This is a genomic window from Escherichia sp. MOD1-EC6162, assembly GCF_002965125.1.
Classification (GTDB): domain Bacteria; phylum Pseudomonadota; class Gammaproteobacteria; order Enterobacterales; family Enterobacteriaceae; genus Escherichia; species Escherichia marmotae.
The window spans coordinates 1-56,292 of the sequence record NZ_PTSB01000013.1 but is presented as its reverse complement, the minus strand read 5'-3'; the positions used below and the strand labels follow the sequence as shown (position 1 = coordinate 56,292).

Here is a 56,292-nt window from a genome sequence, read left to right as displayed (position 1 = left end):
CGGTGATCCTGGCGCGGACACAGTCACGTTTAATTGACTCAATTCAAAAGTTGTTCACGTTAATTGCCACGGGTTTACTGCCGTTGGTGTCATTGCTGACGCTGCTGTTTATTATCACCCTGCCGTTTGCGGGCCTGAATGCGATTTCTCGCCATATCTCTGCCGCCGGGTTGCTTTTGACGCTGGCCTTTTTGCAACTGCTTTTAATGGCCGTTGTCCGCGATCCGCAAAAAGCATCAATTCCCTGGGCTGGCCCGTTGCGTTACCTGATTAAAACCGCTCTGCTGGTTACGCCGCTGTATGTGCTGATCGCCGCCTGGGCGTTATGGTTGCGGGTTGCTCAGTACGGCTGGACTGCCGAACGCTTGCATGGTGCGCTGGCTGTGGTGGTGTTACTGGTTTGGTCGCTGGGATATTTTGTCAGTATTGTCTGGCGTAAAGGGCAAAATCCCCTTGTTCTTCAGGGTAAAGTGAATCTTGCGGTTTCGTTGCTGGTGCTGGTGATACTGGTATTGCTTAATTCTCCAGTGCTGGACAGTATGCGCATTAGCGTGAACAGTCATATGGCGCGTTATCAGAGCGGCAAAAACACGCCAGACCAGGTGAGTATCTACATGCTCGAACAGAGCGGTCGCTATGGACGTGCGGCGCTCGAGTCGCTGAAAAGCGATGTCGAGTATATGAAAGACCCGAAACGCAGACGGAGTCTGCTTATGGCGTTTGATGGAGTCCAGCGTCTTCAGCAGCGGATATCGGAAAAAGCATTAGCCGATAATGTATTAATTGCCCCAGGTTCTGGCAAACCGGATGCGACATTCTGGTCGGCAGTGATGAAAAATCTCTATAACGCGATGATATGTATTGAAAAAGACGCCTGTGTACTGGTTGAGCAAGATCTGAATAGTGATGGCAGGGCAGAGGGGATTCTTTTCGCTTTTAATAGTGAAAGATATATTGTTTATGGCTTTGATCCTGACAAGAAAGAATGGCAAGAGCTTACGATGAGTTTACTTCCGCGCGAAATAACGAAAGAAAAATTACTCACTGCTGCGAAGGAGGGAAAACTGGGGACGAAGCCTAAAGCGTGGCGCGATCTTACGGTGGATGGTGAAACGCTGGATTTGAATCTGAATGAGTGACAACGCGCATCTGATTTTTGCCGGATTCGGTGCGAACGCCTTATCTGACCTACAATAACTTGCGATTTATACCGTAGGCCTGATAAGCGCAGCGCATCAGGCTATTAAGACAAAAAATCCGGCAGAGTTGTCTCTGCCGGATTTACTAATTAATGAACCTGCGGGTCTGCCGGAGATGCGTTGTTGCGGATCCCGGCAATATCCATCGCATTGAACACATAGTGGTTACCACAGTAATCACAATGCATGTCAATTTCGCCTTCTTCCGCCAGGATGCTATCTACTTCTTCATCCGGCAGCGTTTTCAGCGCGTCGGCGCAACGTTCACGCGAGCAGGTGCATTTGAACTCAACATCCTGCGGATCGTAAACCGTCACTTCTTCTTCGTGATACAAACGCCACAAAACCTCGTTTGCCGGTAAGGTCAGCAGTTCTTCGGTTTTGATGGTTTCGGTCAGTGTCGCCAGGTGATTGAAGTCATCCTGCTGGGCATTTTGCGCAGGCATCACCTGCAACAGCATGCCGCCAGCGGCAGGCTTACCATCTACTTCGCCGGTGCGAATAAACAGGCGCGTCGGCAACTGTTCAGAACGCATAAAGTAATCTTCCAGGCAAGCTGCCAGGGTATCACCTTCCAGACCAACGACGCCCTGATAGCGTTCGCCTTCGCTCGGCGTAATGGTAATTACCACATAACCGTTACCGACCAGCGTTTTCAGATCGGCATTTTCTGGAATTTCGCCCTGCACGCGTGCGACGCCGCGCATCTGTTGTTTGTTGTTTCCGTTGATGACCGCCAGATTCATCGGGCCGTCGCCTTGTAGTTGCACGGTGATATCACCATCAAACTTCAGTGTAGCGGTCAGCAGGCTGGTTGCGACCAGCAGTTCTGCCAGCACGTTTTTCACCGGCTGCGGATAATCGTGATTCTCAAGGATCTGTTGCAGGGTTTCCGAAACGGTTACCAGTTCGCCGCGCACGGCAAAGTTTTCAAACAGATAGCGATGTAATTGGTCATGTTGCGGCATAATCATCTCTCTTGCAGGTGACAGTTATTCACTGTCGCCGTGTTTAAATCGTAACAGGTCGCGGCGCTCTTTTTTGTCCGGGCGTCGGTCCGGGTGCGGCATGGTTAAGGCATTAAGTTTACGTGCCAGCGCCATTTTTTCGCGTTTCTCTACACTTTCCGCAGTCTCTTCATACAGCAAGACCGCCTCGCTGGCGGGGCGACGCTGCTCAGTAATCGCCTTCACAATTACTGTTCGCTCGTCATTTCCCTGGCGCAGTGTGAGCGTGGCATTCAGTTCGACGACTTTACTCGGCTTGCTGCGCTGCCCGTTGTAATGCACCTTACCGCCTTCAATCATTTCGCGGGCCAGCGCGCGGGTTTTATAAAAACGGGCGGCCCATAGCCATTTATCCAGTCGAACCTCAACAGCAGGTTTTTCTTTCATGGCGTCTCCTTCACATTAGCGAGGGGATCAGGCGGCGGTAGTCATTCAGTGACGGATGGCGCTCATACTGTTTTTCAGCAATCCCTGAGTCGGGATTAGTAACGCCGAGGCAGTAACGAATACCAAATTGCGCGGCAGCGTCGAGAATCGCTTCGCTGTCATCAATAAACAGCGTTCTTTCAGCTTTCAGACCCGTAGCTTCGGCCACCGCATGCCATAACCGCTGATCCTCTTTCGGATAACCAAATGTGTGGGTGGAAAGTAATAAATCAAGGTGTGCGTCCAGACCGGTATGCTCGAGTTTTACCGCCAGATTGTGCGGATGGGCGTTAGTGAGCAAAATTCGCCGCTTGCCGCTGGCTTTCAGAGCTTCAAGAAACGGAATTGTATCTTCACGCAGCACGGCGCGTGGCCCCATTTCGGTGGTCATCGCGCAAATATCCAGGCCCAGTTGCTCACTCCAGTAATCAAGACAGTACCAGTTTAGCGTATGCTGCACGTCGTGATATTGCTGGCGCATATATTCCATCGCTTCTTGTGGCGTGACACCGTTCTGCGCGCCCCAGGTTTCGGGCACCAGCTTTTGCCAGAAATAGTTATCGAAAGCGAGGTCGAGCAGTGTGCCGTCCATATCCAGCAGAACGGTGTCTACGTCCTGCCAGGCAATGTTGATATGCATGGGGGAATCTCCAGAGTGAAGCAATTTGCGCGACAGGGTAGCATAACCTGCCGCGCAAACGTGTTATTCGATGAGGCTTTCTGAAGATGTCAGCAGTTTCGAATTCAGGCAGTTTTCGTAGTATTCCTGAATTTTTAGCATACGGGTACGGTGACGCTGGCATCGCCGCCAGGCCTGCACGCCATTATAGATGGCGCTGCCCAGCATCGTTAGCAACAGCAATGTCGTGCCCAGATAGCGCCACAGTCCGGAGCGATCCGGGATGGGGTGCAGGCCGATATGCTGCGTGCCGTTGGCGTCGGTGAAAATTTTGGTGACGATCCCCTCGGCGTTAAAAGGCGTATGCATCAACATTTGTGCCAGCTTCTGGAAGGCGTTCCACTGCTCTTGTGGTGGATAATCATAAAGCGAAACCGCAGGCCACGGTTGATCGACTAAATCACTGCCTTCGTCGCTGACAATCAGGAATCCTCCCGGTGCCGGGCTATTCAGTGATTGCGCCGCTCGCGCCGTTTCATGAGTGATGAATGGTGCTGTAGAGGTTTCCACCAGGTTATCGAGTGATTCTGCACTCACCGGACGGAGTAACACATTGACACCGTCGAGTTTTCCGGCGTTGGCGCGTTTTACCAGTGCGTCCCAGTCCTTACTGTTGCCGAGATTTACCAGCGCATTTTTCAACCGTACACAATCATCTTTGGCAGCACAGAGATCAGCCGTCTTCAGCACAATGTCGCCAAAGTCATCAAGCAGTACCATGCCGGATTTCTGAATTGCTGAACGCAATGAGGCGCTGACGCGAGATTCATCATCCGGTTTCGGGTGCAACTGGCGGTTTACTGCCTCGGTCAGTGCCGTGGCCTTGTTGACCAGTTCAGACTCTGGTAATGGCAATGAACGGGCGTCATTCCAGATGATCTGCGAGCAGTCAAATGGCAAAAACGGTGAATTAGTTTTCGCGCTCCAGGTGCCGGAAGTGCGGATATTACACATCCCTGTACCGCTAAGACGTAAGGTATCGCCTACACGTACTCCGGCATCTGCCAGTTGTTTAACGCTGGTGGCCTCAATGGTCTGCGCGCCTTTCATCCAGGAGAGGGTGAATTTCAGCGGCATATCCAGCGGGATCCAGAACAGCAGCATAAACAGCACCAGCAGCGATCCGGCAGCGATAACCGTACTGCGTAGCCAGTGTTGCAGCGGGAAGTTTTTCACTTCGTCATGCAGCGAAAGATAGCGTCCCTGGCGTACCACATGCCGATCAAGGTAGATATCGATATCCGTTTGCTGCCCCAGATCCTGGGCAATATAAGGCTGCCAGTGCGCGGGATAGACCAGGTCGATAATACCGAGCGAGATATTGTTGATTTGTTCCTGATCGTTTTCGCCAAATAATCCCCAACGACGCGGCGTACCACGCAGACAGTGGATCTCCCGCAGGGATGATTTTGCCGGCGGTGCAAATAGCCCCCACAGGCCTGCTCCCAGCAGCAGTAATGCGCCACCAGCCAGCCACGGAACAAAGACATCCGGGGTAATCAGGCAGAAAAAGAACATCAGGAAGGAGGCGACAATCAGTAACGCTTCACGCAGCCCACGCGGGCGACTAAGCGCATACTCTTCGTGCGTTTCTTTGCGAATATTGAGTAATTCAATTTGTTCGCTTTCTTCTCCGCGAATCGATGCCTGCGTTGATGGAATAGGTTGTAACGTGTAACCACGAGTCTCCTGCATATACTCTTGCAGCGTATGGCCGTTGAGTGAAATGACTAATGGGAGTGAGTCGGTATAAATCAGTTCAACGGTGTTTTCGTCGTTGATGTACTGCTCCCAGAAAGGCGGCAGGTGGACTTCTACCGAGTCAAGGTAGTAGCGCCATTTATTGGGATCGTCGGTAGAGATGCCATAACGTGTGATAGCGTGCGTCAACATCATGACGTTGTTGCTTTCGGCGTTCAGGGTCAGAGAAACAGGAGCCGTGCTGGCACCCGTTGGGCCGGGAACCTGCAAAACCTGCGTCAGACTGTCGAGATAATTTTCAACGGCGCTACGTTCTTCAGAAGAGAGTTTGCGCGTTTGCGCATCAGCGAAGGCGTTAGCCCAGGACAGTGGACGTCGCCTGGAGCGTACTTTTATCAGCCATCCTGCAAGTAGTGAGCAGGCCAGCAAAGCAGCTAAAAAAATCACAATGGTGCTCATGCTTTCCCCATCTTACTTAATTTGTCAGGTGTGGTTAGTCGCATCCTGGACACAATATAGGATTCTGCGGTTGGCTATCGGCAAGCGTGGAGTTGAACTTGAGCATCATTAAGCGCATCCCAGTAACCGCTGATCATAGCAAACCCTCTGAGGGCGGAATATCAGCAAATTCCTGGACTTATTTCAACCTATTGACTTTTTATTTGATTTGAGAATGATTATTTATTAGGTTACGTAAATGTAAATAACATGCAATTCACATTGCCGAAAGCGTGTCCGATATCGCACAATAACTGCTGATTTCACAGCATAGATTCCACGATGAGCAAATCATTACAAAAACCCACCATTCTGAATGTTGAAACTGTAGCCCGTTCCCGATTGTTTACCGTCGAAAGCGTGGATCTGGAGTTCAGCAACGGCGTGCGGCGTGTTTATGAACGAATGCGTCCAACCAACCGGGAAGCCGTGATGATTGTGCCGATTGTGGACGATCACCTGATTTTGATCCGCGAATACGCAGTGGGAACTGAATCCTACGAGTTAGGATTTTCGAAAGGGTTAATTGACCCCGGTGAAAGTGTCTATGAAGCCGCTAACCGCGAGCTAAAAGAAGAAGTGGGATTTGGTGCGAACGATCTGACTTTCTTGAAGAAGCTCAGCATGGCACCGTCTTACTTTTCCAGCAAAATGAATATCGTGGTGGCGCAGGATCTCTACCCGGAATCGCTGGAAGGCGATGAGCCAGAGCCGCTACCGCAGGTTCGCTGGCCGCTGGCGCATATGATGGATTTGCTCGAAGAGCCTGACTTCAATGAAGCGCGCAATGTCAGTGCGCTGTTCCTCGTGCGCGAGTGGTTGAAGGGGCAGGGGCGGTTGTAAAGCCCCTGGTTATGCAGGCTGGCGTGACTGGGCGAGTTTTTCGTGAATAAACGCCAGTGCTTCCTCTTCTTTATCACTCAGCCATATAAAACTTGACTTGTTCATAACCAATACAAATATATCTTTATAGGGGATAAGGTCATTTATCTCTGACCAGACACAAAAGCTGTGGGTGCCAGATTTTTTCCAGCATTTAACACCAGTCTCATCGATTTTAAAGTTCAATCCTTCCTTCATTGCTGTTTGATTGTAGAGAGCAGATTGCGCTTTCTTCAGTTTATGTCTTGTCCAGTAGGTCTTTACTGAAAAAAACATACCATGTAGCCAAAATACGATAATTAATACTTTGTTTTTGTTGAGTATAAACAGAAGGTCATCGGTGATGTTATTCCAGACTGATAATTCAATTTCTATATTAAATATCCCTAAAATCACGAGAGATGCAGGGAATAGCAAGAAAAACGTGACAGCAATGATGTCATAGAGAGTCGCTTTGTGCAGGCGTGGCACTTTATCTGGATGATATCTTCGTAGAACAAGGCCATTGATGGTTAGAAAATCAGTCTGGTTGAGGCTGAACGGGGCATATTGCCTGGTGAACTGACGACTGATTTCGCTGCAATTCTCTGAAAGAGAAGGGGAGTGAATTTCCATTTTCGTTGATATCTTCCATAGTAAAAAAGCCCGGCAACATTAACGCTGCCGGGCGTCGTTTTTAGAACAATTCCTGCGCCTCACCATTATCAATAATGGTTGTACCTACCTCGCGCACCGCCTGCTGTGTAGGCTGCGTACCTTCGATGAAATACTCTTCGCGGCTGTTACCGCCGCTGGCCAGTTGCCCGGTGCTGCGATCGATATTCACCGTCACAATGCCTGGTGGCGGTGTTAACGGTTGTTCCGGCACGCCTTCCAGCACGGCTTTCATATAAGCATCCCATGCTGGCTGCGCGCTCTTCGCTCCACCTTCATAACCCGAGATCTGATCTTTAATCGCGCCGGAAGCCGTGGTGTGGCCGAGATTGCGGCGGTGATCGTCAAAGCCAATCCATACCGAGGTCACAACGCCTGGACCGTAACCCGAAAACCACGCATCTTTCGAGCTGTTGGTTGTCCCGGTTTTCCCGCCAATATCATGACGTTGTAAATCACGGCCTGCGCGCCAGCCGGTGCCCTGCCAACCTGGTTCACCAAAGATATTGGTGTTCAGGGCGCTCTTAATCAGGAATGCCAGCGGTGTGCTGATGACGTGCGGTGCGTACTCTGGCGCGCCAGTCTTCGCCACTAATGTCTGATTAGCCTGCTCCAGTTGCGGCATTGGAACGGAAACATTCTGCTGCGAGCGAGAGGTAGCAACATCTTCAACGTCGCTATTTTCCAGCACGTTCGATTTTTGCGTATCACCGTAAATCACCGGAATATCACATTCCGGGCAGGCTACTTTCGGTTTAGCTTCGAAAATTACGCCACCCTGGTCGTTTTCAATTTTGCTGATAAACCAGGGGTCAACCAGGAAGCCACCATTAGCCATCACTGCGTACCCACGCGCCACCTGTAGCGGCGTGAAGGAAGCAGAACCCAGCGCCAGCGATTCAGTGTGGACAATGTTTTGTGCCGGGAAGCCGAAGCGCTGCAAATACTCTGCGGCATAGTCCACGCCCATCGCACGCATCGCTCGTACCATTACCACGTTTTTCGACTGACCCAGCCCCTGGCGTAAACGGATTGGACCGGCATACTGCGGTGGTGAGTTTTTCGGCTGCCAGTCAGAACCCGCGCCTGCATCCCAGCGGGAAATCGGCACATCGTTCAACATACTTGCCAGCGTCAGACCTTTATCCATCGCTGCGGTGTAGAGGAAAGGCTTGATATTCGAACCAACCTGACGCAGCGCCTGGGTGGCGCGGTTAAATTTGCTCTGGTTGAAGTCAAAGCCACCAACCAGCGCCATAACCGCGCCGTTTTGTGGATTGATAGATACCAGCGCAGAGTTCACTTCCGGCACCTGTGCCAGCCACCAGGCATCGCCCATCTGGCGAACCCAGATTTGCTGACCTGTTTGCACAACATCGCTCACTTTACGCGGCGTCGGTCCCTGCTGAGTATCTGAACGATAAGGCCGCGCCCAGCGCACTCCTTCCATTCGCAGCGTTACAGATGTTCCGTCCGCCAGCATTGCTGTCGCTTCCTGCGGGTTGGCGCGGGTGACCGCGGCAGGCAGCAGCGGACCATAGGTCGGCAGCGCCTTCAGCGTATCGGTAATCTTTTTGTCATCCCACGCTGACTCACCTGCTTTCCACAGCACATTGGCTGGGCCGCGATAGCCATGACGCATGTCGTAGTCCAGAACGTTATTACGTACAGCTTGCTGTGCGGCCTGCTGCACTTTGCGGGTAATGGTAGTGTAAATGCGATAACCGTCTTCATAAGCGCTTTCGCCGTAACGGTTATACATCTCCTGGCGTACCATTTCGGTGAGATACGGCGCTGAGAAGGCGATCTCCGGTGCGTGATAGTTGGCGTTAACCGGCTCAGTGCGTGTCTGAGCGTACTGCTGTTGAGTGATATATCCTTCGTCCAACATTCGCGACAGCACGACGTTCCGTCGCGCAACGGCACGATCCATAGAGTAGAGCGGGTTGAAGGTGGAGGGGGCTTTCGGTAGCCCGGCAATCACCGCCATTTCGTTCAGCGTCAATTGATCGACCGTTTTACCGAAATAGACTTGTGCCGCAGCACCGACACCATAGGCGCGGTAACCGAGGTAAATCTTGTTCAGATAAAGCTCGAGGATCTCGTCTTTCGTCAGCAACTGTTCAATACGAATCGCAAGGAAGACTTCCTTAATTTTACGCATCAGCGTGCGTTCTGGACTCAGGAAGAAGTTTCTCGCCAGTTGTTGGGTGATGGTGCTCGCCCCTTGTGATGCGTGGCCGGAGAACAGCGCCACGCTTGCCGCACGGAAGATCCCCACCGGGTCAACACCGTGATGCTCGTAGAAGCGGCTGTCTTCCGTCGCAATAAAGGCTTTCACCATTTCCGGCGGGATTTGATCCAACGTAACCGGAATACGACGTTTTTCACCGTATTGAGCAATTAGCTCGCCATCGGCACTGTAAATCTGCATCGGAATTTGCAGGCGTACATCTTTTAATGTCGCCACATCCGGCAGTTGTGGCTCGATGTAGCGGTAGAGGCCATAAATCGAGCCTGCTCCCAGCAGAATGCAACAGACTGCAAGGATCAATAAATACTTTACGAACTTCACTGGAAATTTCCCATTTAGTTTCATTTGGGCAGTTTATAAACAAACGCGCGGTAGTATAAAGGCAAGCCAGACGCATTGATATACCCGTCAGAGTGACGGGGGATAAGGAGATCATCACAATGGCATTTAAGATCTGGCAAATTGGTTTGCATTTACAACAGCAAGAAGCGGTGGCGGTTGCTATCGTGCGTGGCGCTAAAGAATGCTTTTTACAACGCTGGTGGCGCTTGCCGCTGGCAACAGACATTATCAAAGATGGGCGCATTATTGACGCGGAACGGCTGGCCAAAACGTTGTTACCGTGGAGTCGTGAACTGCCGCGCCGTCATCACATTATGTTGGCATTTCCTGCCAGCCGCACGTTACAGAGGGCAATACCGCGTCCGGCGATGTCCCTCGGTGAACGGGAGCAAACGGCCTGGCTGACAGGTACGATGGCCCGCGAGCTGGATATGGAACCGGACTCCCTGCGCTTTGATTACAGCGAAGATTCGCTAAGCCCTGCTTATAACGTGACCGCTGCGCAAAGCAAAGAGCTGGCGACGCTGCTTACCCTGGCAGAAAGATTGCGTGTTCACGTTAGTGCGATTACCCCAGACGCCTGCGCTTTGCAGCGATTCCTGCCTTTTTTACCCTCTCATCAGCGGTGCCTGGCCTGGCGTGATAACGAACAGTGGCTATGGGCGACGCGTTATAGCTGGGGGCGCAAACTGGCGGTAGGGATGACAAGCGCGAATGAGCTGGCGGCGGCGTTAGCTGTTGACCCCGAAAGTGTCGCGATATGTGGTGAAGGTGGGTTTGACCCCTGGGACGCGGTTTCTGTTCGTCAGCCGCCGCTACCGCCGCCTGGTGGAGACTTCGCTATTGCGCTGGGTCTGGCGCTTGGGGAGACGCGCTGATGAATCCGCCAATCAATTTTTTGCCCTGGCGACAGCAACGCCGGACAACCTTTTTTCGCTTCTGGTTGCTGATGTTCGTTGCTCCTTTGCTGTTGGCTGTTGTGATAACGCAAATGCTGCGTCTGACAAGCAACGCCGAAGCTCGCGTAGATGCTGTTTTACTTCAGGCAGAACAGCAACTTGCCCGTGGCTTACAGGTTACTAAGCCGCGTTTGCTGGAGCGCCAACAATTTCGCGAACAGCGTTTGCAACGTCAGCGCCAGCGACAATTTACCCGCGACTGGCAATCTGCACTGGAGTCACTGGCGACGCTTTTACCGGAGCACGCCTGGCTGACCACGATAAGCTGGCAGCAGGGAACGCTGGAGGTAAAGGGACTTACGGCGAACATTACCGCGTTAAATGCGCTGGAAACGTCACTTCGTCAGGATGCTACTTTTCAGCTCAACCAGCGTGGGGCCACGCAGCAGGATGCACAAGGACGCTGGCAATTTGAGTATCGGTTAACAAGGAAAGTTAGCGATGAACACGTTCTTTGACTGGTGGTATGCCACATCACCCCGTATCCGCCTGTTTGGGTGGACGCTCTGGTTGCTGGTGTTATTCACGCTCCTCTTTCTTTCATTGGCACGCCAGGAAGAGAGCGATGCATTAACCCGACTGCGAGCAACGAATCACCAGCAATCCGTCGCACTGTATCGCCTGGCAGATACCACTCTCATCAGCGAAGAAAAGACATTGCCATTTTCGCCGCTGGATTTTCAGTTGCCCGGCGCGCAACTGGTTTACTGGCACCCGTCCGCCCAGGGAGGCGAGTTGGCGTTGAAAACGCTTTGGGAAGCGGTGCCGTCTGCATTTACACGCCTGGCAGAACGCAATGTCAGCGTGAGCCGTTTTTCGTTAAGCGTGGAAGGTGATGAACTTTTGTTCACGCTACAACTGGAGACGCCACATGAGGGGTAAACGCTGGTTGTTGGCGGGTGTTGCATTATGCCTTTTAACGGGGATGCGTGACCCTTTTAAACCGTCGGAGGATATATGCCGGATTAGCGAACTCAGCCAGTGGCGTTATCAGGGAATAATAGGGCGAGGCGACCGCGTTATTGGCGTAATAAAAGATGGCCAAAAGAAATGGCGACGGGTACAGCAAAACGATGTGCTGGAGAATGGCTGGACGATTTTTCAACTGACGCCAGAAACATTAACGCTGAGAACCGGAAAAAACTGCGAACCGCCACAGTGGTTGTGGCAACGGCAAGGAGATAAAAATGAAGCAATGGATAGCCGCGCTACTGCTGATAATCATGATACCCATCGTACAGGCGGCAAAGCCGCAAAAAGTCACGCTGATGGTGGATGATGTTCCGGTAGCTCAGGTTTTACAGGCACTGGCTGAACAGGAAAAGTTAAACCTGGTGGTCTCGCCTGACGTCAACGGTACGGTGTCATTACATCTCACTGACGTTCCCTGGAAGCAGGCACTACAAACCGTAGTGAAAAGCGCCGGGCTGATAACGCGCCAGGAAGGCAACATTCTCTCGGTGCATTCTGTTGCCTGGCAGAATGACAATATCGCCCGTCAGGAGGCTGAACAGGCGCGGGCGCAGGCGAATCTTCCGCTGGAAAATCGCAATATTACTCTGCAATACGCAGATGCCGGAGAGCTGGCGAAAGCAGGGGAGAAGTTGCTTAGCGCCAAAGGCAGTATGACCGTCGATAAACGCACCAATCGCCTTTTGCTACGTGATAACAAAGCTGCGTTAACTGCGCTGGAACAGTGGGTTGCGCAAATGGATTTGCCGGTCGGGCAAGTTGAACTGTCGGCGCACATTGTCACTATTAATGAAAAAAGTTTGCGGGAATTGGGGGTGAAATGGACGCTGGCAGATGCGCAACAAGCTGGCGGCGTTGGGCAAGTGACCGCACTTGGAAGCGATCTTTCCGTGGCGACGGCGACGACGCATATCGGGTTTAACATTGGGCGCATCAACGGGCGTTTACTGGATTTGGAGCTTTCCGCACTCGAACAAAAACAGCAACTGGATATTATCGCCAGCCCGCGTCTGCTGGCCTCGCATCTCCAGCCTGCCAGCATTAAACAAGGAAGCGAGATCCCGTATCAGGTTTCCAGCGGTGAAAGCGGCGCGACGTCGGTGGAATTTAAAGAGGCCGTACTGGGAATGGAGGTCACGCCTACAGTGTTACAAAAAGGCCGCATCCGGTTGAAATTACACATCAGCCAGAACGTGCCGGGGCAAGTACTACAACAGGCCGATGGCGAAGTGCTGGCGATTGATAAACAGGAGATCGAAACGCAGGTTGAAGTCAAAAGCGGAGAAACGCTGGCACTGGGCGGCATCTTTACCCGTAAAAATAAATCGGGACAGGATAGCGTACCGCTGCTGGGCGATATCCCCTGGTTCGGGCAATTATTTCGTCATGACGGAAAAGAAGATGAACGACGTGAGTTAGTGGTGTTTATCACGCCACGGTTGGTTTCCAGTGAGTAAATCACCGCAAAAACGGCGATGTTTTTATGCTGAACATGTTTCATCTATTTGACGTGCGCAGGTATTTAGCATACAAGGAGTACCGATTTGAGAGTCGGTGTTCCTTGCTGCCTGCGTTATATGATGGTGATTTATCTTTCACGCGGCATTTTGCTGTCTTTTTTACGCTAATCTTACCCGGTGATTTATCGCCAGAGCGGTGATAGCAAGGCAGTGCACCTGCAACGACCAGATATGCAGAGGGAGGGGCGATTTATTCAGTTGCCAAACCCGCTGGAGTATTGAGATAATTTTCAGTCTGACTCTCGCAATATCTTATGAGGTTTCAGTTCATGTCCTGCGGCGCTCTCTGAGCGAAGCGGGTTTATCATTAACGAATAGTCTTAGTAGTACCGAAAAAATGGCAGAGAAACGCAATATCTTTCTGGTTGGGCCTATGGGTGCCGGAAAAAGCACTATTGGGCGCCAGTTAGCTCAACAACTCAATATGGAATTTTACGATTCCGATCAAGAGATTGAGAAACGAACCGGAGCTGATGTGGGCTGGGTTTTCGATTTAGAAGGCGAAGAAGGCTTCCGCGAACGCGAAGAAAAGGTCATCAATGAGTTGACCGAGAAGCAGGGTATTGTGCTGGCTACTGGCGGCGGCTCTGTGAAATCCCGCGAAACGCGTAACCGTCTTTCCGCACGTGGTGTTGTCGTTTATCTTGAAACGACCATCGAAAAGCAACTTGCGCGCACGCAGCGTGATAAAAAACGCCCGTTGCTGCACGTTGAAACGCCGCCGCGTGAAGTTCTGGAAGCGTTGGCTAATGAACGCAATCCGCTGTATGAAGAGATTGCCGACGTGACCATTCGTACTGATGATCAAAGCGCCAAAGTGGTCGCAAACCAGATTATTCACATGCTGGAAAGCAACTAATTCTGGCTTTATATACACTCGTCTGCGGGTACAGTAATTAAGGTGGATGTCGCGTTATGGAGAGGATAGTCGTTACTCTCGGGGAACGTAGTTACCCAATTACCATCGCATCTGGTTTGTTTAACGAACCAGCTTCATTCTTACCGCTGAAATCGGGCGAGCAGGTGATGTTGGTCACCAACGAAACCCTGGCTCCCTTGTATCTCGATAAGGTTCGCGGCGTACTTGAACAGGCGGGTGTTAACGTTGATAGCGTTATCCTTCCTGACGGCGAGCAGTATAAAAGCCTGGCAGTGCTCGACACCGTTTTTACGGCGTTGTTGCAAAAGCCGCACGGTCGCGATACGACGCTGGTAGCGCTTGGCGGCGGTGTAGTGGGCGATCTTACCGGTTTTGCAGCGGCGAGCTATCAGCGCGGTGTTCGCTTCATTCAAGTCCCGACGACACTGCTGTCGCAGGTGGACTCTTCCGTCGGCGGCAAAACCGCAGTCAACCATCCCCTCGGTAAAAATATGATTGGCGCTTTTTATCAGCCAGCATCCGTGGTGGTGGATCTCGACTGTCTGAAAACGCTTCCCCCGCGAGAGTTAGCTTCGGGGCTGGCGGAAGTCATCAAATACGGCATTATTCTTGACGGTGAGTTTTTCAACTGGCTGGAAGATAATCTGGATGCATTGCTCGGTCTGGATGGTTCGGCAATGGCGTACTGTATTCGTCGTTGTTGCGAGCTGAAAGCAGAAGTTGTTGCTGCCGACGAGCGCGAATCCGGCTTACGTGCTTTACTGAATCTGGGACATACCTTTGGTCATGCCATTGAAGCTGAAATGGGCTATGGCAATTGGTTACACGGCGAAGCGGTTGCTGCAGGTATGGTGATGGCGGCGCGGACGTCGGAACGTCTTGGGCAGTTCAGTTCTGCCGAAACGCAGCGTATTATTACTCTGCTCACGCGGGCTGGGTTACCGGTTAATGGGCCGCGCGAAATGTCCGCGCAGGCATATTTACCGCATATGCTGCGTGACAAGAAAGTCCTTGCGGGAGAAATGCGCTTAATTCTTCCGTTGGCAATTGGTAAAAGCGAAGTTCGCGGCGGCGTATCGCACGAGCTTGTTCTTAATGCTATTGCCGATTGTCAATCAGCGTAACAACAAGAAAGGTCAGGCCGCTTATTAAGTGGTCTATTAGCTTCAGGTTAATTGCAACGTGGTAAGCATTAACCTTTTAGTGGGGTGTTAAATGGATGAATTCAAACCAGAAGACGAGCTGAAACCCGATCCCAGCGATCGTCGTACTGGTCGTTCTCGTCAATCTTCTGAGCGTTCAGAACGTACTGAACGTGGCGAACCGCAGATCAATTTTGATGATATTGAACTTGATGACACTGACGATCGCCGTCCGACTCGTGCGCAAAAAGAGCGCAATGAGGAACCGGAAATCGAAGAAGAAATTGATGATTCCGAAGATGAAGCTGTGGATGAAGAGCGCGTAGAGCGTCGTCCGCGTAAGCGTAAAAAAGCAGCCAGCAAACCGGCTTCTCGTCAGTATATGATGATGGGCGTCGGCATTCTGGTTCTGTTGTTGTTGATCATCGGTATCGGTTCTGCGCTAAAAGCCCCCTCGACCTCTTCCAGCGATCAAACTGCGTCTGGTGAGAAGAGTATTGATCTTTCTGGTAATGCGGTCGATCAGGCGAATGGTGTGCAGCCAGCGCCGGGAACCACGTCTGCGCAAAATACCCAGCAGGATGTTTCTCTGCCACCGATCTCTTCTACGCCGACTCAGGGGCAATCCCCGGCGGCAATGGATGGGCAGCAACGTGTTGAAGTGCAGGGCGATCTGAATAACGCGCTGACACAACCACAAAATCAGCAGCAGTTGAACAATGTGGCGGTCAACTCCACGCTGCCGACCGAACCTGCGACTGTAGCCCCAGTTCGCAATGGCAATGCATCGCGTGATACGGCGAAAACGCAAACTGCTGAACGTCCGACCACCACGCGTCCGGCACGTCAGCAGACGGTGATTGAACCGAAGAAACCGCAAGCAACCGTGAAAACGGAACCGAAGCCAGTAGCACAACAGCCGAAGCATACTGAACCGGCTGCGCCAGTGGTGAGCACCAGGGCACCTGCTGCGACTTCTACGCCAGTAGCAACGCCTGCGCCAAAAGCGACCGCCAGCACGGAGCCTGCACAAACGGCATCTCCGGCGCAAACCACGGCAACACCAGCCGCTGGGGCGAAGACTACAGGCAATGTCGGCTCGTTGAAATCGGCACCGTCCAGCCATTACACTCTGCAGCTAAGCAGTTCTTCTAACTACGACAACCTGAACGGTTGGGCGAAGAAAGAGAATCTGAAAAACTACGTTGTCTATGAAACGACGCGTAACGGTCAGCCGTGGTATGTCCTGGTTTCTGGCGTGTACGCTTCGAAAGAAGAAGCGAAAAAAGCGGTATCTACATTGCCAGCCGATGTTCAGGCCAAAAACCCGTGGGCGAAACCGCTGCGTCAGGTACAGGCCGATTTGAAGTAATCAAGGCTATTTCCCGCAATGGTTTACCGTTGCGGGAACTGCCTGAAGCGCTGGATGCTGTCGGAGCTTTCTCCACAGCCGGAGAAGGTGTAATTAGTTAGTCAGCATGAAGAAAAATCGCGCTTTTTTGAAGTGGGCAGGGGGCAAATATCCCCTGCTTGATGATATTAAACGACATTTGCCTAAGGGCGAATGTTTGGTTGAGCCTTTTGTGGGTGCCGGGTCGGTGTTTCTCAACACCGACTTTTCTCGTTATGTCCTTGCTGATATCAATAGCGACCTGATCAGCCTCTACAACATTGTGAAGACGCGTACCGATGAGTACGTACAGGCTGCTCACGAGCTGTTTGTTCCTGAGACAAATTGCGCTGAGGTCTACTATCAGTTCCGCGAAGAGTTCAACAAAAGTCAGGATCCCTTCCGCCGGGCGGTACTGTTTTTATATCTGAATCGCTACGGGTACAACGGTCTGTGCCGTTACAATCTGCGCGGTGAATTTAATGTGCCATTCGGCCGTTACAAAAAACCCTATTTCCCGGAAGCAGAGTTGTATCACTTTGCCGAAAAAGCGCAGAATGCCTTTTTCTATTGTGAGTCTTACGCCGACAGCATGGCGCGCGCGGATGATGCATCCGTCGTTTATTGCGATCCGCCTTATGCACCACTTTCTGCAACCGCCAACTTTACGGCGTATCACACAAATAGTTTTACTCTTGAACAACAAGCGCATCTGGCGGAGATTGCTGAAGGTCTGGTTGATCGCCAGATCCCGGTACTGATTTCCAATCATGATACTGCGCTAACGCGCGAGTGGTATCAGCGCGCAAAATTGCATGTCGTCAAAGTTCGACGCAGTATAAGCAGCAACGGCGGCACACGTAAAAAGGTGGACGAACTGCTGGCTTTGTACAAACCAGGAGTCGTTTCACCCGCGAAAAAATAATTCTCAAGGAGAAGCGGATGAAACAGTATTTGATTGCCCCCTCAATTCTGTCGGCTGATTTTGCCCGCCTGGGTGAAGATACCGCAAAAGCCCTGGCAGCCGGCGCTGATGTCGTGCATTTTGATGTCATGGATAACCACTACGTTCCCAACCTGACGATTGGACCTATGGTGCTGAAATCCTTGCGTAACTACGGCATTACCGCCCCTATTGATGTACATTTGATGGTGAAACCGGTTGATCGCATTGTGCCGGATTTCGCTGCCGCAGGTGCCAGCATCATTACCTTTCATCCTGAAGCCTCAGAGCACGTTGATCGCACGCTGCAACTGATTAAAGAAAATGGCTGTAAAGCGGGTCTGGTGTTCAACCCGGCCACGCCGTTGAGTTATCTGGACTATGTGATGGATAAGCTGGATGTGATCCTGCTGATGTCAGTTAACCCCGGTTTTGGCGGTCAGTCTTTCATTCCGCAAACGTTAGATAAACTACGCGAAGTGCGTCGCCGCATCGACGAGTCTGGTTTCGATATCCGCCTGGAAGTGGATGGCGGAGTGAAGGTTAATAACATTGGCGAAATCGCTGCGGCGGGGGCGGATATGTTCGTCGCTGGTTCGGCCATTTTCGACCAGCCAGACTACAAAAAAGTCATTGATGAAATGCGCAGTGAACTGGCAAAGGTAAGTCATGAATAAGTTTGAAGATATTCGGGGCGTTGCCTTCGATCTCGATGGCACGCTGGTTGACAGTGCTCCCGGTCTTGCTGCCGCGGTAGATATGGCGCTGTACGCGCTGGAGTTACCTGTCGCAGGCGAAGAAAGAGTTATTACCTGGATTGGTAACGGCGCAGATGTTCTGATGGAACGAGCACTGACCTGGGCGCGTCAGGAACGTGCGACCCTGCGTAAAACGATGGGTAAGCCGCCTGTTGATGACGACATCCCATTGCAAGAACAGGTGCGTATTATGCGTAAGCTGTTTGACCGCTACTATGGCGAGGTTGCTGAAGAAGGGACGTTTTTGTTTCCACACGTTGCCGATACGCTCGGTGCGTTGCAGGCCAAAGGCTTGCCGTTAGGTCTGGTCACGAACAAACCGACGCCGTTTGTTGCGCCATTGCTTGAAGCTTTAGATATCGCCAAATACTTTAGCGTGGTCATCGGTGGCGATGACGTACAAAACAAAAAGCCGCATCCGGATCCGCTGTTACTGGTGGCTGAACGTATGGGCATTGCTCCACAACAAATGCTGTTTGTTGGCGACTCTCGCAATGATATTCAGGCGGCAAAAGCGGCCGGTTGTCCTTCTGTTGGCTTAACCTATGGATATAACTACGGCGAGGCTATCGAACTTAGCCAGCCTGATGTAATTTATCAGTCTCTCAATGACCTTCTGCCCGCATTAGGGCTTCCGCAAAGCGAAAATCAGGAATCGAAAAATGACTAAGCCCATCGTTTTTAGTGGCGCACAGCCTTCAGGTGAATTGACCATTGGTAACTACATGGGTGCGCTGCGTCAGTGGGTAAACATGCAGGATGACTACCATTGCATTTACTGTATCGTTGACCAACACGCTATTACCGTGCGCCAGGATGCACAGAAGCTGCGTAAAGCGACGCTGGATACGTTGGCACTGTATCTGGCTTGTGGCATCGATCCTGAGAAAAGCACCATCTTTGTTCAGTCCCACGTACCGGAACACGCACAGTTAGGTTGGGCGCTGAACTGCTATACCTATTTCGGTGAGCTGAGCCGGATGACTCAGTTCAAAGATAAATCTGCACGTTACGCTGAGAATATCAACGCTGGTCTGTTTGACTATCCGGTGCTGATGGCAGCAGATATCCTGCTGTATCAAACCAACCTGGTGCCGGTCGGTGAGGATCAGAAACAGCACCTGGAACTGAGCCGTGATATCGCCCAGCGTTTCAACGCGCTGTATGGCGATATCTTTAAAGTGCCAGAGCCGTATATTCCGAAATCTGGCGCGCGCGTAATGTCTTTGCTGGAGCCGACCAAAAAGATGTCCAAGTCTGACGATAACCGCAATAACGTTATCGGCCTGCTGGAAGATCCGAAATCGGTAGTGAAGAAAATCAAGCGTGCGGTCACTGATTCCGACGAGCCGCCAGTAGTTCGCTACGACGTGCAGAACAAAGCGGGGGTTTCTAACCTGCTGGATATCCTTTCTGCAGTGACTGGCCAGAGCATCCCGGAGCTGGAAAAACAGTTCGAAGGCAAAATGTATGGTCATCTGAAAGGCGAAGTGGCAGAAGCGGTTTCCGGAATGTTGACTGAATTGCAGGAGCGTTATCACCGTTTCCGCAATGACGAAGCCTTCCTGCAACAGGTGATGAAAGACGGTGCAGAAAAAGCCAGCGCACACGCTTCCCGCACGCTGAAAGCGGTTTACGAAGCAATTGGTTTTGTAGCGAAGCCGTAATTCAACATTGTTGGCAAAGTGCGCTTTGTTTATGCCAGATGCGACGTGAACGCCTTATCTGGCCTATAAAATGTTGTAAATTCAACATGTTGAAGAAAAGCGTAGCGCATCATGCAGTTTTGCTTTTATCATCACTCTGAAACCGGGGAAACCCGGTTTTTTTGTCCCTTTTTCGCAGTAATCCGGAAAAATGTGAAGCATCTCGCCGTTTCCATCTCTCGTGGTTGCCACTTATCTTCATTTTAATGAATATATAAATATTCACTTTATTGAAAATTTACTATGCGCCGAACGTTTATCAAAAAAGAAGGTGTCGTCATCACGACGCTGGCCCGTTATTTGTTGGGTGAAAAATGCGGTAATCGCCTGAAAACGATTGATGAGCTGGCAACTGAATGCCGCTCGTCCGTTGGCCTGACGCAGGCCGCGCTAAAAACGCTGGAATCAAGCGGCGCGATACGCATTGAACGTCGCGGGCGTAATGGCAGTTTCCTGGCGGAGATGGATAACAAAGCGCTGTTGAGCCATGTCGATATCAACAATGTAGTCTGTGCGATGCCTCTGCCTTATACCCGTCTGTACGAAGGGTTGGCTAGCGGGTTAAAAGCCCAGTTTGATGGCATTCCTTTTTACTATGCGCATATGCGCGGCGCGGATATTCGCGTGGAGTGTTTGCTTAACGGTGTGTATGACATGGCAGTGGTTTCCCGGCTGGCGGCAGAAAGTTATCTCACACAAAAAGGTTTATGCCTCGCACTGGAGTTGGGGCCGCACACCTACGTTGGTGAGCACCAGTTGATTTGTCGCAAAGGTGAATCCGGTAATGTGCAGCGTGTTGGGCTGGATAGTCGCTCGGCGGATCAGAAAATCATGACCGATGTCTTTTTTGGTGATCGCAGTGTGGAGCGCGTCGATCTCTCCTATCACGAGAGTTTGCAGCGCATTGTCAAAGGTGATGTCGATGCGGTGATCTGGAATGTGGTGGCAGAAAGCGAACTGGCCATGCTTGGATTAGAAGCGACGCCGCTCACAGACGATCCGCGATTTTTGCAGGCCACCGAAGCCGTGATCCTGACGCGAGCTGATGATTACCCGATGCAACAATTACTGCGTGCGGTTGTTGATAAACACGCCCTGCTTGCCCATCAACAGCGGGTGGTCAGCGGGGAACAGGAACCCAGTTATTAAATAAAAGGCATCTAAAATGGAAACCAGACTCAACCTGCTTTGCGATGCAGGGGTCATAGATAAGGACATTTGTAAAGGCATGATGCAGGTTGTCAAGATTCTGGAAACAGAATGTCATCTGCCCATACGTAGCGAGCAGGGAACGATGGCGATGACGCATATGGCGAGTGCGCTGATGCGCAGCCGTCGCGGTGAACAGATACTGCCGCTGGATGACGAATTACTGACGGAACTGGCGCAATCCAGCCACTGGCCAGCGATCATGCAGTTGCATCGGGTGTTATTGCAGGGATTCGCGTTGGAAGTTAACCCGTGTGAAGAAGGATATCTGCTGGCCAACCTTTATGGATTATGGATGGCCGCTAACGAAGACCTTTGAAGCACATGGCAAATCCACGTCGTACATCTTAAATATTCAAAAAAATGAATATTTGAATTAAGGAACAGAAACGAGGCAACAAGATGTTTGTAGAAGCATTGAAACGCCAGAACCCGGCGCTGATTTCTGCCGCATTAAGCCTGTGGCAGCAGGGCAAGATCGCCCCGGACTGTTGGGTGATCGACGTGGATCAGGTACTGGAAAACGGTAAGCGACTCATTGAGACAGCACGGCTTTACGGTATTGAACTGTATCTGATGACTAAGCAGTTCGGTCGTAACCCGTGGCTGGCGGAAAAGCTGCTGGCGCTGGGCTACAGCGGCATTGTGGCGGTGGACTACAAAGAGGCACGAGTGATGCGTCGCGCCGGTTTGCCGGTGGCGCATCAGGGGCATCTGGTACAAATCCCTTGTCACCAGGTATCTGACACCGTTGAACAGGGAACCGGTGTTATCACTGTGTTTACCCTCGATAAAGCACGGGAAATTTCTGCGGCAGCGGTGAAGGCTGGATGCGTACAGTCTGTGCTGCTCAAAGTTTATAGCGACGATGATTTCCTTTATCCAGGGCAGGAGAGCGGTTTTACCCAAAATACGCTGCATGACATTGTCGCTGAAATCCAAAAACTACCAGGACTACATTTAGCGGGACTTACCCATTTCCCTTGCCTGCTTTGGGATGAAACAAGCGGGAAAGTTTTACCCACGCCGAATCTTCACACGCTGGTACAGGCGCGGGATCAACTGGCTAAATCTGGCACTGCCCTTGAGCAACTAAACGCGCCTTCAGCGACCAGTTGCACTTCGTTGCCGGTGTTAGCGCAATATGGTGTTACCCATGCCGAACCTGGTCATGCGCTGACCGGCACTATTCCGGCAAACCAGCAGGGCGATCAACCCGAACGTATCGCCATGCTTTGGTTAAGTGAAATTTCCCACCACTTCCGTGGCGACAGTTATTGCTATGGCGGTGGTTACTATCGCCGTGGTCATGCACATCACGCTCTTATTTTTACTCCAGAAAATCAAAGCATCACAGAAACACTTCTCAAAACAGTGGATGACAACAGTATCGACTATTACCTGCCGTTGGCTGGTGAGTTTCCGGTAAGTAGCGCGGTGGTGCTTTGTTTTCGTACGCAGATTTTTGTCACCCGTAGCGATGTGGTGTTGGTGTCCGGTATTCAGCGCGGCGCGGCGGAAATTGTTGGTCGCTATGACAGCCTCGGCAACCTTCTGGAGGCGTAAATGGCGCGATTTGTGGTGTTAGTGATCGATAGTTTTGGCGTAGGCGCAATGAAAGATGTTGCGCGGGTACGCCCACAGGATGCCGGGGCGAATACCTGTGGTCACATTCTTAGCCAGTTGCCGCATTTACAGTTGCCGACTCTTGAGAAGTTGGGGCTAATCAATGCATTGGGTTATGCGCCGGGTGATATGCAGCCATCGGATTGCGCAGTCTGGGGCGTAGCAGAACTGCAACATGAAGGTGGCGATACCTTTATGGGGCATCAGGAAATTTTAGGTACGCGCCCCTTGCCGCCGCTGCGGATGCCCTTTCGCGACGTTATTGATCGTGTTGAACGAGCCTTAATGGCTGCGGGCTGGCAGGTCGAACGCCGTGGCGATGCGTTGCAATTTCTGTGGGTAAACCAGGCCGTGGCAGTTGGCGACAATCTCGAAGCGGATTTAGGCCAGGTCTATAACGTTACCGCCAATCTCTCTGCGATACCGTTCGATGAAGTTGTCAAGATTGGTCGTGTGGTGCGTGAGCAGGTACAGGTTGGCAGGGTTATTACTTTTGGCGGCCTGTTGCAGGACAGCCAGCGCATTCTTGATGCCGCAGAAAGCAAGGAAGGGCGTTTTATTGGCATAAATGCACCGCGTTCCGGCGCTTATGACAGCGGTTTCCAGGTTGTACATATGGGCTACGGTGTCGATGAAAAAGTGCAGGTGCCGCAACAACTGCATCAGGTAGGCGTACCTACGGTGCTGGTGGGTAAGGTGGCGGATATCGTCAGCAATCCTCATGGAATGAGCTGGCAAAATTTGGTGGATAGCCAACGGATTATGGATATCACTCTCGACGAATTTAACGCCCATCCGACAGCCTTTATTTGCACCAATATTCAGGAAACCGACCTCGCCGGTCACGCAGAAGACGTCGCACGTTATGCCGAACGTTTGCAGGTCGTTGACCGTAATCTTGCCCGGCTTGTTGAGGCGATGCAGCCGGATGATTGCCTGATCGTCATGGCTGATCACGGTAACGACCCGACTATCGGCCACAGCCACCATACCCGCGAAGTAGTGCCTGTGCTGGTTTATCAGCGTGGATTGGCTGCCACTCGTCTGGGTGTGTATCCCACGCTCTCTGATGTTGGAGCCACGGTATGTGAATTTTTCCGTGCTTCGCCGCCACAAAACGGCAGCTCTTTTTTATCTTCCCTTCGCTTTCAGGGTGACTCTTTATGACCATCGATTCGACCGGCTACACCCTTGCTCATGAGCATCTGCATATTGATCTCTCCGGCTTTAAAAACAACGTGGATTGCCGCCTTGATCAATATGCGTTCATTTGCCAGGAGATGAACGACCTGATGGCGCAGGGCGTTCGTAATGTGATTGAGATGACCAATCGTTACATGGGCCGCAATGCGCAATTTATGCTCGATGTGATGCGTGAGACGGGAATCAACGTGGTGCCTTGTACTGGTTATTACCAGGATGCCTTTTTCCCGGAGCATGTGGCGACCCGCAGCGTGCAGGAGCTGGCGCAAGAGATGGTCGATGAAATTGAACAGGGTATCGATGGCACGGAACTGAAAGCTGGGGTCATCGCGGAGATTGGCTCCAGTGAGGGCAAAATCACGCCGCTGGAAGAGAAAGTTTTCATTGCCGCCGCGTTGGCGCATAACCAGACCGGACGGCCCATTTCCACTCATACATCTTTTAGCACTATGGGGTTGGAACAACTGGCTCTACTGCAATCCCACGGAGTCGATCTTTCGCGGGTCACCCTCGGGCACTGCGATCTTAAAGACAACCTCGACAACATTTTAAAGATGATCGATCTCGGCGCGTATGTGCAGTTCGACACCATTGGCAAGAACAGTTACTACCCGGATGAGAAGCGTATTGCGATGCTTCACGCGCTCCGCGACCGTGGATTGCTTAACCGCGTCATGCTGTCGATGGATATTACTCGTCGTTCCCATTTAAAAGCCAACGGTGGTTATGGCTATGACTTTTTATTTACCACCTTTATTCCGCAGTTGCGCCAGTCAGGATTCAGTCAGGCCGATGTGGATGTGATGTTACGTGAAACTCCCTCTCAATTTTTCCAATAAGGACAGACTCATGAAAAAGATTGGCGTTGCAGGCTTACAGCGTGAGCAGATTAAAAAAACCATTGAAACGACGGCTCCTGGCTGTTTTGAAGTTTTCATTTATAACGACATGGAAGCGGCAATGAAAGTGAAATCCGGGCAACTGGATTACTACATCGGCGCGTGTAATACCGGCGCAGGTGCGGCATTGTCGATTGCTATCGCGGTGATTGGTTATAACAAAAGTTGCACCATTGCCAGACCTGGTATTAAAGCGAAAGACGAGCATATCGCCAAAATGATCGCTGAAGGAAAGGTGGCGTTTGGGCTTTCCGTTGAGCACGTTGAACACGCGATTCCGATGCTGATTAACCATCTGAAATAAAAGGCACGACTATGGATCTGTATATTCAGATTATCGTGGTGGCGTGCCTGACCGGTATGACATCACTTCTGGCACATCGCTCGGCGGCCGTATTTCATGATGGTATTCGCCCGATCCTGCCACAATTGATTGAAGGCTATATGAACCGTCGCGAGGCGGGGAGTATCGCTTTCGGTTTGAGTATTGGTTTTGTGGCATCGGTGGGGATCTCCTTTACCCTGAAAACCGGCCTGCTCAACGCATGGTTACTTTTTCTTCCTACCGATATCCTCGGCGTACTGGCGATAAACAGCCTGATGGCGTTTGGCCTTGGCGCAATCTGGGGGATACTGATCCTCACCTGCCTGCTGCCGGTAAACCAGTTGCTGACTGCGCTGCCGGTTGATGTTTTAGGTAGTCTGGGGGAATTAAGCTCTCCGGTAGTTTCTGCTTTTGCACTCTTCCCGCTGGTGGCGATTTTCTACCAGTTTGGCTGGAAGCAAAGCCTGATCGCTGCCGCCGTCGTGTTGATGACTCGCGTCGTGGTGGTGCGTTATTTCCCGCATCTTAATCCGGAATCCATCGAAATCTTTATTGGCATGGTAATGCTGCTGGGGATCGCGATAACTCACGACCTGCGTCATCGTGATGAAAATGATATCGATGCCAGCGGATTTTCGGTCTTTGAAGAGCGCACGTCGCGGATTATCAAAAATCTTCCGTATATCGCCATTGTCGGAGCGCTGATCGCTGCTGTTGCCAGTATGAAAATTTTTGCTGGTAGCGAAGTGTCGATCTTCACCCTTGAGAAAGCGTACTCCGCAGGCGTCACGCCGGAGCAATCGCAAACGCTGATCAATCAGGCGGCGCTGGCAGAATTTATGCGCGGGCTGGGTTTTGTGCCGTTGATTGCCACCACTGCGTTAGCCACGGGGGTGTATGCGGTTGCTGGCTTTACCTTTGTCTATGCGGTGGGCTATCTCTCGCCTAATCCGATGGTTGCGGCGGTATTGGGCGCAGTGGTTATTTCGGCGGAAGTTTTGTTGTTACGGTCGATAGGTAAATGGCTGGGGCGCTACCCGTCAGTGCGTAATGCGTCGGATAACATTCGTAACGCCATGAATATGCTGATGGAAGTGGCTCTGTTGGTCGGTTCGATTTTCGCGGCAATCAAAATGGCGGGTTATACCGGATTCTCTATTGCGGTCGCCATTTACTTCCTCAACGAATCTCTGGGGCGTCCGGTACAGAAAATGGCGGCACCTGTGGTGGCAGTGATGATCACCGGCATTCTGCTGAATGTTCTTTACTGGCTTGGCTTGTTTGTTCCGGCTTAAGGAATGCACTTATGAAGACGTTTCCCTTGCAAAGCCTGACTCTTGCTGAAGCACAGCAAAAGCAGTTTGCGCTGGTGGACACGATTTGCCGCTATTTCCCTGGCGGTGAGTTCCTTACCTGTGGTGATTTGGGATTAACGCCGGGGTTGAATCAACCGCGCATTACTCAACGTGTGGAACAGGTACTGGCGGGTGTGTTTCATGCGCAAGCGGCGGCGCTGGTGCAAGGCGCTGGCACTGGGGCGATCCGTGCCGGGCTGGCAGCTTTGCTCAAGCCCGGGCAGCGTCTTCTGGTACATGATGCGCCTGTTTATCCGACTACGCGGGTCATTATTGAGCAGATGGGGCTGACGCTTATTACCGCTGATTTCAATGACCTGTCGGCACTTAAGCAAATCGTCGAAGAGCAACAACCAGATGCAGCACTGGTGCAACATACACGCCAGCAGCCGCAGGATCGCTACATTCTGGCAGATGTGCTGGCAACGTTGCGCCTGGCGGGTGTTCCAGCGTTAACTGATGACAACTATGCGGTGATGAAGGTGGCGCGGATTGGCTGCGAATGCGGGGCGAATGTCTCAACTTTTTCCTGCTTCAAGCTGTTTGGGCCGGAGGGGGTTGGTGCGGTGGTAGGCGATGCTGATACCATCAACCGTATTCGTGCCACGCTTTACTCCGGAGGCAGCCAGATTCAGGGCGCTCAGGCGCTGGAAGTCTTGCGCGGACTGGTTTTTGCGCCAGTGATGCATGCAGTACAGGCGAGGGTATCTGAAAGGTTGCTGACCTTGCTCAACGGTGGCGCAGTGCCACAAGTTAAAAGCGCCGTCATTGCCAATGCGCAGTCGAAGGTGTTGATTGTGGAGTTCCATCAGCCGATTGCTGCAAGGGTACTGGAAGAAGCGCAGAAACGCGGTGCATTGCCATATCCAGTTGGTGCGGAGTCGAAATATGAAATTCCGCCGCTCTTTTATCGTCTTTCCGGGACATTTCGTCAGGCGAATCCACAATTAGAACATTGTGCGATTCGTATTAATCCTAATCGTAGTGGTGAGGAGACAGTGCTGCGTATTTTGCGCGAGAGTATTGCCTGTATTTAACTGCTGTGAACGATATTTTTAAAGGCAAGGTAAAAACAAATACGCCCTCTGGTAAAAATAGAGGGCGTCAGGTAATTAAAACAGCATTAACCGATCTCTGTTAAGAGATTACTGTGCAGTCGGACCGCAGCCGCCAATGATTTTAGAAATAGAAATTGCCGGATGCAGAAGGTAATCATAAGAGCAGTTTTTGTCACGGTTTTCAATATGACCAGTACATGCAGTTAACGTTGCCAGTACCGCACCTACCAATGCTACTTTAATAAACTTGTTCATTCTCATTCCCTATGTAAAATATATCGAGTAATATTCATTAGTTATGTGAATATAAGCAAACAGCTCGTTAGAGACAATACAGGAATATCTATGACACGTCAGTGAGTGGACTATTAATAATTCAATTATATTTGTAAGCCACTGTAACTGTGGGGAGTTGTTAAAAAACAAATTAGTTAAAAAGTTGTTTTATGTCTGCTGAAAATAAAAATTAATATGGTGATTATTGTAAATAAAAAGGCCAGAAATATCCGGCCTTAGATAATTTTTTTTAAATTAATGGTTAGAGAACCAGTTTAATTTATCGCGCAGGCCAACGACCCGACCAATAATAATCAAAGACGGGCTGTTCATTTGCTGCGCAAGTTCACCGAGTTGCGCGAGCGTACCGTCAATCACGCGTTGCGTAACCGCCGTACCGTTTTCGACAATCGCCACCGGCATTTCACCTGGCATTCCGTATTCAATCAGCTTTTGCTGAATGGTCGCGGCCTGATTCAGCCCCATATAGAACACCAGCGTCTGTTTTTCTGCCGCCAGATTCTCCCAGTCCAGCTCGCCACCCGTTTTTAAGTGCCCGGTGATTAAGCGCACGCTCTGGGCGTAATCGCGATGTGTTAGCGGAATACCCGAATAGGCAGAGCAACCAGAAGCTGCGGTAATGCCCGGAACCACCGAGAACGGAATGCCTGCATTGCACAGCGTTTCCAGCTCTTCGCCGCCACGCCCGAAAATAAACGGATCGCCGCCTTTCAGACGCACCACGCGTTTGCCTTTTTGCGCTTCCCGCAACAGGATCTGGTTAATCTCTTCCTGCGGTACGCAGTGGTATCCCGCACGTTTACCGACGAAAACGCGGTCAGCATCGCGGCGTACCAGATTCATAATATCGTCAGAAACCAGACGGTCGTAGACCACCACATCAGCCTGCTGAATTTGTTGCAGGCCTTTCAGCGTCAGTAGCCCGGCATCGCCTGGACCTGCGCCAACCAGCACCACTTCACCACGATGATCGAGCGGCTCATTGATTAACTGTTCGGTCGTTTCAGTAATGGCTTTCTGATCGTTGTTCGCCAGCGACTGCGCCAGACGGTCATTGACGAACAGTTTTTCCCAGAAACGGCGACGCTCACCCATTGTGGCGAACTGCTGTTTCACCCGACCGCGTAACTGTCCGGCATATTTTGCCACCTGACCCAGATGGAGAGGCAGTAGTGATTCGAGTTTTTCGCGCAGCAGGCGCGCCAGGACTGGAGATGTGCCGCCGGAGGAGACCGCTACCATTAGCGGTGAGCGGTCGATAATGGACGGCATAATGAAACTGGCGGCTTTCGGTGCATCTACCACATTACAGAAGATACGACGAGATTCAGCGGCTTCGCTGACGCGCTGGTTAAGCGCATCATCATCAGTAGCCGCAATCGCCAGCCAACAGGTATCGAGAAGGCTTTCATCAAATGGCCCCTCGACGAGGGTTAACATGCCAGCATCTGCCCATGCGGTAAACTGCGGAATAAACGCTAATGCATTCACCGTTAAGCGAGCGCCTGCGTCCAACAGCAACCTGGCTTTGCGTTCCGCGACATCACCGCCGCCGACAATCAGACAGTCGCGATCGCGTAATTGGCAAAATATAGGCAAATGATCCACGTAAAACCCCTTACTGATTAACCTGCAGCCGTTTCAGTTTGATTAAATTTGTCCGCAATCGGACGATTAGCTTTCGGCGTAGCATACCAATAACCCAATCCCATGAATACGGCGCCAGATAAAGTATTACCCAGCGTCACCCACAGCAGGTTATGACCAATGCCCGCCAGAGTGTAGGCTTCGCTATGGTTGCCGAACCAGGAGAGGGCGAACAGCGTCATGTTGGCAACGGAGTGCTCATAGCCGGAGGCGATAAACGCCAGCAGACACCACCAGATAGCGATAAATTTCGCCGCGCCTTCGGTGCGCAGCGCCATCCAGATTGCCAGGCAAACCAGCCAGTTACACAATGCGCCTTTGAAGAACAGTACCATCGCCGGTGCGGTGGTTTTGGCCAGCGCGACAGAATGGACGATGCTGGTATCCACCGGTAGCAGGCTACCGCCGCCCCAGCTATAGAGCATCGCTACGAAGATGGAACCGACCAGATTACCCAGCCAGGTTTGCGGCAGAATTGCCCACATTTGCCCGTGGCTGATGGTGCCTGCTTTCACCCCAAAGGTGAGGAACATGGTGTGTCCGGTGAACAGTTCAGAACCGGCGATAATCACCAGCGTTAAGGCGATACCAAAAGTTGCCCCCATCACCAGCGGACGCACGGACGGATCGAGCAAATTGCCGAGCGTGAAAATCAGGATGATCCCAAGACCCACATAAGCTCCCGCCATTGCGGAGCTGACCCAAAAGCCAAGCGGGTTATTTGCCGACAGGCGTGCGATGCGCGCAGCGTTCGCCGCACACTTATTGATAGTGTCTGTAAACATTTGATTATCCTTAAAAAATAAAAACAAAAAATAAAACAAAGAGTTTAAAAAATGTCCTGCAATATACCGAAGGTTATTACAGGACAATGCAAAAAGGGGAGGCATTGCGCCTCCCGTTAAAACATTAACCGCGCAGTTGTACTACGCCGTCTTTCACTCGTGCTTCGTAATGCTTGACGGAGAACTGTTCGTCCTCCATGCACAAGCCGTCGCTTAAGCGAAAACGCTGTTTTTTCAGCGGGCTGGCTACCCACAGCTCACCCTGATGTTCCGCAATCAGCCCGCGTGACAGTACGCTGGATTCGAAGAACGGATCGATATTGCTGATAGCAAACACCTGGTCGCTGTGATACGGACGGAAAATTGCCACCTGCTCGTCACCTAACAGCGCGCAGACGCCGGTTTCAGGCAGGATGTCATCGATTTTGCAGATGTCTTTCCACTGGCTCATGCGTTGTCCTCCACCAGAGTTACCGGAATACGTTCATACGGCGTTGCCGGACGGTGCTGTTCGCGCTCAGGCACCATCTGCACATTCGGGTCACGCTTGTCGCTGTTGATGAAGTGCTTGAAGCGAGTCTGTGCAGACGGCGTATTGACCGTTTCAGTCCACTCACACACTACAGCTTCACGCAGGCGCGCCATCTCTTCTTCCAGATGTGCGTTCAGACCCAGTTTGTCATCAATGATCACCGCTTTCAGGTAATCGATGCCGCCTTCGAGGTTTTCTAACCACGGTGCGGTACGGGTCAGTTTGTCGGCAGTACGGATGTAGAACATCATGAAGCGGTCGAGATATTTGAGCAGCGTTTCGCGATCGATATCCGCTGCCAGCAGATCCGCATGACGCGGTTTCATGCCGCCGTTACCGCAAACGTACAGGTTCCAGCCTTTTTCAGTGGCGATGATACCTACGTCTTTGCCCTGCGCTTCTGAACATTCACGGGTACAACCAGAGACACCGAACTTGATTTTGTGCGGTGCGCGGATGCCTTTGTAGCGGTTTTCCAGTTCTACGCCGAGGCCGACGCTGTCGCCAACACCGTAGCGGCACCAGGTGCTACCCACGCAGGTTTTCGCCATACGCAGCGCTTTCGCATAGGCATGACCGGTTTCGAATCCCGCTTCAATCAGTTGACGCCAGATCTCCGGCAGATCGTCTTTCTGTGCACCAAACATCGCAATACGTTGGGAGCCGGTGATTTTGGTGTAGAGATTAAATTCACGTGCGATACGACCTACAGCCATCAAACCTTCCGGGGTAATTTCACCGCCCGGAGAACGCGGGATCACCGAATAGGTGCCGTCTTTCTGGATATTAGCGAGGAAGTTATCGTTAGAATCCTGCAACGGAGTATGCTGCGGTTTCAGAATGTATTCGTTCCAGCAGGACGCCAGCAGCGAACCGATGGTGGGTTTACACACTTCACAACCGTAGCCTTTGCCGTGTTTTGCCAGCAGTTCTTCGAAGGTTTTAATGCCTTCAACGCGAATCAAATGGAACAGTTCCTGGCGCGAATATGGGAAGTGTTCGCACAGGTTGTTGTTGACTTCGATGCCCTGTTTCGCCAGTTCGGCGTTCAGCACCTGAGTAACCAACGGAATGCAACCACCGCAGCCTGTACCCGCTTTGGTTTCGGCTTTCAGCGCTGCAACGGTGTGGCAGCCTTTGTTGATGGCAGCAATCAGATCGCCTTTGGTGACGTCGAAGCAGGAGCAGATTTGCGCGCTGTCCGGCAGTTTATCAACACCGATAGATGGTTTACCGCTGCCAGAGTGGGCAGGCAGGATCAGCGAGTCCGGGTTTTCCGGCAGTTCAATGGCGTTCAGTACCAGTTGCAGCAGGTTGCCATAGTCGCTGGTATCGCCCACCAGTACCGCACCGAGCAACGTTTTGTTGTCTTCGCTGACAACCAGACGTTTGTAAATCTCTTTGCTTTCGTCGAGGTAAACATAGCTACGCGCGCCTGGTGTACGACCATGCGCATCGCCAATACCGCCCACGTCTACGCCCAGCAGTTTCAGCTTGGCGCTAAGATCTGCACCTTCAAATGCGTTTTCGCTACCAAGAATGTGGTCAACAGCCACCTGAGCCATTTTGTAGCCCGGTGCTACCAGACCAAACACACGGTTGTTCCAGCTTGCGCATTCACCGATGGCGTAGATATCCGGATCGGAAGTCTGGCAGGAATCGTTAATAACGATACCCCCACGCGGAGCTACGTCCAGGCCACACTGAGTCGCCAGCTTATCGCGCGGACGGATACCGGTAGAGAAGACAATAAAGTCAACTTCCAGCTCGCTACCGTCGGCAAAACGCATGGTTTTACGTGCTTCGACACCTTCCTGCACAATTTCGAGGGTGTTTTTGCTGGTGTGAACGCGCACGCCCATGCTTTCGATTTTGCGACGAAGCTGTTCGCCGCCCATCTGATCAAGCTGTTCCGCCATCAGCATAGGGGCAAATTCGATAACGTGGGTTTCAATGCCTAAGTTTTTCAGCGCGCCAGCGGCTTCCAGACCTAACAGGCCGCCACCAACAACGGCACCGCGCTTGCTGCGACGGGCGCAGGATTCAATGGCGTTGAGGTCTTCAATGGTGCGATAGACAAAACAGTCCTGGGTATCAGAACCTTTGATCGGCGGGATCCACGGGTAGGAACCGGTCGCCATGATCAGCTTGTCATAATAAACGGTACGTCCGGCGCTGGAGTGGATCACCTTCTCCTGACGGTTGATGGTAATCGCGCGCTCACCGACCAGAACTTTAATGCCGTGTTTCTCATAAAAGCCTTCGCGCACCAGCGACAGCTCTTCGGCAGTGTGGTGAGAGAAGTAAGACGAGAGGTGTACGCGGTCATAAGCGATGCGCGGTTCTTCACAGAAAACGGTAATATCAAAGTTGGCCGCATCAGATTTATCAAGAAGATCTTCGATAAAGCGATGGCCGACCATACCGTTACCGATAATTGCGAGTCTGACTTTGCTCATTTTTGCCTCGATTTCTTTTCTATTACCGCCTACCTTAACGATTCAGCAACCCCACTTATTGATGCAAATCAAATTCACCTTTATATACCTCTTAAGGAGTATATTACTGATTTGTATAAATATTCTTAAGTTACGGAATTGTCTGACATTTCGTGCGTGTGCAAAAAATAGACAAAATAAGAGAGTTTAAAGATATGAGGATAGGTTGAGGGGAAGAGAGGAAAAAACCGGACGACGAAAGCGCCGCCCGATATTGGCAATTAATGAGAGGTCAGGGTGTTATGCTGACGGTGACGGCTGACAAAACCCAGCAGGAAGCACATCACGAATACCACAGCGTACAGACCATTTGCAGTGAGCAGCGCCGCCTGTGGACCGCTATGCTCTACAATCGGGCCAGTAACCACAAAGGTCAGCATGGTGCCGATGGTTCCGCAGGTGAGGACGAAGTTAACCAGTTTTGGGGACGGCACTTTGGTTTGCTGTGAACCCAGGGTGATGATGGTGGTATAGATCGCGCTGGAGAAGAAGCCCAGAGCGAGAATAGACCACGCCATATGTGCCGGTGTTCCAGTGTTAAAGACATACATCAGAATCGCGGCCAGTCCTGCCAGCACGGTCAGAATACGTTGCAGGTCAAAGAAACGCAGAATAAAGCTGAAGGCCCACATGCCGACCATGTACGACATCCAGAAGTTGCTTACCAGCGTTCCTGCGTCGTTCAGGCTCATGCCCAGACCTTTGGCGTACTCCGGCACCCAGGAGATAAAACCTAACTGACCGAGGATGTAGCACAGCGCCGCAATGGAGAGAAACAGCACGCCAATTCCCCATTTTTCTTTCACTACCGGAACGTCATTTTTTGGCGCATGTTTGCCCAGTGCCGGGAACTCACAGCCGAAGGTCAGAATAAAAATAGCGACGTACACCAGCCCGATGCAGGCATAAACCCAGTACCACTCAATGCTACGTGCCAGCAAAAATGCCGCGATCATCGGGAAAATCATCCCGGCCATACTGAAGAAGGAGTCGGTAAACAGCAAGCGAGAACCGCGCTGACGCCCTTCATACATTTGTGTAACCAGGAACGTACCAATCGACATGGTGATACCACTGACCACCCCGAGGATGAACATCGCCGCCGAGAACAACGCCAGACTGTGGCTGAACATCAAACCAGCAACCGCCAGCACCATCAGGAGAAAGCCAAAACGTAACTGCGTTTTCAGCGGGACGATTTCCATCAGCCAGGCGTTGAGGAAGATAGAGATTAAAATTCCGGCATTGAGGAAGGTGAAGGTGTTACTCATACTGGAAACGGGCAGATGGAAATAATCTGCAATATTCCCCATCACCATCCCGGTGACAATAACCAACGCACCGGTGAGTGCGTAGGAAAGAAAGCTAATCCATGTGAGCTTAATGCGATTGCTGTTAGTCATGATTGGCCTGCGTTGAAAGAGAAAATGGCATAGTGGGTATGCCGCGAGCGGGCGATTTTAGGTGATTTTGTGATCTGATTAAATATCTAATTGCAAACGGTTGCTAATTTGCAATATTTAAAGTGATTCTGATCACGGAATATAAGTGATCATCAGGTTACATATATTTCAAGTACGTAAAATTAGGTAAAGGAATGGCCTTGTCATTGAAGGCTATTTAGAATCTCTTCACTTGCTTTTTTTCTGCTCTGTTAAGGAAATCTCATGTTCAAATCGACCCTGGCAGCTTTTGTAGCTGTTTTCGCTCTTTCTGCTCTCTCACCTGTAGCAATGGCAGCGAAAGGGGACCCGCACGTATTGTTAACAACCTCTGCTGGTAATATCGAACTGGAGCTGGATAGCCAGAAAGCACCGGTATCAGTGCAAAACTTTGTCGATTATGTGAACAGCGGTTTTTATAACAACACCACTTTTCACCGGGTGATCCCGGGCTTTATGATTCAGGGCGGCGGTTTCACCGAGCAGATGCAGCAGAAAAAACCGAATCCGCCGATCAAAAATGAAGCTGATAACGGTCTGCGCAACACGCGCGGCACGATTGCTATGGCGCGTACTGCTGATAAAGACAGCGCAACCAGCCAGTTTTTTATTAACGTTGCCGATAACGCCTTCCTCGACCACGGCCAGCGTGATTTCGGCTACGCCGTCTTTGGTAAAGTGGTAAAAGGGATGGATGTCGCAGACAAGATTTCCCAGGTGCCGACTCATGATGTTGGTCCATACCAGAATGTGCCGTCAAAGCCGGTCGTTATCCTTTCCGCTAAAGTCCTGCCGTAACGATTTCTCGCGCGGGCAATATTGTCCGCGCATCTGCTCTCCCGGCGTAACCTGCATTTGCCGCTTATACTTGTGGCAAACGGACACGTTCAGGGAGGCATCAAGTGAAGAAACTCACCGATAAGCAAAAGTCCCGTCTTTGGGAACTTCAGCGTAATCGTAATTTCCAGGCCAGCCGCCGTCTCGAAGGTGTCGAGAGCCCCTTGGTGACGCTTACTGCCGCTGAGGCTTTGGTGCGCCTTGAAGAGCTAAGGAGGCACTATGAGCGATAAGTTCGGAGAAGGGCGCGACCCGTATCTTTATCCTGGCCTCGACATCATGCGTAACCGACTGGATATCCGCCAACAGCAGCGACTGGAGCAGGCCGCTTACGAAATGACGGCGCTGCGCGCCGCGACCATTGAGCTTGGTCCGCTGATGCGCGGTTTACCCCATTTGCGTGCTATTCATCGCCAGCTTTATCAGGATATTTTCGACTGGGCGGGCCAATTACGCGAAGTTGACATTTATCAAGGAGATACACCATTCTGCCACTTTGCCTATATCGAAAAAGAGGGCAATGCCCTGATGCAGGATCTGGAGGAAGAAGGTTATCTGGTCGGCCTTGAGAAAGAGAAGTTCGTTGAGCGGCTGGCACACTACTATTGTGAAATCAACGTCCTGCACCCATTCCGCGCGGGAAGTGGCCTTGCGCAGCGTATCTTCTTCGAACAACTGGCGATTCATGCTGGCTATCAATTGAGCTGGCTGGGCATCGAAAAAGAGGTGTGGAATCAGGCTAATCAGAGCGGGGCAATGGGCGATCTCTCTGCGCTGAAGACGATATTTAGCAAAGTGGTAAGCGAAGCCGGGGAATCTGAGTAAAATAGCGCGGTTCTTTCGTACCGGAGCCGCCATGATCCTGCTTATTGATAACTACGATTCTTTCACCTGGAACCTCTACCAGTATTTTTGTGAACTGGGGACGGATGTGCTGGTTAAGCGCAACGATGCGTTGACGCTGACGGATATTGACGCCCTTAAACCGCAGAAAATTGTCATATCGCCTGGACCCTGTACGCCAGATGAAGCCGGGATTTCCCTTGAGGTTATTCGTCACTATGCCGGACGGTTGCCGATTCTTGGCGTTTGCCTGGGGCATCAGGCGATGGCGCAGGTTTTCGGCGCTAAAGTGGTACGCGCCGCAAAGGTAATGCACGGCAAAACCTCACCCATTACGCATAACGGCGAAGGCGTATTTCAGGGGCTGGCAAATCCATTAACCGTGACGCGCTACCATTCACTGGTGGTGGACCCCGACTCGCTGCCGGAGTGTTTTGAAGTGACCGCCTGGAGCGAGACCCACGAGATTATGGGGATTCGCCATCGCCAGTGGGATCTCGAAGGGGTGCAATTTCATCCGGAAAGTATTCTTAGCGAACAGGGGCATCAGTTGCTGGCTAATTTCCTGCATCGCTGATTTCTGGTTGCCATTTAATGATTTTTTATGCATATTTTGTGATTATAATTTCATAATGATTTATGCGTAACAGGGTGATCATGAGATGGCAACTGAACAAACAGCAATTACACGCGCGACTTTCGATGAAGTGATTCTGCCGATTTATGCACCGGCAGAGTTTATTCCGGTAAAAGGCCAGGGTAGCCGAATCTGGGATCAACAGGGTAAGGAGTATGTCGATTTCGCGGGGGGGATTGCGGTTACGGCGTTAGGTCATTGCCATCCGGCGCTGGTGGAAGCGTTAAAAACCCAGGGCGAAACCTTGTGGCATATCAGCAACGTTTTCACCAATGAACCAGCATTACGTCTTGGGCGTAAACTGATTGAGGCGACCTTTGCCGAACGAGTGGTGTTTATGAACTCCGGGACGGAAGCCAACGAAACTGCCTTTAAACTGGCACGTCATTACGCTTGTGTGCGCCATAGCCCGTTCAAAACCAAAATTATTGCCTTCCATAACGCCTTTCATGGCCGATCATTGTTTACCGTCTCGGTGGGCGGCCAGCCGAAATATTCTGACGGCTTTGGGCCAAAACCGGCAGACATTATTCATGTTCCCTTTAACGATCTCCACGCGGTGAAAGCAGTGATGGATGATCATACCTGCGCAGTGGTTGTTGAGCCGATTCAGGGCGAGGGCGGCGTGACGGCTGCGACGCCGGAGTTTCTGCAGGGCTTGCGTGAACTGTGCGATCAACATCAGGCATTGCTGGTATTTGATGAAGTGCAGTGCGGGATGGGGCGGACAGGCGATTTATTTGCCTATATGCACTACGGCGTGACGCCGGATATCCTGACCTCCGCCAAAGCGTTAGGCGGTGGTTTCCCGATTAGCACCATGCTGACCACGGCGGAGATTGCGTCTGCGTTTCATCCTGGCTCGCACGGTTCCACCTACGGTGGTAATCCACTAGCCTGTGCGGTCGCTGGGGCGGCGTTTGATATCATCAATACGCCGGTCGTGCTGGAAGGCATTCAGGCGAAACGTCAGCGTTTTGTTGAGCATTTGCAGAAGATTGATCAGCAGTACGATGTGTTTAGCGATATTCGCGGCATGGGGCTGTTGATTGGTGCGGAGTTGAAACCACAATACAAAGGTAAGGCGCGTGATTTCCTTTATGCGGGTGCGGATGCAGGTGTAATGGTGCTGAACGCCGGACCAGATGTGGTGCGTTTTGCGCCGTCGCTGGTGGTGGAAGATGCGGATATCGACGAAGGGATGCAGCGTTTTGCCCGCGCAGTGGCGAAGGTGATTGCGGCGTAAAACGGGAGTAAGCCTGATAAGACGCGGTAAGCGTCGCACCAGGCAAAGGGCGTCGGATACGGCGTATGTGCCTTATCTGACCCTCGATTTTGTTCTGGCGATGAATAAATTACGCCTTCGAATCCCGCAACTTGCGACTCAACCAAATCCCGTGGTGTGGTCGCTGCCGCCAGGCCATTGCTGAAATGGTGTGCATCGTATTCAGATGGCCAATAACGCGTTGTAAATGCTGCTCCAGCGTGCCGGACGCACCTTCGTGTGGCAGCATCTCTGGCGAGTCGATGATATTGGCGTCACCAGAACTACCCGGTTCATCATATTCCAGTCGTTGCTGACAACGCTGAATGGCGATTTCACAAGACTGCAAGTACTCCTGCGCCAGTTCCGGCGGCAATGACCGGTGTTCCCGCGCCAGTGTGGTCATGGCATTGATATGTTCAACAATAAACTGACTATGTGTTACCCACAGTTTCATGTCTGCCAGATAATGGCTGTTAAACGCCGGTTCCTGCATCGCCTGATTCAGCGAGTTATACAGGGTATTATGCGCCTGATTCACCCGCATTCGCTGCCAGGCAAGTGGCGTGGGTTGCGGATCTTTACTGAGGATCAGACGAATAGCCTCCTGGTAAGTTTCTAAGGCGTCATGGGCGTTCTTGCGCAGTAAACCACTCTGCCACTGCGGCCACAGCCATACCGTGCCACCGAAGGCAATCAGACAGCCGATGATGGTATCAATGAGGCGTGGGATGATGTATTGCTCACCATTCAGCCACAGCAGTTGCAGGGTATACACAGCGGTAATGGTAAAACCGACCGTCGCCCAGCCGTAGTTCTTACGCAATATCAGATAGCTGGCGAGCGTGGTAATCAGCATCAATGTCAGGGTGTAACCTTCGGGAATTTTAAAGTGCAGCGCAACACCCGCAATGATTAACCCGACCACGGTTCCCACAGAACGATTCACAATCCGCAGGCGAGTAGCGCCATAACCATTTTGCGTCACCAACAATACCGTCATTAATATCCAATAGGATTTCGGCAAATGCAGCGCGGTGCCCATCAGGCTGGCAACACTTAGCATCACACTCAATCGTCCGGCATTACGCAGCGCTGGCGATTTCAGGGAAAGATAGCTTTTCAGCGCCGGGAGTAACGGCATTCGCCGCTGTTTATCTGCCAGCAGATCGCGGGCATAAAGTGGTTTTTGCGTTCGTAGCACGCGGGCGATGCGACTAAAGTGCCAGTAGCAAAATTGTCCCACGGGGTTATCCGGATGCTGGCGGGCGATTTTTTCCAGCGCGCCAATTTGCTTATCCATCGTAAAACGTGTCGGCAGGCGATGATAAAGAATGTCATCAGCCAGCACGCGCAGGCGGGCGGCGACAGTTTGTGCATTCCAGCGGATAACTTCCTCCGCATGGCTCCGCTCGACCAGCTTTTGCACCTCTTCCGGCTGATGCAAACTGACCGAGATATGTTCCTGTAAGTCCAGCGCCTCCTGGAAAATACGCAGCATCCGCTTGTAGTCCGTATTATTTTGCGCGGAAAGCATATGCATTTGCTGATAACACTGGGTAATTAAATCGACCGCTTTTTGCTGACGCACCAACAATGGTGGCAGAGCATTTTCGGGATCGGTGTGCTGAGTAAGCAGGCTGTATTTGGCTTCACAGTAATCCGCCAGTTCACGGTACAGCAGGCTAAGCGACTCGCGTAACGGTTGCTCACGCCAGAGCCAGAACCAGAACCAGTTAAACAGTCCATACCAGAGCGTGCCTAACGCGTAGATAAGCAACGGTTCCCAGACCGGCATATATCCCGCCAGACTGAGGGTAAAAATGGCGGCGAGTAGCGATGCGGGAAGTAATTTTGCATGCAATGGCCCTAACTCAGCAGTGACGCCAAGTATCAACGTTAACCCCGTCAGCAGAAAGGGTAGGGGGATATCTTTTTCCAGCAGCAGTTGCGTTAGCAAGCTACAAGTGGCAAACAGCGACGCACCAATGATTAAGCGTTTGAAAAAACGCTTATGAGGAGTATCAAGCCCCGCAATATTGCAACAGGCGGGGACGAGAGAAAAGAGCAGCCCGAGTCTTAATTCGCCAAGCAATAGACCAACGGCCACGGGCAAACATAGCACCAGTGTTTGTCGTAGTGCGTAGTTGATGTCGGGATGATAAATCAGTCTGCGCCACATCGGCTTAAACAAAACGGCGCGCTACCAGGTAACGCGCCACTCCGATGGGATCAACGGGTGCCGTAAACGACGATGGTTTTTCCGTGTGCAGAGATCAGGTTCTGATCTTCCAGCATCTTCAGAATACGTCCCACGGTTTCACGAGAACAGCCAACAATCTGACCGATTTCCTGACGGGTAATTTTGATTTGCATACCGTCCGGGTGAGTCATGGCATCGGGTTGTTTCGCCAGATTCAGCAGTGTCTGTGCAATACGACCTGTAACGTCGAGGAATGCCAGGTTGCCCACTTTCTCTGAAGTGACTTGCAGACGACGCGCCATCTGTGCGGAGAGACGCATCAGAATATCCGGGTTCACCTGAATTAATTGACGGAATTTTTTGTAGGAAATCTCAGCTACTTCACAGGCGGTTTTCGCACGTACCCATGCGCTACGTTCCTGGCCTTCTTCAAACAGGCCCAATTCGCCAATAAAATCACCCTGATTCAGATAGGAGAGGATCATTTCTTTACCCTCCTCGTCTTTAATCAGCACTGCCACAGAGCCTTTAACGATGTAATACAGCGTTTCCGCTTTTTCACCCTGGTGAATAAGCGTGCTCTTGGATGGGTACTTATGAATGTGGCAATGAGACAAGAACCATTCGAGAGTCGGGTCTGTTTGCGGTTTGCCAAGCACCATGCGCGGTTATCCTCTGTTATAAGCTTTCTCCAGAGCCAGAAAACGCCGCTGTCTCTGGATTGCCGAAATGTGCTTCCCGCTACCTGGGAAGGGGCTATCAACTGAACTGCACGGTAATGTGACGTCCTTTACATACATGCAGTACATCAATGTATTACTGTAGCATCCTGACTGTTTTAGCATAGCTTTCGCGTTGTGTCTCCTGGTGTCTCGCTTCAGCATGACCCAGGTCGCCTTCCGTTGCGCGATTTGGTCAGTACGCGTACTCTGTCAGGAAAATTGACGCAATGGAGTTCCGATTATGCAAGCGCGTGTGAAGTGGGTCGAAGGGTTAACTTTTTTGGGCGAGTCCGCCTCGGGTCACCAGATTTTAATGGACGGTAACTCTGGCGATAAAGCGCCAAGTCCGATGGAAATGGTGTTGATGGCGGCAGGCGGTTGCAGCGCCATTGATGTGGTTTCTATCCTGCAAAAAGGGCGTCAGGATGTGGTCGATTGTGAAGTAAAATTAACCTCTGAACGCCGCGAAGAGGCACCGCGCCTGTTTACGCACATCAATTTGCATTTTATCGTCACAGGTCGCGACCTGAAGGACGCGGCGGTTTCGCGAGCGGTGGATCTCTCTGCCGAGAAGTATTGTTCGGTAGCGCTGATGCTAGAGAAAGCCGTGAATATTACCCACTCCTATGAAGTGATAGCCGCGTGATTTAATGATTAAAATATGATGCCGGATATTATTTTATCCGGCATATAAGAACATTTACTCGATTTTCTTCCCTTCCATCAGTCGTTGTACCAGCGGCAGCATAATTAACTCCATTGCCAGACCCATTTTACCTCCCGGCACCACTAACGTATTGATGTGGGAAATGAATGAGCCTTGTAACATCGCCAGCAGCCAGGGGAAATCGATCCCTTCCAGATTACGAAAATGAATCACCACAAAACTTTCATCCAACGACGGGATGCCTTTTGCAGCGAAAGGGTTAGACGTGTCAACAGTGGGGACGCGCTGGAAGTTGATATGAGTGCGGGAAAACTGCGGCGTGATGTAGTTGATATAGTCTTCCATTGAGCGCACTACCGAGTCCATCACTGCTTCTCGTGAGTGTCCGCGCTCGCCAGTATCGCGGATGAGTTTTTGAATCCACTCCAGGTTAACGATAGGCACGACCCCAACCAATAAATCTACATGCTGCGCGACGTTATGTTGTGGCGTAACCACGCCGCCGTGCAATCCTTCATAAAACAGCACATCGGTCGGTTCTGGCAGCGCCTGCCACGGGGTAAACGTACCGGGCACCTGGTTCCACGGCACGGCTTCATCGTAGGTGTGCAGATATTTGCGCGACTGGCCTTTGCCGCTCAGCCCGTATTCAGTGAAGGTTTGTTCCAGCAGGCCGAAGTCGTTGGCCTCGGGACCGAAGTAGCTGATATGCCGCCCGGCATCGCGCGCTTTGCGGATCGCCATGTCCATTTCCGGGCGGGTGTAACGGTGAAAACTGTCGCCTTCCACTTCGGCTGCATGCAGATTTAACTGCGCGAATATTTTACGAAACGCGAGGCTGGTGGTGGTGGTCCCCGCGCCGCTGGATCCTGTTACTGCAATGACCGGATGTTTGGCAGACATAGTAACTCCATGACCTGGCTATCATTATTATCTTGTCCGCCGACGGTTGCAGGTTATTCGCGAAACTGACTACGCGGCATGATATTGACCGTTTCGTGCAGCTCCGACCATACCAGCACCGCTTCTCCGCATTGTAGCTGGCGTTTGACGTCGGCGGTTTTCTGTTCAAGTGTACGCTCATGTTCACCATAATCTGTGCCTTCGCGTAACACAAAACTTTCAATTAAATTTTCCAGCGTTTCGGGGGAGAGGTCTTGCCAGGGAATCAACATGATTTCGCCTCCAGATACATTGATAACCAGTCAGGAATGCGTGACTCAAGCCACATTTGCGGGTGGAGTAACGTACCGCTAATGAAGCCAACGTGACCGCCATGTTCGGTCAGTTGATACTCCACCTGCGTGGGTAAATTTTCCGGTTTAGGGATCACCTGATGATCCATAAACGGATCGTCTTTGGCATGAATAATTAGTGTCGGTTTGGCGATCCGATTGAGCAGCGGCATGGCGCTACACTGACGATAATAGTCGATGGCGTCAGCATAGCCGTGAATTTTGGCGGTGATCAGATCGTCAAATTCGCGGATGCGGCGCACCGATTTCAACTGCGAGAGATCTATCGGCAGTGTTCCGGGGTACGCCTTCAGTTTACGCGCTGCATTGGCTTTTAACAGATTCACCAGGTAACGCTGATAAACGCGGGAGAAGCCTTTATCCATGTGATAGCTACAGGCTTCCAGCATAAACGGCGCGGAGACAATTACCGCCGCCTCAATCGGGACGTCATTGCCTTCTTTAGCCAGCAGACAAGCCAGCATATTACCGCCAAGCGAATAGCCCACGGCAGCCGTTGGCGCATGACCAAATTCGCGTTGTAGCCAGCGTAAAAACCAACAGGCATCTTCCGTCTCACCAGAGTGATAAATGCGGTGCATCCGGTTTGGTTCACCGCTACAACCGCGAAAATGCATCACTACGCCAAGCCAACCACGCTTTTGCGCTGCCTCGACCAGACCATGTGCGTAAGGGCTATTCAGACTGCCTTCGAGACCATGAAAAACCACCAGACGCGGTTTATGTTGCGCTTGTGTGGGATCTTCACTCCACGCGAGATCGACAAAATCACCGTCAGGCAATTCCAGCCGCTGCCAGTGTGGGGTGAATTTCACCTGACGACGAAACAGACGCGGTAGCATGGTTTGCAAATGGCAATTACTGAAGCCGCGCATGGGGGTGAATTCAGCACTACTGCTGGCGTCGTTAAGATCGGTCGTCGTTACTTGCGCCATTAGTTGCTTTGGCCTTCCAGCAGCATTTGTTCCAGTTGCTCCTGGGCTTCCAGCCATGCCATTTCGCACTCTTCCAGCCCGGATTTGGCGCTGGCTTGCTGTTGCAGACAAGCGGTCAGTTCTGCTTTACGGCTCTGGTCGTATAGCTCGCTGTCGCCCAATTTTTCTTCTGCCTGTGCCAGTTGTGCATTCAGCTTTTCCATCTCTTTTTCCAGACGGGCGATTTCTTTACGTAGCGGCTGGGTTTGCGCACGCAGCTCTGCTTCCCGACGCTTCTGATCTTTACGTGCCTGGGCGCTGTTAGCGTTTTCTTTCGGCGCTTCGTCAGATTGGTTTTCCTGCTTCTGAACGTCGCTCAACCACTGTTGATAATCCTCCAGATCGCCATCGAACGGTTCGACTTTACGATCGTGAACCAGATAGAGATCGTCAGTGGTGGAACGCAGTAAGTGACGGTCGTGCGAAACGACAACCAGTGCGCCTTCAAACTCGATCAACGCTTCGGTTAGTGCCTGGCGCATGTCGAGGTCAAGGTGGTTGGTCGGTTCGTCGAGCAGCAGCAGATTCGGACGCTGCCAGACGATCAGCGCCAGCACCAGCCGTGCTTTTTCCCCACCGGAGAAACGGCGGGTTTCTTCCGTTACTTTATCGCCCTGGAAACCAAAGCCACCGAGGTAGTCTCGCAGTTTTTGTTCCAGCTCTTGCGGTGCTAAACGCGCCAGATGTTGAATGGGCGATTCATCTGCGCGCAGGTATTCCAGTTGATGCTGGGCGAAGTAACCGAGTTTAATCCCTTTCGCCAGGCCAATTTCACCGCTAATCGGCGCAAGTTCACCGGCTAACAATTTGATTAATGTTGATTTACCTGCGCCGTTGCGGCCTAACAGACCAATGCGCGAACCGGGGACCAGATTCAGTTTGATCGAGTCGAGAATAATGCGATCGCCATAACCCGCGCTGACCTTTTCCATCTTCAGCAATGGATTAGGCAGGCTTTCCGGCGCGCGGAAGCTAAAACGGAAAGGGTTATCGACGTGCGCGGGGGCAATCAGCTCCATGCGCTCGAGCATCTTAATGCGGCTCTGGGCTTGCTTCGCTTTGGTGGCTTTGGCGCGGAAACGGTCGATATAACTTTGCAGATGCGCCACGCGCTCCTGCTGGCTTTCGTACATCGCCTGTTGCTGCGCCAGACGGGTGGCGCGCTGCACTTCAAACGAACTGTAGTTGCCGGTGTACTCGAACATGCTTTGTTGTTCGATATGAATGATTTTATCGACGATCGGATCGAGGAAGTCGCGGTCGTGAGAGATAAGGATCAGCGTGCCCTGATAGCTCTTCAGCCATTTTTCCAGCCAGATAACTGCATCGAGATCGAGGTGGTTAGTCGGTTCGTCGAGCAGCAGCAAGTCTGAACGGCAAATCAGTGCCTGGGCGAGGTTAAGGCGCATTCGCCAGCCACCAGAGAAATCGCTCACCGGATACTCCAGTTGCTCATTGCTGAAACCGAGGCCATGCAGCAGGCTGGCGGCGCGGGAGCGAATACTCCACGCGTTGATAGCATCCAGCTTGCCGTGAATGGTCGCAATGGCATGTCCGTCGTTACGTTCGTTAGCATCCTGAAGTTGCGCTTCCAGTTGGCGATATTCGCGGTCGCCATCAATGACATATTCCAGTGCCGCTTGCGGTAGCGCCGGCGTTTCCTGATTCACCCACGCCAGTTGCCAGCTACCAGGAAAGGTGTAGCTGCCGCCGTCGGCGCTGATTTCATTTTTCAGCAATGCCAGTAGGGTAGATTTACCGCAGCCGTTTTTACCCACCAGGCCGACTTTCTGGCCAGGGTTAATAGTGGCGGTGGCATTATCCAGCAGGACGCGCACGCCGCGACGAATTTGTAACGAGGAGAAAACAATCATAAGGCGCCGTATGTTCAGACTATGTTAAATTATCATTATGATAATGTAGTGTATGGGCGAGCTGCCGCTCCGGGCGCAATGGTAGCCCAAAACAGCGACTATACACAAAACCATACCGGGAGGGGGATGATGTCTCAGCCAGCGAAAGTTTTGCTGCTGTATGCCCATCCGGAATCTCAGGACTCGGTGGCAAACCGGGTACTGCTTAAACCGGCCACGCAGCTCAGCAATGTTACCGTGCACGACCTTTACGCGCACTATCCCGATTTTTTTATTGATATTCCCCGTGAGCAGGCATTACTGCGTGAGCACGAGGTGATTGTTTTTCAGCATCCGCTTTATACCTACAGTTGCCCGGCGTTACTGAAAGAGTGGCTTGACCGGGTGTTAAGCCGTGGGTTTGCCAGCGGGCCGGGAGGAAACCAACTGGCGGGAAAGTACTGGCGTAGCGTGATCACCACCGGCGAACCAGAAAGTGCCTACCGTTATGACGCGCTGAATCGTTATCCGATGAGCGATGTTCTGCGCCCCTTTGAACTGGCGGCGGGCATGTGCCGGATGCATTGGTTAAGCCCCATCATTATTTACTGGGCGAGACGGCAAAGCGCACAGGAGCTGGCGAGTCACGCCAGAGCCTACAGCGACTGGCTGGCAAATCCGCTGCCCGTGGGAGGTCGCTGATGGAAGGTTCCGATTTTTTACTTGCAGGAGTGCTGTTTCTCTTCGCGGCGGTGGCTGCGGTGCCACTGGCATCGCGGCTGGGCATTGGTGCGGTGTTGGGATATTTGCTGGCTGGAATTGCGATTGGTCCGTGGGGACTGGGGTTTATTAGCGACGTCGATGAGATCCTCCACTTTTCGGAACTTGGCGTGGTGTTCCTGATGTTTATCATCGGGCTCGAGTTGAATCCTTCCAAGCTCTGGCAATTGCGGCGCTCCATTTTTGGCGTCGGCGCAGCGCAGGTGCTGTTAAGCGCGGCGTTGCTGGCAGGATTATTGATGCTGACGGACTTTGCCTGGCAGGCGGCAGTTGTGGGGGGAATTGGTCTGGCGATGTCTTCAACCGCAATGGCGTTGCAGCTAATGCGCGAGAAAGGGATGAATCGCAGCGAATCCGGTCAGTTAGGTTTCTCGGTGTTGCTGTTTCAGGATCTGGCGGTGATCCCGGCGCTGGCGTTAGTGCCGTTATTGGCGGGATCGGCAGACGAACATTTCGACTGGATGAAGGTCGGTATGAAGGTGCTGGCGTTTGTCGGCATGTTGATCGGCGGGCGCTATTTGCTGCGCCCGGTATTTCGCTTTATTGCGGCTTCAGGTGTGCGGGAAGTATTCACCGCCGCGACGTTACTGCTGGTGCTGGGGTCTGCGTTATTTATGGATGCGCTGGGGCTGTCGATGGCGCTCGGTACGTTTATTGCGGGCGTGTTGCTGGCGGAGAGCGAATATCGCCATGAACTGGAAACGGCTATCGATCCGTTTAAAGGCTTGCTGCTTGGACTGTTTTTTATCTCCGTCGGGATGTCGCTCAACCTTGGGGTGCTTTATACCCATCTTCTGTGGGTGGTGATAAGTGTGGTTGTGCTGGTAGCGGTGAAAATTCTCGTGCTGTATCTGCTGGCGAGGTTGTATGGCGTGCGCAGCTCCGAGCGGATGCAGTTTGCTGGTGTGCTGAGTCAGGGCGGTGAGTTTGCCTTTGTGCTCTTTTCTACAGCCTCTTCACAACGATTGTTTCAGGGCGATCAGATGGCGCTGTTGTTGGTGACAGTTACGCTTTCCATGATGACCACACCGCTGTTGATGAAGCTTGTGGATAAGTGGCTATCCCGCCAGTTCAACGCTCCGGAAGAAGAGGATGAAAAACCGTGGGTAAACGATGATAAACCGCAAGTGATTGTGGTGGGCTTCGGACGTTTTGGTCAGGTGATTGGTCGTTTGCTGATGGCGAATAAAATGCGCATTACCGTGCTGGAGCGGGATATCAGCGCGGTTAACCTGATGCGCAAATATGGCTACAAAGTATATTACGGCGACGCTACGCAAGTTGACCTGTTGCGCTCTGCGGGTGCAGAAGCCGCAGAATCCATCGTCATTACCTGCAATGAACCGGAAGACACCATGAAACTGGTGGAAATATGCCAGCAACACTTCCCGCATTTGCATATTCTTGCGCGAGCGCGCGGACGTGTGGAAGCGCATGAGTTATTACAGGCAGGGGTGACGCAGTTTTCCCGTGAAACATTCTCCAGTGCGTTAGAGCTGGGGCGCAAAACGCTGGTTACGCTTGGGATGCACCCGCATCAGGCACAGCGGGCACAGCTCCATTTTCGTCGCCTGGATATGCGTATGTTGCGGGAGTTAATCCCGATGCATGCCGATACCGTACAAATTTCTCGCGCCAGGGAAGCCCGACGCGAACTGGAAGAGATTTTCCAGCGTGAGATGCAACAAGAACGACGTCAGTTCGACGGCTGGGATGAATTTGAGTAGAGGGTGAATATGGCAATACGAAAACGCTTTATCGCTGGTGCAAAATGTCCAGCCTGTCAGGCGCAGGATTCAATGGCGATGTGGCGCGAAAATAATATTGATATTGTTGAATGCGTTAAGTGCGGACACCAAATGCGGGAAGCGGATAAAGAAGCCCGCGATCACGTTCGCAAAGATGAGCAAGTTATCGGGATTTTTTATCCGGACTAGCGATATGCGCTGAGTTTTTTTAAGCTAGTGAGTACACGGCTGCAGAATTCCGCTACAATCTGCGCCACAATTCTTCCCATGCTCAGGAGATATCATGAAAGTAGCAAAAGACCTGGTGGTCAGCCTGGCCTATCAGGTACGTACAGAAGACGGTGTGTTGGTTGATGAGTCTCCGGTGAGTGCGCCGCTGGACTACCTGCATGGTCACGGTTCCCTGATCTCTGGCCTGGAAACGGCGCTGGAAGGTCATGAAGTTGGCGACAAATTTGATGTCGCTGTTGGCGCGAACGACGCTTACGGTCAGTACGACGAAAACCTGGTTCAGCGCGTTCCTAAAGACGTATTTATGGGCGTTGACGAACTGCAGGTGGGTATGCGCTTCCTGGCTGAAACCGACCAGGGGCCAGTACCGGTTGAAATCACTGCCGTTGAAGACGATCACGTTGTGGTTGACGGTAACCACATGCTGGCTGGTCAGAATCTGAAATTCAACGTTGAAGTTGTGGCGATTCGTGAAGCGACCGAAGAGGAACTGGCTCACGGTCACGTTCATGGTGCGCACGATCATCACCACGATCACGACCACGACGGTTGCTGCGGCGGTCATGGCCACGATCACGGTCATGAACACGGTGGCGAAGGTTGCTGTGGCGGTAAAGGTAACGGCGGTTGCGGTTGCCACTAAGGCAGAACAGGTGACAAAAAAGCGGGGAATTCCCCGCTTTTTTTCGCCTCAATAGTGCGGAGGTGGCGTTTCTTCAGCCTGTGACGCGATGTTCGACGGCTGACTGGCTTTTAACTTCTCGGTCAGCAGACGCAGATGATCGCGCAGTTTTGCCATCTCCATTTCATGAGCGGTCACCGTGACGTTCAGTTCTTCAATGGTGATTTCCTGAAAAGCCAGTCGGCTCTCCAGCTCTGCCAGGCGTGCTTCCATTGATAAATCCTGCATGATTCACCTCTTTTGTCGAATGGTCGCCGCGGATTCTACTTAACTTTGTTGCCAGAGACAGCACTCATTTTGTGGCATCGAAACTAATTTAAACAAAAAGAGTCTGAAAATAGATGATAATAGGGCGTGTCTGTATGTAGATTTATCCGACAACGCTTTATAGTACCCTTCTGATAATAGTTAACCCTGGGGTGAGATGCCCCGATCCTGGAGATATGGATGAAATCACTGTTTAAAGTAACGCTGCTGGCGACCACAATGGCTGTTGCCCTGCATACACCAATCACTTTTGCTGCCGAAGCGGCGAAACCTGCTACAACTGCTGACAGCAAAGCAGCGTTCAAAAATGACGATCAGAAATCAGCTTACGCACTGGGCGCTTCGCTGGGTCGTTACATGGAAAATTCTCTGAAAGAACAAGAAAAGTTGGGCATTAAACTGGATAAAGATCAGCTGATCGCTGGCGTTCAGGATGCATTTGCTGATAAGAGCAAACTTTCCGATCAAGAGATCGAACAGACTCTGCAAGCGTTTGAAGCACGCGTGAAATCCTCCGCTCAGGCGAAGATGGAAAAAGATGCGGCTGATAACGAAGCGAAAGGTAAAGAGTACCGCGAGAAATTTGCCAAAGAGAAAGGTGTGAAAACCTCTTCTACTGGCCTGGTGTATCAAGTCCTGGATGCCGGTAAAGGTGAAGCACCGAAAGACAGCGACACTGTTGTGGTGAACTACAAAGGTACGCTGATCGACGGTAAAGAGTTCGATAACTCTTACACCCGTGGTGAACCGCTCTCCTTCCGTCTGGATGGTGTAATCCCGGGCTGGACTGAAGGTCTGAAGAACATTAAGAAAGGCGGCAAGATTAAGCTGGTTATTCCACCAGAACTGGCTTACGGCAAAGCGGGTGTTCCGGGGATCCCACCGAATTCTACCCTGGTGTTTGACGTAGAGCTGCTGGATGTGAAACCAGCGCCGAAGGCTGATACGAAGCCAGAAGCAGATGCTAAAGCAGCAGATTCTGCTAAAAAATAAGCATTAAAAACCGCCGCCTGACCAGGCGGCGGTTTTTTTATTGCAGGCCGGATATAATTAGTGCTGGAAAGCGGAACCTCCGCTGTATTAATTTAATTACCCGCATCATTAATGAGCCTGCCCTGAAAAGTTAACGACAGGCTCCTGAAAAGGAGTGTTTTTTTTCATGTCCAGGTCGCTTTTAACCAACGAAACCAGTGAGTTGGATTTACTGGATCAACGTCCTTTCGACCAGACCGATTTTGATATTCTGAAATCCTACGAAGCGGTGGTGGACGGGTTAGCGATGCTCATTGGCTCCCACTGTGAAATCGTTTTGCACTCTTTGCAGGATTTAAAATGTTCAGCCATTCGTATTGCCAACGGTGAACATACAGGCCGGAAGATTGGTTCGCCAATTACCGATCTGGCGCTGCGTATGCTGCACGATATGACGGGGGCGGATAGCAGCGTTTCTAAATGCTACTTTACTCGCGCCAAAAGCGGAGTATTAATGAAGTCCCTGACAATCGCCATTCGTAACCGCGAACAGCGAGTGATTGGTCTGCTATGTATCAATATGAATCTTGATGTTCCTTTCTCGCAGATTATGAGCACTTTTGTGCCGCCAGAAACCCCGGATGTCGGTTCAAGCGTCAACTTTGCCTCTTCTGTTGAAGATCTGGTTACCCAAACGCTGGAGTTCACCATTGAAGAAGTGAACGCCGATCGCAATGTTTCTAATAACGCCAAAAATCGCCAGATCGTGCTGAATCTTTACGAGAAAGGCATCTTCGACATCAAAGACGCGATCAACCAGGTGGCTGACCGTCTGAATATCTCCAAACATACTGTCTATCTCTATATCCGTCAGTTCAAGAGCGGTGATTTCCAGGGGCAAGATAAGTAATGCGTTTTGCCATCGTGGTAACCGGGCCAGCATACGGTACGCAACAGGCGAGTAGTGCTTTTCAGTTTGCGCAGGCGCTGATAGCCGAAGGTCATGAGCTGAGTAGCGTCTTTTTCTACCGGGAAGGTGTCTACAACGCCAACCAGTTGACCTCTCCCGCGAGTGATGAATTTGACCTTGTGCGCGGCTGGCAGCAATTGAATACACAACACGGCGTGATGCTGAATATTTGTGTGGCGGCAGCATTACGTCGCGGTATTGTCGATGAAACTGAGGCTGGAAGATTAGGTCTGGCATCAGCTAATCTCCAGCCGGGCTTTACCTTAAGTGGCCTTGGCGCTCTGGCGGAAGCCTCGCTGACCTGCGACAGGGTGGTACAGTTCTGATGAAACGAATTGCGTTTGTCTTTTCTACTGCACCCCACGGCACAGCGGCTGGCCGTGAAGGATTAGATGCATTACTCGCAACCTCCGCATTAACTGACGATATTGCAGTTTTCTTTATTGCCGATGGTGTTTTTCAAATTCTGCCAGGCCAAAAGCCCGATGTAGTGCTGGCGCGTGATTACATCGCTACCTTTAAACTGCTGGGGCTTTACGACATTGAACAGTGTTGGGTTTGTGCGGCTTCACTACGTGAACGCGGGTTAAATCCGGAGACACCATTGGTCGTGGAAGCCACGCCGCTCGAAGCTGAAACATTACGTCGTGAGCTTGGCAATTATGATGTTATTTTAAGATTTTGAGGCGTCCATGCTGCACACATTACATCGCTCCCCCTGGTTGACGGATTTTTCTGCACTGCTGCGTCTGCTCGGCGAGGGCGACGAACTGCTGTTATTGCAGGATGGCGTAACTGCCGCAGTTGACGGTAACCGCTACCTTGAAAGTCTACGTAATGCCCCCATTAAGGTCTATGCCCTGAACGAAGACCTCATTGCTCGCGGTTTGAGTGGTCAAATTTCGAACGATATCATCCGAATTGACTATACTGATTTCGTCAGACTTACGGTTAAGCACACCAGTCAGATGGCCTGGTGACGGCGGGATCGTTGTATATTTCTTGACACCTTTTCGACACCGCCCTAAAATTCGGCGTCCTCATATTGTGTGAGGACGTTTTATTACGTGTTTACGAAGCAAAAGCTAAAACCAGGAGCTATTTAATGGCAACAGTTAACCAGCTGGTACGCAAACCACGTGCTCGCAAAGTTGCGAAAAGCAACGTGCCTGCGCTGGAAGCATGCCCGCAAAAACGTGGCGTATGTACTCGTGTATATACTACCACTCCTAAAAAACCGAACTCCGCACTGCGTAAAGTATGCCGTGTTCGTCTGACTAACGGTTTCGAAGTGACTTCCTACATCGGTGGTGAAGGTCACAACTTGCAGGAACACTCCGTGATCCTGATCCGTGGCGGTCGTGTTAAAGACCTCCCGGGTGTTCGTTACCACACCGTACGTGGCGCGCTTGACTGCTCCGGCGTTAAAGACCGTAAGCAGGCTCGTTCCAAGTATGGCGTGAAGCGTCCTAAGGCTTAATGGTTCTCCGTTAAGTAAGGCCAAACGTTTTAAATTAATGTCAAACTAAACTCGTAGAGTTTTGGACAATCCTGAATTAACAACGGAGTATTTCCATGCCACGTCGTCGCGTCATTGGTCAGCGTAAAATTCTGCCAGATCCGAAGTTCGGATCAGAACTGCTGGCTAAATTTGTAAATATCCTGATGGTAGATGGTAAAAAATCTACTGCTGAATCTATCGTATACAGCGCGCTGGAGACCCTGGCTCAGCGTTCTGGTAAATCTGAACTGGAAGCATTCGAAGTAGCTCTCGAAAACGTGCGCCCGACTGTCGAAGTTAAGTCTCGCCGCGTTGGTGGTTCTACTTATCAGGTCCCAGTTGAAGTCCGTCCGGTTCGTCGTAATGCTCTGGCAATGCGTTGGATCGTTGAAGCTGCTCGTAAACGCGGTGATAAATCCATGGCTCTGCGCCTGGCGAACGAACTTTCCGATGCTGCAGAAAACAAAGGCACTGCAGTTAAGAAACGTGAAGACGTTCACCGTATGGCCGAAGCCAACAAGGCGTTCGCACACTACCGTTGGTAATCCCTTCGGAGTTTTAGTCACCAGGCGGGCGCTTCCAGTAAGCAGCCCGCTTTGGGCTACTTAAATTGAACGCCTAAAAGATAAACGAGGAAACAAATGGCTCGTACAACACCCATCGCACGCTACCGTAACATCGGTATCAGTGCGCACATCGACGCCGGTAAAACCACTACTACCGAACGTATTCTGTTCTACACCGGTGTAAACCATAAAATCGGTGAAGTTCATGACGGCGCTGCAACCATGGACTGGATGGAGCAGGAGCAGGAACGTGGTATTACCATCACTTCCGCTGCGACTACTGCATTCTGGTCTGGTATGGCTAAGCAGTATGAGCCGCATCGCATCAACATCATCGACACCCCGGGGCACGTTGACTTCACAATCGAAGTAGAACGTTCCATGCGTGTTCTCGATGGTGCGGTAATGGTTTACTGCGCAGTTGGTGGTGTTCAGCCGCAGTCTGAAACCGTATGGCGTCAGGCAAACAAATATAAAGTTCCGCGCATTGCGTTCGTTAACAAAATGGACCGCATGGGTGCGAACTTCCTGAAAGTTGTTAACCAGATCAAAACCCGTCTGGGCGCGAACCCGGTTCCGCTGCAGTTGGCGATTGGTGCTGAAGAACATTTCACCGGTGTTGTTGACCTGGTGAAAATGAAAGCTATCAACTGGAACGATGCTGACCAGGGCGTAACCTTCGAATACGAAGATATCCCGGCAGACATGGTTGAACTGGCTAACGAATGGCACCAGAACCTGATCGAATCCGCGGCTGAAGCTTCTGAAGAGCTGATGGAAAAATACCTGGGTGGTGAAGAACTGACTGAAGCAGAAATCAAAGGTGCTCTGCGTCAGCGCGTTCTGAACAACGAAATCATCCTGGTAACCTGTGGTTCTGCGTTCAAGAACAAAGGTGTTCAGGCGATGCTGGATGCGGTAATTGATTACCTGCCATCCCCGGTTGACGTACCTGCGATCAACGGTATCCTGGACGACGGTAAAGACACTCCGGCTGAACGTCACGCAAGTGATGACGAGCCGTTCTCTGCACTGGCGTTCAAAATTGCTACCGACCCGTTTGTTGGTAACCTGACCTTCTTCCGTGTGTACTCCGGTGTGGTTAACTCTGGTGATACCGTACTGAACTCCGTGAAAGCTGCACGTGAGCGTTTCGGCCGTATCGTTCAGATGCATGCTAACAAACGTGAAGAGATCAAAGAAGTTCGCGCGGGCGACATCGCTGCTGCAATCGGTCTGAAAGACGTAACCACTGGTGACACCCTGTGTGACCCGGATGCGCCGATCATTCTGGAACGTATGGAATTCCCTGAGCCGGTAATCTCCATCGCAGTAGAACCGAAAACCAAAGCTGACCAGGAAAAAATGGGTCTGGCTCTGGGCCGTCTGGCTAAAGAAGACCCGTCTTTCCGTGTATGGACTGACGAAGAATCTAACCAGACCATCATCGCGGGTATGGGTGAGCTGCACCTCGACATCATCGTTGACCGTATGAAGCGTGAATTCAACGTTGAAGCGAACGTAGGTAAACCGCAGGTTGCTTACCGTGAAACTATCCGCCAGAAAGTTACCGATGTTGAAGGTAAACACGCGAAACAGTCTGGTGGTCGTGGTCAGTATGGTCATGTTGTTATCGACATGTACCCGCTGGAGCCGGGTTCAAACCCGAAAGGCTACGAGTTCATCAACGACATTAAAGGTGGTGTAATCCCTGGCGAATACATCCCGGCCGTTGATAAAGGTATCCAGGAACAACTGAAAGCTGGCCCGCTGGCAGGCTACCCGGTAGTAGACATGGGTATTCGTCTGCACTTCGGTTCTTACCATGACGTTGACTCCTCTGAACTGGCGTTTAAACTGGCTGCTTCTATCGCCTTTAAAGAAGGCTTTAAGAAAGCGAAACCAGTTCTGCTTGAGCCGATCATGAAGGTTGAAGTAGAAACTCCTGAAGAGAACACCGGTGACGTTATCGGTGACTTGAGCCGTCGTCGTGGTATGCTCAAAGGTCAGGAATCTGAAGTTACTGGCGTTAAGATCCACGCTGAAGTACCGCTGTCTGAAATGTTCGGATATGCAACTCAGCTGCGCTCTCTGACCAAAGGTCGCGCATCATACACTATGGAATTCCTGAAGTATGATGAAGCGCCGAGTAACGTTGCTCAGGCCGTAATTGAAGCCCGTGGTAAATAAGCCTCAGGGTTAATACCAAAGTCCCGTGCTCTCTCCTGAAGGGGAGAGCACTATAGTAAGGAATATAGCCGTGTCTAAAGAAAAATTTGAACGTACAAAACCGCACGTTAACGTTGGTACTATCGGCCACGTTGACCACGGTAAAACTACTCTGACCGCTGCAATCACCACCGTACTGGCTAAAACCTACGGCGGTGCTGCTCGTGCATTCGACCAGATCGATAACGCGCCGGAAGAAAAAGCTCGTGGTATCACCATCAACACTTCTCACGTTGAATACGACACCCCGACCCGTCACTACGCACACGTAGACTGCCCGGGGCACGCCGACTATGTTAAAA

60 protein-coding genes (1 of these 60 only partly in view) are annotated in these 56,292 nt (G+C 51.5%); 41 read left to right on the top strand and 19 right to left on the bottom strand.

The features are described from left to right. A protein-coding gene (locus A9587_RS12785; RefSeq protein WP_105263292.1) for a DUF4153 domain-containing protein crosses the window boundary here: on the top strand, window positions 1-1,139 show its 3' portion. It extends 586 nt beyond the left edge of the window; 1,139 of the gene's 1,725 nt are visible here — the last part of the coding sequence; the start codon falls outside the window, past its left edge; the stop codon is at window positions 1,137-1,139. A 149-nt stretch (window positions 1,140-1,288) separates the two neighbouring features. Here the strand turns inward: A9587_RS12785 and hslO are convergent, their stop codons facing one another. From hslO to igaA, 4 genes are all read right to left on the bottom strand, one after another. Then, window positions 1,289-2,167, bottom strand: a complete 879-nt coding sequence (gene hslO / locus A9587_RS12780; protein WP_001517230.1) for an Hsp33 family molecular chaperone HslO — start codon at window positions 2,165-2,167, stop codon at window positions 1,289-1,291. A 24-nt stretch (window positions 2,168-2,191) separates the two neighbouring features. After that, complete coding sequence (gene hslR, locus A9587_RS12775) at window positions 2,192-2,593, bottom strand: ribosome-associated heat shock protein Hsp15 (protein WP_000660493.1); 402 nt, start codon at window positions 2,591-2,593, stop codon at window positions 2,192-2,194. Between the two features lie 10 nt (window positions 2,594-2,603). Next, window positions 2,604-3,272, bottom strand: coding sequence for a GMP/IMP nucleotidase (gene yrfG / locus A9587_RS12770; RefSeq protein WP_000547898.1), 669 nt, complete (start codon window positions 3,270-3,272; stop codon window positions 2,604-2,606). A gap of 63 nt (window positions 3,273-3,335) precedes the next feature. Beyond that, window positions 3,336-5,471: an intracellular growth attenuator protein IgaA gene (igaA, locus tag A9587_RS12765; protein WP_105263291.1), complete on the bottom strand. Its 2,136-nt coding sequence runs from the start codon at window positions 5,469-5,471 to the stop codon at window positions 3,336-3,338. A gap of 321 nt (window positions 5,472-5,792) precedes the next feature. On the opposite strand from igaA, the gene nudE reads away from it, so the two are divergent. Continuing rightward, the gene (gene nudE / locus A9587_RS12760) at window positions 5,793-6,353 is read left to right on the top strand and encodes an ADP compounds hydrolase NudE (RefSeq protein ID WP_001517227.1); all 561 of its coding nucleotides are present in this window, start codon (window positions 5,793-5,795) and stop codon (window positions 6,351-6,353) included. Between the two features lie 9 nt (window positions 6,354-6,362). Here the strand turns inward: nudE and A9587_RS12755 are convergent, their stop codons facing one another. Together A9587_RS12755 and mrcA are read right to left on the bottom strand one after the other, a co-directional pair. Then, window positions 6,363-7,007: a hypothetical protein gene (locus tag A9587_RS12755; protein WP_001517226.1), complete on the bottom strand. Its 645-nt coding sequence runs from the start codon at window positions 7,005-7,007 to the stop codon at window positions 6,363-6,365. A 61-nt stretch (window positions 7,008-7,068) separates the two neighbouring features. Next, complete coding sequence (mrcA, locus tag A9587_RS12750) at window positions 7,069-9,621, bottom strand: peptidoglycan glycosyltransferase/peptidoglycan DD-transpeptidase MrcA (protein ID WP_001517225.1); 2,553 nt, start codon at window positions 9,619-9,621, stop codon at window positions 7,069-7,071. Between the two features lie 119 nt (window positions 9,622-9,740). On the opposite strand from mrcA, the gene hofM reads away from it, so the two are divergent. From hofM to A9587_RS12645, 20 genes are all read left to right on the top strand, one after another. Further along, the gene (hofM, locus tag A9587_RS12745) at window positions 9,741-10,520 is read left to right on the top strand and encodes a DNA utilization protein HofM (RefSeq protein WP_000874538.1); all 780 of its coding nucleotides are present in this window, start codon (window positions 9,741-9,743) and stop codon (window positions 10,518-10,520) included. Further along, window positions 10,520-11,059 (top strand): PilN domain-containing protein, encoded by a 540-nt coding sequence (locus A9587_RS12740; RefSeq protein WP_001517224.1) that lies wholly within the window; start codon window positions 10,520-10,522, stop codon window positions 11,057-11,059. The genes hofM and A9587_RS12740 overlap by 1 nt, the downstream gene beginning before the upstream one ends. Then, window positions 11,043-11,483, top strand: a complete 441-nt coding sequence (locus A9587_RS12735) for a HofO family protein (protein WP_105263290.1) — start codon at window positions 11,043-11,045, stop codon at window positions 11,481-11,483. Before A9587_RS12740 ends, A9587_RS12735 begins: the two co-directional genes overlap by 17 nt. Then, a complete protein-coding gene (locus A9587_RS12730; protein ID WP_016249278.1) occupies window positions 11,473-11,880 on the top strand; it encodes a HofP DNA utilization family protein in 408 nt (135 codons plus the stop codon). The genes A9587_RS12735 and A9587_RS12730 overlap by 11 nt, the downstream gene beginning before the upstream one ends. Further along, a complete protein-coding gene (hofQ, locus tag A9587_RS12725; protein WP_071990327.1) occupies window positions 11,789-13,030 on the top strand; it encodes a DNA uptake porin HofQ in 1,242 nt (413 codons plus the stop codon). Before A9587_RS12730 ends, hofQ begins: the two co-directional genes overlap by 92 nt. 400 nt (window positions 13,031-13,430) lie before the next feature. Beyond that, a complete protein-coding gene (aroK, locus tag A9587_RS12720) occupies window positions 13,431-13,952 on the top strand; it encodes a shikimate kinase AroK (protein WP_000818619.1) in 522 nt (173 codons plus the stop codon). Window positions 13,953-14,008: 56 nt separating this feature from the next. After that, complete coding sequence (aroB, locus tag A9587_RS12715; RefSeq protein ID WP_000439860.1) at window positions 14,009-15,097, top strand: 3-dehydroquinate synthase; 1,089 nt, start codon at window positions 14,009-14,011, stop codon at window positions 15,095-15,097. Between the two features lie 91 nt (window positions 15,098-15,188). After that, window positions 15,189-16,487: a cell division protein DamX gene (gene damX, locus A9587_RS12710; RefSeq protein WP_016249277.1), complete on the top strand. Its 1,299-nt coding sequence runs from the start codon at window positions 15,189-15,191 to the stop codon at window positions 16,485-16,487. Between the two features lie 106 nt (window positions 16,488-16,593). Continuing rightward, window positions 16,594-17,430, top strand: a complete 837-nt coding sequence (dam, locus tag A9587_RS12705; protein WP_000742158.1) for an adenine-specific DNA-methyltransferase — start codon at window positions 16,594-16,596, stop codon at window positions 17,428-17,430. Between the two features lie 17 nt (window positions 17,431-17,447). Beyond that, the gene (gene rpe, locus A9587_RS12700) at window positions 17,448-18,125 is read left to right on the top strand and encodes a ribulose-phosphate 3-epimerase (protein WP_000816280.1); all 678 of its coding nucleotides are present in this window, start codon (window positions 17,448-17,450) and stop codon (window positions 18,123-18,125) included. Continuing rightward, a complete protein-coding gene (gph, locus tag A9587_RS12695; protein ID WP_001517219.1) occupies window positions 18,118-18,876 on the top strand; it encodes a phosphoglycolate phosphatase in 759 nt (252 codons plus the stop codon). The genes rpe and gph overlap by 8 nt, the downstream gene beginning before the upstream one ends. Further along, entirely contained in the window at window positions 18,869-19,873 is a 1,005-nt protein-coding gene (gene trpS / locus A9587_RS12690) for a tryptophan--tRNA ligase (protein ID WP_000165548.1), read from the top strand. The genes gph and trpS overlap by 8 nt, the downstream gene beginning before the upstream one ends. 282 nt (window positions 19,874-20,155) lie before the next feature. Further along, window positions 20,156-21,061 (top strand): GntR family transcriptional regulator YhfZ, encoded by a 906-nt coding sequence (gene yhfZ / locus A9587_RS12680; protein WP_001254804.1) that lies wholly within the window; start codon window positions 20,156-20,158, stop codon window positions 21,059-21,061. 16 nt (window positions 21,062-21,077) lie between these two features. Further along, window positions 21,078-21,440, top strand: a complete 363-nt coding sequence (locus A9587_RS12675; RefSeq protein ID WP_000450044.1) for a hypothetical protein — start codon at window positions 21,078-21,080, stop codon at window positions 21,438-21,440. Window positions 21,441-21,523: 83 nt separating this feature from the next. Beyond that, window positions 21,524-22,687, top strand: coding sequence for a YhfX family PLP-dependent enzyme (locus A9587_RS12670; protein ID WP_001517217.1), 1,164 nt, complete (start codon window positions 21,524-21,526; stop codon window positions 22,685-22,687). Continuing rightward, window positions 22,688-23,914 carry a phosphopentomutase gene (locus A9587_RS12665; protein ID WP_001517216.1) on the top strand — a complete coding sequence of 409 codons (1,227 nt, stop codon included), beginning with the start codon at window positions 22,688-22,690 and terminating at the stop codon, window positions 23,912-23,914. Beyond that, window positions 23,911-24,789 (top strand): phosphotriesterase-related protein, encoded by an 879-nt coding sequence (locus A9587_RS12660; RefSeq protein WP_016249275.1) that lies wholly within the window; start codon window positions 23,911-23,913, stop codon window positions 24,787-24,789. The genes A9587_RS12665 and A9587_RS12660 overlap by 4 nt, the downstream gene beginning before the upstream one ends. Window positions 24,790-24,799: 10 nt before the next feature. Then, window positions 24,800-25,153, top strand: a complete 354-nt coding sequence (locus A9587_RS12655; protein WP_001517214.1) for a DUF2620 domain-containing protein — start codon at window positions 24,800-24,802, stop codon at window positions 25,151-25,153. 11 nt (window positions 25,154-25,164) lie between these two features. Then, on the top strand, window positions 25,165-26,469 hold the full coding sequence (locus tag A9587_RS12650; protein WP_000366842.1) for a YhfT family protein: 1,305 nt from the start codon (window positions 25,165-25,167) through the stop codon (window positions 26,467-26,469). A gap of 11 nt (window positions 26,470-26,480) precedes the next feature. After that, window positions 26,481-27,566: an aminotransferase class I/II-fold pyridoxal phosphate-dependent enzyme gene (locus A9587_RS12645; protein WP_105263289.1), complete on the top strand. Its 1,086-nt coding sequence runs from the start codon at window positions 26,481-26,483 to the stop codon at window positions 27,564-27,566. 108 nt (window positions 27,567-27,674) lie between these two features. Here the strand turns inward: A9587_RS12645 and A9587_RS12640 are convergent, their stop codons facing one another. The 6 genes from A9587_RS12640 to tsgA all read right to left on the bottom strand — a co-directional run bounded on the left by A9587_RS12640 (window position 27,675) and on the right by tsgA (window position 34,749). After that, a complete protein-coding gene (locus A9587_RS12640) occupies window positions 27,675-27,842 on the bottom strand; it encodes a YhfL family protein (RefSeq protein ID WP_001031834.1) in 168 nt (55 codons plus the stop codon). A 276-nt stretch (window positions 27,843-28,118) separates the two neighbouring features. Further along, entirely contained in the window at window positions 28,119-29,492 is a 1,374-nt protein-coding gene (gene cysG, locus A9587_RS12635) for a siroheme synthase CysG (protein WP_000349875.1), read from the bottom strand. A gap of 17 nt (window positions 29,493-29,509) precedes the next feature. After that, complete coding sequence (gene nirC / locus A9587_RS12630) at window positions 29,510-30,316, bottom strand: nitrite transporter NirC (RefSeq protein ID WP_000493561.1); 807 nt, start codon at window positions 30,314-30,316, stop codon at window positions 29,510-29,512. A gap of 124 nt (window positions 30,317-30,440) precedes the next feature. After that, window positions 30,441-30,767, bottom strand: a complete 327-nt coding sequence (gene nirD / locus A9587_RS12625) for a nitrite reductase small subunit NirD (protein ID WP_000084764.1) — start codon at window positions 30,765-30,767, stop codon at window positions 30,441-30,443. Further along, the gene (nirB, locus tag A9587_RS12620) at window positions 30,764-33,307 is read right to left on the bottom strand and encodes an NADPH-nitrite reductase large subunit (protein WP_000049234.1); all 2,544 of its coding nucleotides are present in this window, start codon (window positions 33,305-33,307) and stop codon (window positions 30,764-30,766) included. The genes nirD and nirB overlap by 4 nt, the downstream gene beginning before the upstream one ends. A 260-nt stretch (window positions 33,308-33,567) precedes the next feature. Next, the gene (gene tsgA / locus A9587_RS12610; RefSeq protein WP_000185221.1) at window positions 33,568-34,749 is read right to left on the bottom strand and encodes an MFS transporter TsgA; all 1,182 of its coding nucleotides are present in this window, start codon (window positions 34,747-34,749) and stop codon (window positions 33,568-33,570) included. A gap of 264 nt (window positions 34,750-35,013) precedes the next feature. Here tsgA and ppiA point away from each other — a divergent pair, with 264 nt between their 5' ends. The 5 genes from ppiA to argD all read left to right on the top strand — a co-directional run bounded on the left by ppiA (window position 35,014) and on the right by argD (window position 38,351). Then, window positions 35,014-35,586: a peptidylprolyl isomerase A gene (gene ppiA, locus A9587_RS12605; RefSeq protein WP_000477213.1), complete on the top strand. Its 573-nt coding sequence runs from the start codon at window positions 35,014-35,016 to the stop codon at window positions 35,584-35,586. Window positions 35,587-35,690: 104 nt separating this feature from the next. After that, window positions 35,691-35,858: a YhfG family protein gene (locus A9587_RS12600; RefSeq protein ID WP_000736867.1), complete on the top strand. Its 168-nt coding sequence runs from the start codon at window positions 35,691-35,693 to the stop codon at window positions 35,856-35,858. Next, the gene (locus A9587_RS12595; protein ID WP_001517209.1) at window positions 35,848-36,450 is read left to right on the top strand and encodes a putative adenosine monophosphate-protein transferase Fic; all 603 of its coding nucleotides are present in this window, start codon (window positions 35,848-35,850) and stop codon (window positions 36,448-36,450) included. Before A9587_RS12600 ends, A9587_RS12595 begins: the two co-directional genes overlap by 11 nt. Window positions 36,451-36,481: 31 nt before the next feature. Next, window positions 36,482-37,045, top strand: coding sequence for an aminodeoxychorismate synthase component 2 (pabA, locus tag A9587_RS12590; RefSeq protein WP_000601889.1), 564 nt, complete (start codon window positions 36,482-36,484; stop codon window positions 37,043-37,045). 85 nt (window positions 37,046-37,130) lie between these two features. Next, complete coding sequence (gene argD / locus A9587_RS12585) at window positions 37,131-38,351, top strand: bifunctional acetylornithine/succinyldiaminopimelate transaminase (protein WP_000190011.1); 1,221 nt, start codon at window positions 37,131-37,133, stop codon at window positions 38,349-38,351. Window positions 38,352-38,460: 109 nt separating this feature from the next. Here the strand turns inward: argD and A9587_RS12580 are convergent, their stop codons facing one another. Both A9587_RS12580 and crp read right to left on the bottom strand, forming a co-directional pair. After that, the gene (locus A9587_RS12580) at window positions 38,461-40,551 is read right to left on the bottom strand and encodes a YccS/YhfK family putative transporter (protein ID WP_001517208.1); all 2,091 of its coding nucleotides are present in this window, start codon (window positions 40,549-40,551) and stop codon (window positions 38,461-38,463) included. A gap of 50 nt (window positions 40,552-40,601) precedes the next feature. Further along, window positions 40,602-41,234: a cAMP-activated global transcriptional regulator CRP gene (gene crp, locus A9587_RS12575; RefSeq protein ID WP_000242755.1), complete on the bottom strand. Its 633-nt coding sequence runs from the start codon at window positions 41,232-41,234 to the stop codon at window positions 40,602-40,604. Between the two features lie 301 nt (window positions 41,235-41,535). Between crp and A9587_RS12565 the strand changes: the two genes are divergently transcribed. After that, complete coding sequence (locus A9587_RS12565; protein WP_001517207.1) at window positions 41,536-41,940, top strand: OsmC family protein; 405 nt, start codon at window positions 41,536-41,538, stop codon at window positions 41,938-41,940. 54 nt (window positions 41,941-41,994) lie between these two features. On the opposite strand, the gene A9587_RS12560 is transcribed toward A9587_RS12565, so the two are convergent. From A9587_RS12560 to A9587_RS12545, 4 genes are read right to left on the bottom strand one after another with little or no spacing between them, the layout of a single operon-like run. Next, window positions 41,995-42,864, bottom strand: coding sequence for a phosphoribulokinase (locus tag A9587_RS12560; RefSeq protein ID WP_001274686.1), 870 nt, complete (start codon window positions 42,862-42,864; stop codon window positions 41,995-41,997). Between the two features lie 53 nt (window positions 42,865-42,917). After that, window positions 42,918-43,136, bottom strand: coding sequence for a YheU family protein (locus A9587_RS12555; protein WP_000907082.1), 219 nt, complete (start codon window positions 43,134-43,136; stop codon window positions 42,918-42,920). Beyond that, complete coding sequence (locus A9587_RS12550) at window positions 43,130-44,152, bottom strand: hydrolase (RefSeq protein ID WP_105263288.1); 1,023 nt, start codon at window positions 44,150-44,152, stop codon at window positions 43,130-43,132. Before A9587_RS12550 ends, A9587_RS12555 begins: the two co-directional genes overlap by 7 nt. Next, window positions 44,152-46,065 (bottom strand): ABC transporter ATP-binding protein, encoded by a 1,914-nt coding sequence (locus A9587_RS12545; RefSeq protein ID WP_105263287.1) that lies wholly within the window; start codon window positions 46,063-46,065, stop codon window positions 44,152-44,154. Before A9587_RS12545 ends, A9587_RS12550 begins: the two co-directional genes overlap by 1 nt. Before the next feature lie 129 nt (window positions 46,066-46,194). Between A9587_RS12545 and kefG the strand changes: the two genes are divergently transcribed. The 4 genes from kefG (at window position 46,195) to slyD (ending at window position 49,446) form a co-directional block, all read left to right on the top strand. Next, window positions 46,195-46,746, top strand: a complete 552-nt coding sequence (gene kefG, locus A9587_RS12535) for a glutathione-regulated potassium-efflux system ancillary protein KefG (protein WP_001517205.1) — start codon at window positions 46,195-46,197, stop codon at window positions 46,744-46,746. Beyond that, on the top strand, window positions 46,746-48,551 hold the full coding sequence (kefB, locus tag A9587_RS12530; protein ID WP_000399145.1) for a glutathione-regulated potassium-efflux system protein KefB: 1,806 nt from the start codon (window positions 46,746-46,748) through the stop codon (window positions 48,549-48,551). The genes kefG and kefB overlap by 1 nt, the downstream gene beginning before the upstream one ends. A 9-nt stretch (window positions 48,552-48,560) precedes the next feature. After that, entirely contained in the window at window positions 48,561-48,761 is a 201-nt protein-coding gene (locus A9587_RS12525; protein WP_001007731.1) for a YheV family putative zinc ribbon protein, read from the top strand. Between the two features lie 94 nt (window positions 48,762-48,855). Next, complete coding sequence (gene slyD, locus A9587_RS12520; RefSeq protein ID WP_000861334.1) at window positions 48,856-49,446, top strand: peptidylprolyl isomerase; 591 nt, start codon at window positions 48,856-48,858, stop codon at window positions 49,444-49,446. Window positions 49,447-49,494: 48 nt separating this feature from the next. Here slyD and A9587_RS12515 read toward each other — a convergent pair whose 3' ends face one another. After that, window positions 49,495-49,713 (bottom strand): protein SlyX, encoded by a 219-nt coding sequence (locus A9587_RS12515; protein WP_001153620.1) that lies wholly within the window; start codon window positions 49,711-49,713, stop codon window positions 49,495-49,497. Window positions 49,714-49,932: 219 nt separating this feature from the next. Here A9587_RS12515 and fkpA point away from each other — a divergent pair, with 219 nt between their 5' ends. The 9 genes from fkpA to A9587_RS12470 form a co-directional block, all read left to right on the top strand. Further along, window positions 49,933-50,745, top strand: coding sequence for an FKBP-type peptidyl-prolyl cis-trans isomerase (fkpA, locus tag A9587_RS12510; protein ID WP_000838277.1), 813 nt, complete (start codon window positions 49,933-49,935; stop codon window positions 50,743-50,745). Between the two features lie 166 nt (window positions 50,746-50,911). Beyond that, the gene (locus A9587_RS12505) at window positions 50,912-51,634 is read left to right on the top strand and encodes a helix-turn-helix transcriptional regulator (RefSeq protein WP_000091466.1); all 723 of its coding nucleotides are present in this window, start codon (window positions 50,912-50,914) and stop codon (window positions 51,632-51,634) included. Continuing rightward, window positions 51,634-52,020: a sulfurtransferase complex subunit TusD gene (tusD, locus tag A9587_RS12500; RefSeq protein WP_001209699.1), complete on the top strand. Its 387-nt coding sequence runs from the start codon at window positions 51,634-51,636 to the stop codon at window positions 52,018-52,020. The genes A9587_RS12505 and tusD overlap by 1 nt, the downstream gene beginning before the upstream one ends. Then, window positions 52,020-52,379 (top strand): sulfurtransferase complex subunit TusC, encoded by a 360-nt coding sequence (gene tusC, locus A9587_RS12495; RefSeq protein WP_001517204.1) that lies wholly within the window; start codon window positions 52,020-52,022, stop codon window positions 52,377-52,379. Before tusD ends, tusC begins: the two co-directional genes overlap by 1 nt. Before the next feature lie 7 nt (window positions 52,380-52,386). Next, entirely contained in the window at window positions 52,387-52,674 is a 288-nt protein-coding gene (gene tusB, locus A9587_RS12490; protein WP_000903393.1) for a sulfurtransferase complex subunit TusB, read from the top strand. Between the two features lie 125 nt (window positions 52,675-52,799). After that, the gene (gene rpsL, locus A9587_RS12485; RefSeq protein ID WP_000246815.1) at window positions 52,800-53,174 is read left to right on the top strand and encodes a 30S ribosomal protein S12; all 375 of its coding nucleotides are present in this window, start codon (window positions 52,800-52,802) and stop codon (window positions 53,172-53,174) included. A gap of 95 nt (window positions 53,175-53,269) precedes the next feature. Further along, window positions 53,270-53,740 carry a 30S ribosomal protein S7 gene (gene rpsG, locus A9587_RS12480; RefSeq protein WP_001138043.1) on the top strand — a complete coding sequence of 157 codons (471 nt, stop codon included), beginning with the start codon at window positions 53,270-53,272 and terminating at the stop codon, window positions 53,738-53,740. A 96-nt stretch (window positions 53,741-53,836) separates the two neighbouring features. Continuing rightward, window positions 53,837-55,951, top strand: coding sequence for an elongation factor G (gene fusA / locus A9587_RS12475; protein ID WP_000124700.1), 2,115 nt, complete (start codon window positions 53,837-53,839; stop codon window positions 55,949-55,951). 70 nt (window positions 55,952-56,021) lie between these two features. Beyond that, window positions 56,022-56,292: GTP-binding protein (locus A9587_RS12470; RefSeq protein ID WP_000031677.1), on the top strand; the 271-nt coding region annotated here is incomplete at its 3' end.

Bases quoted from the DNA above. Each gene is read 5' to 3' on its own strand.
- igaA (WP_105263291.1), bottom strand. From the start codon at position 5,471: ATGAGCACCATTGTGATTTTTTTAGCTGCTTTGCTGGCCTGCTCACTA.
- yrfG (WP_000547898.1), bottom strand. From the start codon at position 3,272: ATGCATATCAACATTGCCTGGCAGGACGTAGACACCGTTCTGCTGGAT.
- yhfZ (WP_001254804.1), top strand. From the start codon at position 20,156: ATGCGCCGAACGTTTATCAAAAAAGAAGGTGTCGTCATCACGACGCTG.
- nirB (WP_000049234.1), bottom strand. From the start codon at position 33,307: ATGAGCAAAGTCAGACTCGCAATTATCGGTAACGGTATGGTCGGCCAT.
- A9587_RS12735 (WP_105263290.1), top strand. From the start codon at position 11,043: ATGAACACGTTCTTTGACTGGTGGTATGCCACATCACCCCGTATCCGC.
- argD (WP_000190011.1), top strand. From the start codon at position 37,131: ATGGCAACTGAACAAACAGCAATTACACGCGCGACTTTCGATGAAGTG.
- A9587_RS12505 (WP_000091466.1), top strand. From the start codon at position 50,912: ATGTCCAGGTCGCTTTTAACCAACGAAACCAGTGAGTTGGATTTACTG.
- trpS (WP_000165548.1), top strand. From the start codon at position 18,869: ATGACTAAGCCCATCGTTTTTAGTGGCGCACAGCCTTCAGGTGAATTG.
- A9587_RS12640 (WP_001031834.1), bottom strand. From the start codon at position 27,842: ATGAACAAGTTTATTAAAGTAGCATTGGTAGGTGCGGTACTGGCAACG.
- dam (WP_000742158.1), top strand. From the start codon at position 16,594: ATGAAGAAAAATCGCGCTTTTTTGAAGTGGGCAGGGGGCAAATATCCC.
- fkpA (WP_000838277.1), top strand. From the start codon at position 49,933: ATGAAATCACTGTTTAAAGTAACGCTGCTGGCGACCACAATGGCTGTT.
- tusD (WP_001209699.1), top strand. From the start codon at position 51,634: ATGCGTTTTGCCATCGTGGTAACCGGGCCAGCATACGGTACGCAACAG.
- tsgA (WP_000185221.1), bottom strand. From the start codon at position 34,749: ATGACTAACAGCAATCGCATTAAGCTCACATGGATTAGCTTTCTTTCC.
- gph (WP_001517219.1), top strand. From the start codon at position 18,118: ATGAATAAGTTTGAAGATATTCGGGGCGTTGCCTTCGATCTCGATGGC.
- pabA (WP_000601889.1), top strand. From the start codon at position 36,482: ATGATCCTGCTTATTGATAACTACGATTCTTTCACCTGGAACCTCTAC.
- A9587_RS12555 (WP_000907082.1), bottom strand. From the start codon at position 43,136: ATGTTGATTCCCTGGCAAGACCTCTCCCCCGAAACGCTGGAAAATTTA.
- aroK (WP_000818619.1), top strand. From the start codon at position 13,431: ATGGCAGAGAAACGCAATATCTTTCTGGTTGGGCCTATGGGTGCCGGA.
- rpe (WP_000816280.1), top strand. From the start codon at position 17,448: ATGAAACAGTATTTGATTGCCCCCTCAATTCTGTCGGCTGATTTTGCC.
- nirD (WP_000084764.1), bottom strand. From the start codon at position 30,767: ATGAGCCAGTGGAAAGACATCTGCAAAATCGATGACATCCTGCCTGAA.
- crp (WP_000242755.1), bottom strand. From the start codon at position 41,234: ATGGTGCTTGGCAAACCGCAAACAGACCCGACTCTCGAATGGTTCTTG.
- hslO (WP_001517230.1), bottom strand. From the start codon at position 2,167: ATGCCGCAACATGACCAATTACATCGCTATCTGTTTGAAAACTTTGCC.
- hofM (WP_000874538.1), top strand. From the start codon at position 9,741: ATGGCATTTAAGATCTGGCAAATTGGTTTGCATTTACAACAGCAAGAA.
- A9587_RS12545 (WP_105263287.1), bottom strand. From the start codon at position 46,065: ATGATTGTTTTCTCCTCGTTACAAATTCGTCGCGGCGTGCGCGTCCTG.
- hslR (WP_000660493.1), bottom strand. From the start codon at position 2,593: ATGAAAGAAAAACCTGCTGTTGAGGTTCGACTGGATAAATGGCTATGG.
- A9587_RS12645 (WP_105263289.1), top strand. From the start codon at position 26,481: ATGAAGACGTTTCCCTTGCAAAGCCTGACTCTTGCTGAAGCACAGCAA.
- hofQ (WP_071990327.1), top strand. From the start codon at position 11,789: ATGAAGCAATGGATAGCCGCGCTACTGCTGATAATCATGATACCCATC.
- nudE (WP_001517227.1), top strand. From the start codon at position 5,793: ATGAGCAAATCATTACAAAAACCCACCATTCTGAATGTTGAAACTGTA.
- A9587_RS12525 (WP_001007731.1), top strand. From the start codon at position 48,561: ATGGCAATACGAAAACGCTTTATCGCTGGTGCAAAATGTCCAGCCTGT.
- A9587_RS12670 (WP_001517217.1), top strand. From the start codon at position 21,524: ATGTTTGTAGAAGCATTGAAACGCCAGAACCCGGCGCTGATTTCTGCC.
- A9587_RS12515 (WP_001153620.1), bottom strand. From the start codon at position 49,713: ATGCAGGATTTATCAATGGAAGCACGCCTGGCAGAGCTGGAGAGCCGA.
- A9587_RS12755 (WP_001517226.1), bottom strand. From the start codon at position 7,007: ATGGAAATTCACTCCCCTTCTCTTTCAGAGAATTGCAGCGAAATCAGT.
- A9587_RS12675 (WP_000450044.1), top strand. From the start codon at position 21,078: ATGGAAACCAGACTCAACCTGCTTTGCGATGCAGGGGTCATAGATAAG.
- tusB (WP_000903393.1), top strand. From the start codon at position 52,387: ATGCTGCACACATTACATCGCTCCCCCTGGTTGACGGATTTTTCTGCA.
- A9587_RS12650 (WP_000366842.1), top strand. From the start codon at position 25,165: ATGGATCTGTATATTCAGATTATCGTGGTGGCGTGCCTGACCGGTATG.
- nirC (WP_000493561.1), bottom strand. From the start codon at position 30,316: ATGTTTACAGACACTATCAATAAGTGTGCGGCGAACGCTGCGCGCATC.
- damX (WP_016249277.1), top strand. From the start codon at position 15,189: ATGGATGAATTCAAACCAGAAGACGAGCTGAAACCCGATCCCAGCGAT.
- kefB (WP_000399145.1), top strand. From the start codon at position 46,746: ATGGAAGGTTCCGATTTTTTACTTGCAGGAGTGCTGTTTCTCTTCGCG.
- A9587_RS12560 (WP_001274686.1), bottom strand. From the start codon at position 42,864: ATGTCTGCCAAACATCCGGTCATTGCAGTAACAGGATCCAGCGGCGCG.
- A9587_RS12740 (WP_001517224.1), top strand. From the start codon at position 10,520: ATGAATCCGCCAATCAATTTTTTGCCCTGGCGACAGCAACGCCGGACA.
- tusC (WP_001517204.1), top strand. From the start codon at position 52,020: ATGAAACGAATTGCGTTTGTCTTTTCTACTGCACCCCACGGCACAGCG.
- A9587_RS12595 (WP_001517209.1), top strand. From the start codon at position 35,848: ATGAGCGATAAGTTCGGAGAAGGGCGCGACCCGTATCTTTATCCTGGC.
- A9587_RS12580 (WP_001517208.1), bottom strand. From the start codon at position 40,551: ATGTGGCGCAGACTGATTTATCATCCCGACATCAACTACGCACTACGA.
- rpsG (WP_001138043.1), top strand. From the start codon at position 53,270: ATGCCACGTCGTCGCGTCATTGGTCAGCGTAAAATTCTGCCAGATCCG.
- A9587_RS12655 (WP_001517214.1), top strand. From the start codon at position 24,800: ATGAAAAAGATTGGCGTTGCAGGCTTACAGCGTGAGCAGATTAAAAAA.
- aroB (WP_000439860.1), top strand. From the start codon at position 14,009: ATGGAGAGGATAGTCGTTACTCTCGGGGAACGTAGTTACCCAATTACC.
- ppiA (WP_000477213.1), top strand. From the start codon at position 35,014: ATGTTCAAATCGACCCTGGCAGCTTTTGTAGCTGTTTTCGCTCTTTCT.
- A9587_RS12665 (WP_001517216.1), top strand. From the start codon at position 22,688: ATGGCGCGATTTGTGGTGTTAGTGATCGATAGTTTTGGCGTAGGCGCA.
- kefG (WP_001517205.1), top strand. From the start codon at position 46,195: ATGTCTCAGCCAGCGAAAGTTTTGCTGCTGTATGCCCATCCGGAATCT.
- A9587_RS12550 (WP_105263288.1), bottom strand. From the start codon at position 44,152: ATGGCGCAAGTAACGACGACCGATCTTAACGACGCCAGCAGTAGTGCT.
- A9587_RS12730 (WP_016249278.1), top strand. From the start codon at position 11,473: ATGAGGGGTAAACGCTGGTTGTTGGCGGGTGTTGCATTATGCCTTTTA.
- rpsL (WP_000246815.1), top strand. From the start codon at position 52,800: ATGGCAACAGTTAACCAGCTGGTACGCAAACCACGTGCTCGCAAAGTT.
- fusA (WP_000124700.1), top strand. From the start codon at position 53,837: ATGGCTCGTACAACACCCATCGCACGCTACCGTAACATCGGTATCAGT.
- slyD (WP_000861334.1), top strand. From the start codon at position 48,856: ATGAAAGTAGCAAAAGACCTGGTGGTCAGCCTGGCCTATCAGGTACGT.
- A9587_RS12660 (WP_016249275.1), top strand. From the start codon at position 23,911: ATGACCATCGATTCGACCGGCTACACCCTTGCTCATGAGCATCTGCAT.
- A9587_RS12565 (WP_001517207.1), top strand. From the start codon at position 41,536: ATGCAAGCGCGTGTGAAGTGGGTCGAAGGGTTAACTTTTTTGGGCGAG.